Below are 56,120 nucleotides of genomic sequence, written 5' to 3' on the forward strand. Positions count from 1 at the left end.
CTCGCGCCACCGAGAGCCCGGCGAGCAGCGGCAGCCATGTGAGCGCCTCGCGCTCGAGCGGCGGGCGAAGAAGCAGCGAGGCGGTGATCGCCGCCCGCTCGGGCACGACCCACTCGCGCCCCTGCCGACCGCGGCCCGCCTGCTGATGGTCGGCCACGACCAGGGCCGGGTGCGGCCACGCCGAGGGATCTACCAGCGCCTCGCGCGCCAGCCACCCGCTCGTGGAGTCCACGGTCTCGAGGACCTCCAGACGGCGGACGGGTTGGCCGGGGCCCACGAGGAGCGAGTGCAGCAGGTCCGGCGCGAGCGCCGGGCGGTCGGGCTTCTCCATGCCTCCATCATGCTCTACCGCCCTCGTTTGTGGAGACCCACCAACGGGGAGCCGGTCGACGCTGGTGCGCCCGCCATCGAGTTGGCGCGTTCCACCAACTACTCTCGATCAGGTGAACCACGCCACCGATGCCTCAGGCGAAGCACTCGCCGGGACTGCCGCCGCCCTGGCAGACCTCGACCGCCGTCGCGCCGCCGCGACGACGGCACCCGAGGAGAACGCCCAGTCGAAGCAGCACCCGCGCGGCAAGCAGACGGCTCGCGAGCGCGTCGCCGCGCTGCTCGACGAGGGCAGCTTCGTCGAGCTCGACCCCTTCGTGACGCACCGGTCCCGCAACTTCGGCCTGGACGCCAGGCGCCTGCCCGGCGACGGCGTCGTCACCGGGCACGGGACCATCGACGGCCGCCAGGTCTGCATCTACTCCCAGGACTTCTCCGTCTTCGGCGGCAGCCTGGGCGAGGTGCACGGCGAGAAGATCACCAAGGTCCAGGACCTCGCGCTGCGCACCGGTGTCCCGCTGATCGGGATCTCTGACGGCGGCGGGGCCCGGATCCAGGAGGGTGTCGCCGCGCTCACCCAGTTCGCCGAGATCTTCCGGCGCAACGTCGCCGCCTCGGGCGTGGTCCCGCAGATCTCGCTGATCCTCGGCCCGAGCGCCGGCGGCGCCGTGTACTCCCCCGCCCTGACCGACTTCATCGTGATGGCCGACCAGACGTCGAACATGTTCATCACCGGACCCGACGTCATCCGGTCCGTGACCGGTGAGGACGTCGGCTTCGAGGAGCTCGGCGGCGCGCGGACCCACAACGAGCGCTCCGGCGTCGCGCACTACATGGGTGCGGACGAGGACGACGCGATCGACTACGTGCGCCACCTGGTCGGGTACCTGCCGCAGAACAACCTCTCCGACCCGCCCCAGTTCGTGCCCGAGGACGTCGACCTGGAGGTCAACGACCTCGACCTGGAGCTCGACACCCTGGTTCCCGACTCCGACAACCAGCCGTACGACATGCGCACCGTGGTCGACCACGTGCTCGACGACGGCGAGTTCCTCGAGGTCCAGCCGTTGTTCGCCAAGAACGTGCTCGTCGGGTTCGGGCACGTCGAGGGCCAGTCGGTCGGGATCGTCGCCAACCAGCCGTTGGCGATGGCCGGGACGCTCGACATCGACGCCGCAGAGAAGGCGGCCCGGTTCGTCCGGACGTGCGACGCGTTCAACATCCCCGTCCTGACGTTCGTCGACGTCCCCGGGTTCCTGCCCGGCGTCGGCCAGGAGCACGAGGGCATCATCCGTCGCGGTGCGAAGCTCATCTACGCGTACGCCGAGGCGACGGTCCCGCTGGTCACGGTCATCACCCGCAAGGCCTACGGCGGGGCGTACATCGTGATGGGCTCGAAGCAGCTCGGGGCCGACGTCAACCTGGCGTGGCCGACGGCGCAGATCGCGGTGATGGGGGCGGCCGGCGCGGTCAACATCCTCCAGCGCGGCGCGCTCAAGGCGGTCGCGGACGCGGGCGGAGACGTCGAGGCGGAGCGCGCGCGGCTGACGGCCGAGTACGAGGACGCGATCGTCAACCCGTGGGGCGCTGCCGAGCGGGGCTACGTCGACGACGTGATCCGCCCCTCCGAGACCCGGGTGCGGGTCGTCAAGGCGCTGCGCGCGCTGCGCACCAAGCGTGCGAGCCTGCCGCCCAAGAAGCACGGCAACATCCCCCTATGATCGTCGCGACCCAGCACGGGAGGCATCGATGACCCACGAGGACGGCCCCCACGGGCCGGCACCGCTGGACGCTGTCGACCCGGCGCCGCTGCACCAGGCCGTCGACGAGCTCGCCGCGGCCCTGCACTCGTACATCGAGACGGCCGCCGGGGTCCGCGGCGAGTTCGGCGCGTCGGAGTCGGACGACGACCCACGCGTCCTGGCCCTCGAGACGCGGGTCGGGGCGCTCAACGCGACGCTGTACGACCGGATTCACCAGACGCTCGGCATGCACCCCGATCTCACCGCCGCCGTGTGGGAGCCCGACGGCGAGGAGGGTGACCCGGACGAGGACGAGCTCAGCGCGGACGTCTTCTACCTCGGCTACGTCGTCGGCACCGCGCACGAGAACGCCGGAGGCTCGCTCGACGGCGTGATGGAGGTCGTCGACGCTGCGGGCTCGGACCTCGCGAACCGGCTCACCGACGCGGGCTATCGCGTGGGCGAGTGGGCGGTCTCCCGCGGCGAGGCACCGGACTTCTTCGACGAGGAGGACCCCTCATGACGGACCCGCTCCCCCACCTGCGCGTCGTCCGCGGCGCGCCGGACGAGATCGAGGTCGCCGCGCTCGTCGCCGGGCTCACCGCGGTCACGGGAGGCACGGAGCCCGACGACGTCGCACCCGTCGCCGAGTGGACCAACCACGTCCGAGTCCTGCGCGGCACCGGCGGGGGCGCGAGCGCACGCTCCTTCGGCGGACGCTCCGGACGGCACAACGCCGACGCGTGGCGCTGGAGCTACCGCTCGTAGGGCGACGCCGGTCGCCCGGACTGGGTAGCCTCACGGGGTGACGGATCAGGAACGGACACCCACACCGGTCGACACGATCGCCGAGCGCCACGTGCGTCGCGTCGCGGAGCTCGACCCGATCGCTGCGACCGCCATGGGCCTTCCGGGCCACGACGACCGGCTCACCGACCTCTCGCCCGACGGGCTGGCGCAGCGGGCGCAGGCGACCCGCACGACCCTGCGCGAGCTCGACGCGGTGGCCCCCGTGGACGACACCGACCGGGTGACCCTGGCGGCGATGCGGGAGCGCCTCGGCCTGGAGCTCGAGCTGCACGAGGCCGGCGAGGACCTGCGCGAGCTCAACAACATCGAGTCGCCGCTCCAGCGGGTCCGCGACATCTTCGACCTCCAGCCGACCGCCTCCGTCGAGGACTGGGAGGCGGTTCGTTCACGTCTCGAGGCGGTCCCCGAGGCCCTCGGCGGGTACGCCCGGTCGCTGCGCGAGGCCGCGGCGCGCGGGGACGTCGCGGCGCACCGTCAGGTGGTGGTCGCCGCCGGGCAGGCGCGCGAGCTGGCCGGCCCGGACTCGTTCTTCCGCTCCTTCGTCGCCGGGTCCGAGCGCGTTCTCGACGACTCGGGTGCGTGCCAGCTGCTGCGCGGGGACCTGGACCACGCGGCCCGGACCGCGGCGGAGGCGTACGGCGAGCTCGCCGAGGTCCTGGAGACCGAGCTCGCCCCGCAGGCACCGCTGCCCGACGCCGTCGGCCGCGAGCGCTACTCGCTCTGGTCCCGGTGGTTCCTGGGCGCCCGCGTCGACCTGGACGAGACGTACGCGTGGGGCGTGGCCGAGCTCGACCGGGTGATCGCCGAGCAGGAGGCCACGGCCCGCGAGGTCGCAGGTCCGCAGGCCAGCATCGCCGACGCCGTCGCGCTGCTCGACGCCGATCCTGATCGACGTCTGGTGGGCACCGAGGCGCTGCGCCGGTGGATGCAGGAGACGTCGGACGCGGCGATCGACGCCCTCGACGGCGTCCACTTCGACATCCCCGAGGCCGTGCGCACGCTCGAGTGCCGCATCGCGCCGACGCAGACGGGCGGGATCTACTACACCCCGCCGAGCGACGACTTCTCGCGGCCTGGTCAGATGTGGTGGTCGGTGCCGCCGGACGTCACGGAGCACAGCACCTGGATGGAGCGCACGACCGTGTACCACGAGGGTGTGCCGGGGCACCACCTCCAGTGCGGCCAGGCCGTCCACGACCGCGGGTCGCTGAACTCGTGGCGTCGCCTCGCCTGCTGGGTCTCGGGTCACGGCGAAGGCTGGGCGCTGTACGCCGAGCGGCTGATGGCCGACCTCGGTCACCTCGACGACCCGGGCGACCGCCTCGGCATGCTCGACGCGCAGCGGCTGCGGGCGGCGCGCGTCGTCGTCGACCTCGGGGTGCATCTGGGTCTCGAGGTCCCGCGTCGGTGGGGCTCGGGCCGCTGGGACGCCGACACGGCCTGGACGTTCCTGCGCGAGAACGTCGCACTGCCCGAGGCGTCCCTGCGCTTCGAGCTGGACCGCTACCTCGGCTGGCCCGGCCAGGCGCCGTCGTACAAGATCGGGCAACGCCTCTGGGAGCGCACCCGGGACGAGGCACGGGCCGCCTCGGCCGACCGTGGCGAGGACTTCAGCCTGAAGCGGTTCCACGCACGGGCCCTCGGACTCGGATCGGTCGGCCTGGACGTGCTGCGGACGGAGCTCGGCCGATGAGGCTAGTGCTGGGCTCCCGCTCCCCCGCGCGGCTCGCGACGCTGCGTGCCGCCGGGATCGAACCCGTCGTCCTCGTCTCGTCGGTCGACGAGGACCGGGTTCTCCGCGAGGCCGGCGACGTGACGCCGACCGAGGCGGTGACGCTGCTCGCGGAGGCGAAGGCCGCCGTCGTGGCGCGTGCGCACCCGGCCATGGCGGGCGACGTCGTGATCGGCTGCGACTCGATGCTCGAGCTGGACGGGCGGGTGCTCGGCAAGCCGGCCGACGCCGACGAGGCCCGGGCCCGCTGGCGGGCCATGCGCGGACGGACGGGCCACCTGCACTCCGGCCACTGCGTGATCCTCGCGGACGGGACGAGGTCGTCCGCGGTGTCGACGACGGCGGTGCACTTCGCGGACGTGAGCGACGAGGAGATCGACGCCTACGTCGCCACCGGCGAGCCGCTGCACGTGGCCGGCGCGTTCACGATCGACGGGCTCGGCGGCGCGTTCGTCCGTGGCATCGACGGCGACCATCACGGGGTGGTGGGCATCAGTCTGCCGCTCGTGCGCGAGATGCTGGTGGGCCTCGGGGTGCGCTGGACGGACCTCTGGACCACGACCTGATTGTCGCCGAGGAACAATCCCGCGCCCCTATCGGGCGCGGGGACGCGGTTCGCCTGTGCGATACCTACAAATCATGCCGGAGCGCGTTGGGAAGATTCCCAATCTTGCGCCGCGACCCGGACGGAACGTGTCGAGCGGGCACCGTCCGCGTTACGGTGAGCCGTGCCTGCCAGAAGAAAGCTCACCTCGGTGCTCGTCGCCAACCGAGGCGAAATCGCCGTCCGGATCGTTCGCGCCTGTGCTGACGCAGGACTTCGATCGGTCGCCGTCTACGCCGACCCCGACCGCGAGGCGCAGCACGTGCGCCTCGCAGACGAGGCCTTCGCGCTCGGCGGCTCGCGCGCCGCCGAGACGTATCTCGACGCTGCCAAGATCATCGACATCGCCCGCCGCAGCGGCGCGGACGCCGTGCACCCGGGCTACGGGTTCCTCGCCGAGAACGCGGAGTTCGCGAGCGCCGTGATCGACGCCGGCCTGATCTGGATCGGGCCGTCGCCGGCGGCGATCGACGCGCTCGGCGACAAGGTCAGCGCGCGCCACATCGCCCACCGCGCCGGAGCACCGCTGGTGCCAGGAACGGCCGACCCGGTCGCGGACGCGGGCGAGGTGCGCGCGTTCGCCGCCGAGCACGGCCTGCCCATCGCCATCAAGGCGGCGTTCGGCGGCGGCGGTCGCGGGCTCAAGGTGGCCCGCCGCGAGGACGAGATCGACGAGCTCTTCGACTCCGCGGTCCGGGAGGCGACCGCAGCCTTCGGGCGCGGCGAGTGCTTCGTCGAGCGCTACCTGGACAAGCCTCGCCACGTCGAGACCCAGTGCCTGGCGGACGAGCACGGCACCGTCGTCGTGGTCTCGACCCGCGACTGCTCCCTCCAGCGCCGGCACCAGAAGCTCGTCGAGGAAGCTCCCGCCCCGTTCCTCTCCTCCGAGCAGGTCGACGAGCTGACACGAGCGTCGATCGCAATCCTGCGCGAGGCCGGGTACGTGGGTGCCGGGACCTGCGAGTTCCTCGTCGGCCTCGACGGGACCATCTCGTTCCTCGAGGTCAACACCCGCCTGCAGGTCGAGCACCCCGTCACCGAGGAGGTCACCGGGATCGACCTGGTCCGCGAGCAGTTCCGGATCGCCGCCGGCGAAGAGCTGGGCTACACCACGACGACGCCCCGCGGCCACTCGCTCGAGTTCCGTCTGAACGGCGAGGACCCGGCGGCCGGGTTCCTGCCCTCCCCCGGCACGATCTCCCGTCTCCGGTTCCCGAGCGGCCCCGGGGTCCGGGTCGACTCCGGCGTGGTCGAGGGTGACACGATCACCGGCGCGTTCGACTCGATGATCGCCAAGCTCGTCGTCACGGGCGCCACGCGCCGCCAGGCCGTCGAGCGCGCACGCCGTGCGCTGGCCGAGCTCGAGATCGAGGGCATCCCGACGGTCGTCCCGTTCCACCGGGCCGTGCTCGACGCACCCGCCTTCGTGCCCGAGAGCGACGACGAGCCGTTCTCCATCCACACCCGGTGGATCGAGACCGAGTTCGCCGACACGGTGGCAGGCCTCTCGCCGGCGCCCGCTGCCCCGGCTGCCGACGAGGACTCCGCGCCCGCGACGGAGCGCGTGGTCGTCGAGGTCGGCGGCAAGCGCCTGGAGGTCGTCATCCCGGCCGGGCTGGGCGGGGTCGCGAACCGTGCGCGCACCGCGAACGCCGCACGCCGCCCCCGTCGTGCGGCGGCTCGTGCCGGCACCACGTCCTCAGCAACCACGCTCGCGTCGCCCATGCAAGGAACCATCGTCAAGGTCGCGGTCGGAGACGGTGACGCCGTCGCCGAGGGCGACCTGATCGTCGTGCTCGAGGCCATGAAGATGGAGCAGCCGATCCTCGCCCACCGGGCCGGGACGGTCGGCTCCCTCGCCGCGGCCGTCGGAGCCTCGGTGACCTCGGGGACCGCACTCTGCGAGATCGTCGGCTGACGGCCGCCGGGTCCCCGCGACCGCCGGCGCGGATGGCAGAGTAGGAGCGTGAGCAGCCCCCCGGTCCCCGCACGAGCACCCCAGCCGGGTGACGGCTGGGTCCAGTGCTCGTGCGGCCGCCGGCACTGGGGTCTTCACGGGGCCGCCGGAATTCTCGTGGCCCGCCGCGACGCGACGGGCGTGCCCCGCGACGTCGTCCTCCAGCACCGCGCGCTCTGGAGCGACCAGGGTGGCACGTGGGGAATCCCCGGCGGCGCCGTCGGGCCGGACGAGACCGCGGTCGAGGGTGCGCTGCGCGAGGCCGGCGAAGAGGCAGGGCTGTCGCCCGCCGACCTCCGTGTCCTGTCGACGTCGGTCCTCGACCACGGCGACTGGTCCTACACGACGGTGCTGTGCGACGTCCGAGCCGGGGCGGCCCCCGAGCCGCGCGCGACCGACGCCGAGAGCATCGCGGTCCGGTGGGTGCCGCTCGACGCTGTCGACGCCTTCCCGCTGCACCCTGCATTCGCCGCCGCGTGGCCGTCGCTGCGCGCCGCTTTGGCCGACTAGCGCGCGGTCGCACCGACGTCCACCGGGTGAGAGCCGGGCACGGACCACCGTGCGCCGCCAGTAAACTCCGGCCCATGGAACTCCGTCTGACCGTCAATGATCTCGCGACTCTCGGCCGCCAGGCCAAGATCCTTCCCCCCATCGTCAAGAACGTCCGCGGCACCGCGCCGACGGTCGAGGCCGACGTCGCCATCGCCGAGATCCAGAACCCGCCCACCGCGATCCGGTTCGCGGCCAAGGTCGCGCCCGTCGTCGCGGTCTCCGCGACCCTCCGCGGGTTCGACGCGGGGATCGCGCGGATCGGCATCGCCGTCAGCGCCCGCCGCCTGCCCCTGGAGAAGCTGGTCGGGATGGCGATGCCGATCCTCGAGCGCAAGCTCAGTGCGCGGGGCCTGCCCGCCGGAACGGTCCGTCGCGGCGACTCCTCCGACGAGTTCCTCGTCGACCTCGCCTCGGTCGTCCGGACCAAGGGCGTCGAGCTCCACGACCTGCGCACCGAGGACGGTCGCTTCGTCGTCGACTTCAGCTAGCCGGTCGACCCCGGGTCAGGGGTGGCGCGGATGGAGCATGCGCGCCACCTCGGCGATCGACCCGCTCAACGACGGGTAGATCGTGAAGGAGTCCGCGACGTCGTCGACCGTCAGACGGTGCGAGACCGCCAGCGTGATCGGGAAGATCAGCTCGCTCGCCCGAGGCGCGACGATGACGCCGCCGAGGACGATGCCGGCGTCCGGGTGGGCGAAGAGCTTGACGAAGCCGTCGTGCATCTCCTGCATCTTGGCACGCGGGTTCCGGGCGAGCGGGAGGGTCGCCGTGACGTACTTCGCGCCGTCCTCCTGGAGCTGCTTCTCGCTGTACCCGACCGTCGCGATCTCCGGCGCCGTGAAGATGTTCGCGGCGACGTTGCGCGTCTTGATGGGGCTGACGGCGTCACCCAGGGCATGGGACATGGCGACGCGGCCCTGCATCGCGGCGACCGAGGCGAGCGGGAGGACCCCCGTGCAGTCTCCGGCCGCGTAGACCCCGCGGGCGGTGGTCCGCGAGACGCGGTCGACCCGGACGTGGCCGCTCTCGGTGAGCTCGACACCGGCCTCGGCGAGGCCGATCCCGTCGGTCGACGGGATCGAGCCGACCGCGAAGAGCACGTGAGAACCCTCGATCACGCGGCCGTCGGAGAGCGTGACCGCCACACCGTCAGCCGTCCGCTCGGCTGCCTCCGCGCGCATGCGGGACTCGACCCGCATCCCGCGCGAGCGGAAGACCCCCTCGATGAGCTCGGCCGCGTCGGCGTCCTCCCCGGGCAGGACGCGGTCACGGCTCGAGACCAGCGTCACGTCGGCACCGAGCGCGTGGTACGCCCCGGCGAACTCGGCGCCCGTGACGCCCGAGCCGACGACGATCAGGTGGTCGGGGATCTCCTCGAGGTTGTACAGCTGCGTCCAGGTGAGGATGCGCTCGCCGTCCGGGACCGCGGTCGGCAGCACCCGCGGCGTCGTGCCGAGCGCGAGCAGGACGACGTGAGCGTCCAGCCGCTCGGTCCCGTCCTCGCCGTCGACGACCACGGTGCTCGGCCCGTCGAGCCGACCCTCGCCGATCACGACCCGCACGCCCTCACGTTCGAGCCGGGACCGGATGTCGGCAGACTGCGCCGTCGCGAGGCTGCGGACCCGCGCGTTGACGACGGAGAGGTCGACGAAGTGCTCGCTCGCGACGTCGGCCGGCCGCGACTCGCCTCGCCGGACACCGAGCTCGGCGCCCTGCTCGGCGTTCGTCATCCACTCGGCCGTGGCGATCAGCGTCTTGGAGGGGACGACGTCGGTCAGCACCGCGGCACCACCCAGCCCGTTGCGCTCGACGACGGTCACGTCCGCTCCGAGACGGTGGGCGACGAGCGCCGCCTCGTATCCTCCGGGGCCACCGCCGAGGATGACGACGCGGCTCGACTTCTGGGGTGGGGTCTCGATACTCACGGCGCCTATTGTGTCAGCATCCGGACGGGCGGTCCGCGCAGGAGCGACTAGCCTCTAACCATGACCACATCGCACGCACACGACACCCTGGACGACCCCGCGGTGGACCCTTTTGACGTCGCACAGGAAGCAGCGCGTTACATCGCCGAGGCTTCCGGCGTCGACCGCCACGACGTGGCCCTCGTCCTCGGCTCCGGCTGGGGCGCGGCGGCCGACCTCGTCGGCGAGACCGTGGCAGAGATCCCGAGCCACGAGATCCCCGGGTTCAGCAAGCCCGCGGTCGCCGGGCACGGCGCGACCACCCGCTCGATCCGGATCGAGCGGGCGGACGGCCAGGTCCGGTACGCCCTCGTCCTCGGTTCGCGGACGCACCTGTACGAGGGTCGCGGCGTCCGACGGGTCGTGCACGGCGTACGGACCGCGGCGGCCACGGGCGTCGAGTCGATCGTGCTGACCAACGGCTGCGGCGGTCTCCATCCGTCGTGGAAGCCGGGGTCCCCGGTCCTCCTGCGGGACCACCTCAACCTGACGGCCACCTCGCCGCTCGAGGGCGCGACCTTCGTCGACCTGAGCGAGGTGTACAGCGCCCGCCTGCGCGAGATCGCCCGCTCCGTCGACCCGGAGCTGCCCGAGGGCGTCTACGCCCAGTTCCCCGGCCCCCACTACGAGACCCCGGCCGAGGTCCGCATGGCCGGTGTCCTCGGCGCCGACCTCGTCGGCATGTCGACGACGCTCGAGGCCATCGCCGCCCGGCACTGCGGCCTGGACGTGCTCGGGATCTCGCTCGTCACGAACCTCGCCGCGGGGATCAGTGCGACGCACCTCTCGCACGAGGAGGTCATCGAGGCAGGTCGCGAGGCCGGCCCCCGGATCAGCGCGCTGCTCGCAGCCATCGCGAAGCAGGTCTGACATGGAACCGACCACAGCCCTGCTCGAGCGGGTCCGTGCCTGGATCGCCGCCGACCCCGACCCGGACGACCGTGCCGAGCTCGAGGACCTGCTCGCGCGCGTCGAGTCCACGGACCCCCGCAACGACGAGGCACGCGCCGAGATCCTCGCCGACCTCGCCGACCGCTTCAGCGGCACCCTGCAGTTCGGCACCGCCGGACTGCGCGGGCGGATGGGCGCCGGACCTCTCCGGATGAACCGCGCCGTCGTGATCCGCGCCGCAGCCGGTCTCGGCGCCTACCTGGCCGGCGTCGTGGACCGACCGAAGGTCGTCGTCGGATACGACGCCCGCCACCGGTCCCAACAGCTCGCCCTCGACACCGCCGCCGTCCTCACGGCCGCCGGCGCACACGTCGACCTCTACCCGCGCGCGCTGCCGACCCCTCTCCTGGCCTTCGGCGTCCGCCATCTCGACGCCGACGCCGGAGTCATGGTCACGGCGAGCCACAACCCCCCGGCCGACAACGGGTACAAGGTGTATCTCGGCGGTCGGGCGGTCGGCGGTTCGGGCGAGGGCGCCCAGATCGTCCCGCCCTACGACGCCGAGATCGCCGCCCGGATCGCGGCGGCACCCGACGCCGTCGACGTGCCGCGCGCCGAGACCGGGTGGTCGCTGATCGACGACAAGGTCGTCCGCGCCTACCTCGACCGGGTCGGCACGCTCACCGCCGACGAGGACCGGCGCCTCAAGATCGTCACGACCGCGCTCCACGGCGTCGGCGGACCGCTGCTCGCCACCGCGCTGGCCGAGGCAGGGTTCACGGACGTCGTGCCCGTCCCCGAGCAGGAGAGCCCGGACCCCGACTTCTCGACGGTCGCGTTCCCGAACCCGGAGGAGCCCGGGGCGATCGACCTCGCGCTCGGTCTCGCCCAGGACACGAACGCCGACCTGGTGATCGCGAACGACCCCGACGCGGACCGCTGCGCGGTCGCGGTGCTCGACCCCCGAGCCGGAACGCACCGTGGGGCCGAGACGGCAGCGAGCAGCGGCTGGCGGATGCTCCACGGCGACGAGGTCGGGATGCTGCTCGGCAGCGAGATCGCCGCGCGGTTCGACGGGACTCCGGGTGCCACGCTCGCCAGCTCCGTGGTGTCGTCGCGCATCCTCGGTCCGATCGCCCGGGCGCACGGACTCACGCACACGACGACGCTCACGGGCTTCAAGTGGATCTCCCGCGCCGACGGTCTGGTGTTCGGCTACGAGGAGGCTCTCGGCTACTGCGTCGACCCCGAGTCGGTCCGGGACAAGGACGGCATCAGTGCCGCCGTCGTCATCGCCCAGCTCGCCGACCATCTTGCCCGCGAAGGACGGACGATCGTCGACGCGCTCGACGACCTGGCGCGTGCCCACGGGCTCCATGTCACCGACCAGGTCTCGGCCCGGTTCTCCGACCTCTCCCTCATTCCTGCCACCATGCAGCGGCTGCGCGACGAGCCTCCCGCCACGCTCGCCGGCTCCAGGGTCACGGAGATCGTCGATCTCTCGGCCGGGCACGGCGACCTGCCGCCCACGGACGGGATCGTCCTGCACTGCGAGGACGGGACACGGGTGATCGTGCGGCCGTCGGGGACCGAGCCGAAGGTCAAGTGCTATCTCGAGGTCGTCCGTCCCGTCGCGGCGGAGGCCGACCACGAGGTCATGTCCGCCGCCCGCCGCGAGGCGCGCGACCAGCTCGACCAGGTCGGCGCAGACATCCGGGCGAGCCTGGGACTCTAGGGAAACGAACGAGCGGGGCCGGGAACCTCACGGTTCCCGGCCCCGCTCGTTCGTCGACGGTCAGTAGCCGCCGGTCTCCTCGCTCACCGGTGCCGAGCCCGGCTCCTCGTCGAACCCGGCGAGCACCTTCGCCGTCCCGGAGAGCCCGAGCCGCGTGGCGCCGTGCTCGATCATCGCGAGCGCGTCGGCGAGCGTCCGGACCCCGCCCGACGCCTTCACGCCGAGCCGGCCACCGACGGTCTCTGCCATCAGCGAGACGGCGTGGGTCGACGCACCGCCGGAGGGGTGGAAGCCCGTCGACGTCTTCACGAAGTCGGCCCCGGCAGCCTCCGCCGCACGGCAGGCGGCGACGATCTCGCCGTCGGTCAGCGCGGCCGACTCGATGATGACCTTGAGGATCCGGCCGCCGGTCACCGCGGCTCGCACCGCGGCGATGTCGGACCGCACGGCGTCGAACTCTCCGGCCTTCGCGGCGCCGACGTCGATCACCATGTCGACCTCGTCCGCCCCGTGCTTGACGGAGAGCTCTGCCTCGGCCGCCTTGATCGAGCTGTGGTGCTTGCCCGACGGGAAACCGCAGACGGTCGCGACGGCGAGCCCGCGCTCCCGCGTGGTGGCGGGGTCGAACGGCAGCATCGTCGGCGAGACGCACACGGAGAAGACGCCGAGCTCGACCCCCTCCTCCACGAGGGCGGCCGCGTCGGCGTGGGTGGCCTGCGGGGTCAGGAGGGTGTGGTCGACGAACCTCGCCAGCGACGCCCGGCCCAGAGGGGTGGTGGTCACAGCTGTGCTCCTTCGATCTTCTGGAAACCGGGCAGGACGACGTCGTCGACGAGTGCCCGTCGCTCGTCGTGGTGGATGAACGCGCTCCACGCGGCGGTCAGCGTGACGTCCGCGAGGTCGTCGATGGTCCACCCGCACTCCTGCACGAGCAGCGTCATCTCCTGCGTCATCGAGGTCCGCGACATCAGGCGGTTGTCGGTACTGAGCGCCACCGCGAAGTCGAGCTCCTTGAGCCGGTTGATCGGGTGTTCCGCGATCGAGGTCGCGGCACCGGTCTGGACGTTCGAGGAGGGGCAGACCTCGAGCGTGATCTGGTGGTCACGGACCCAGTTCGCGAGCGGGCCGAGGGTCGCGGTCCGGGTGCTCTCGTCGAACACGACGTCCTCGAGGATCCGGACGCCGTGCCCGATGCGGGTCGCCTGGCCGAGGTGCACGGCCTCCGCCACGGAGTCGACGCCGTCGGCCTCCCCCGCGTGGATCGTGACGGGGAAGTTCTGGTCGGCGAGGTAGCGCCAGGTCTCGGGGAAGCGCGAGGGAGGGAATCCGAGCTCGGCGCCGGCGATGTCGAAGCCGACCACGCCGTTCTCCCGGTTGGCGACGGCGAGCTCCGCGATCTCCGTCCAGCGGTCTGCGTGGCGCATCGCCGTGACGAGCTGGCCGACCTGGATGCCCCGGCCCGTCTCGGCGGCGACGGAGACGCCCTCCTCGATGCCCACCTGGACGGCGTCGACGGTCTCCTGCAGGCTCAGACCGCGCTGCAGGTGCTGCTCGGGCGCCCAGCGCAGCTCGGCGTACACGACCCCGTCCGTCGCGAGGTCGACGACAGCCTCGCGGGCGACGCGACGCAGCGCGTCGGCGGTCTGCATGACCGCGATGGTGTGGTCGAACGTCTCGAGGTAGCGCGGGAGGGATCCCGAGTCGGCGGAGTCGGCGAACCACGTCGCCAGGGCCTCGGCGCCGTCCGCGGGCAGGTCGTGCCCGACGTCGGCGGCGAGCTCGATGACGGTCTGGGGCCGGAGCCCGCCGTCGAGGTGGTCGTGGAGCACGACCTTGGGCAAGGCTGCGATCTGCGCCTCAAGCTCGGTTGGTGTCATGGCCACCACGCTACCCGCCGCAGGGGCACGTGCGCGTCCTGTCGTGGGTGTTCTGCGCCATCTCCGGCACGAGCATCCACGCGATCCGCCACCATCCTCCCCAGGCCCGCCGCCGCGCGGCGAGAGCCTCTCGCCCCGCCCCGAGCACGTGCTCCTCGCGAACCGAGGTCATCGCCCCGGACGAGGGTTCGTACAGGTGCCAGGTCGCGCGGCCGACCGGCCCCGTGACGTCGACGAGCAGGACGACGTGCCGCGGCACCGCGCGAGCCGCGCCCCCGCGCGTGTCCCCACCCACGTAGAGGGGCACGGGAACTCCCACGCGGGCCCAGTCAGCGAGTGCGAGCAGTGCCCGGCGACCGCGCGGGGTGTCGTCCGCGACGACCTGGTGCCGGTAGCGCACGGGCCCGTACCGCGCCTCGCGCGCCAGCCCCCACGGCGGGATCCCGAGCGCCCGCGGCCAGGCCGGCAGGCCGCCGGCCCGTGGCCAGGGTGCGCCCACGCCGAGCGACGTCGCCCGTCGTCGCAGGTCGTGCTGACGGCCGGCTGCCGTCGAGAGATTGCCACCCGCGACCGCGAGGACGGCGAGGACCGCCGCGCCGCAGGTCGTCGCGTCGACCTGTCGTACCGGGTCGACGGGCCGTCGATGTTCGGGCAGGTCGCTGCATGACGACGGGGGCAAAGGTACCGGCCGTCGCCCGCCGCCGCACCGGACGAGCACGTCCGAGAGGGACAGGGGCACGTCACGCGGTCATGTCGATCAACGACACGACCGTCACGGCTACACCGAGAACCGCGAGCGCCATCACGAGCCCGGCGAGCCGGACCAGAAAGGACCAGGACCGGAGCCGGCCGTGGCTCGGCATCCCGCCGTCGGGGCTCCGGAAGATCGCCGGGACCAGCACCATGACGCCGACCAGGGCGGCGAGGACGGTGAGGACCGGCTGGTCGAGCCGGACCGCGGTCGCGGACAGGACCATCGCCCCGACGGCCAGCGCAAGGATGGTGCGCTGCCACGAGAGTGCCGTGCGCTCGGGCTGCAGACCCGGGTCCCACGGCTCTCCGGGGAACCGTGGGTCGCGACGTCGCCGAGGCAACGGCATCTTCACTGCAGGGCTGCCATCACCGCGTACACGGCGAGTCCGATGCCCAGACCGACGACGCCGGTCACGAGGACCGGCAGGACGGTCGGCTGGGGCAACGGTTGCCCGAGACGGAGCGCGCGCTCGTTGCGCCGCCAGGCGACCAGCGACCAGAACGCGACGGCGCCACCGGCCAGGCACGCGATCCCGGCGACGACGTCCAGCACGCTCGACAGGTCCGCGAAGGTCGCGAACGAGGTCAGCGCGATGCCGCCCGCGACGAGGCTCAGGCCCGTGCGGACCCAGGCGAGCGCGGTGCGTTCGTTGGCGAGACTGAACCGTGCGTCGGGGTCGGTGCCCACCCCGTAGACGGAGGTCGGCTTCCGGTCCTCGGGATCGCTCATCCCTCGCTCCGGACCTCGTCGATGACGACGGGCCCGCGGCCCGGTGCACCGTCGCCGACGCCCCATGCCCCCGCGAGCGACTCGTGCGCGCGGGCGAACCGCTCCGGAGTGTCGGTGTGCAGCGTCATCAGGGGGTCACCGGCACGGACGGTGTCGCCCGGCTTCGCGTGCAGCTCGACCCCGGCCCCGGCCTGGACCGGGTCCTCACGGCGAGCACGCCCGGCGCCGAGGCGCCAGGCCGCCACCCCGACGCCGTAGGCGTCCAGGTGCGAGACGACGCCGTCGCGGTCGGCGCGGACGACGTCCTGGTGCCGGGCGACGGGAAGCGGGGCGTCGGGGTCGCCGTCCTGCGCCCGGACCATCGCCTTCCACGCGTCCATGGCACGCCCGTCGGCGAGCGCCGCCCGCACGTCGTCCTCGGACTGCGGCCGACCCGCGCCCGCGAGCATCTCGACGGCCAGAGCCACGGTCAGGTCGACCACGTCGGACGGCCCGCCGCCGGCCAGGACCTCGACCGACTCCCTGACCTCCAGGGCGTTGCCGGCCGTCAGCCCGAGCGGTGTCGACATGTCGGTCAGCAGCGCCACGGTCCGCACGCCCGCGTCGGTGCCGAGGTCCACCATCGTCCGTGCCAGCTGACGCGCGTTCTCCAGGTCCTTCATGAACGCGCCGGATCCGACCTTCACGTCGAGGACGAGTGCCTCCGTGCCCTCGGCGATCTTCTTGCTCATGATCGAGCTGGCGATGAGCGGGATGGCCTCGACCGTGCCCGTCACGTCCCGGAGCGCGTAGAGCTTGCGGTCCGCGGGGGCGAGCCCGGACCCGGCCTGGCAGATCACGGCACCGACGCCGTCGAGCTGCGCGAGCATCTCCTCGTTCGACAGCGCCGCCCGCCACCCGGGGATCGACTCGAGCTTGTCGAGGGTGCCGCCCGTGTGCCCGAGGCCACGCCCGCTGAGCTGCGGGACCGCGACGTCGAAGACGGCGACCAGCGGCGCGAGGGGCAACGTGATCTTGTCGCCGACGCCGCCCGTGGAGTGCTTGTCCGCCGTCGGGCGCGCGAGGCTCGAGAAGTCCATCCGCTCGCCGGAGGCGATCATCGCGCCCGTCCACCGGGAGATCTCGTCGCGGTTCATCCCGTTGATCAGGATCGCCATGGCCAGGGCCGACATCTGCTCCTCGGCGACGATCCCGCGGGTGTAGGCGTCGATCACCCAGTCGATCTGCCCGGGGCTCAGCTCTCCCCCGTCACGCTTGGTACGGATGACGTCGACGGCGTCGTGGCTCTCGGTGCTCATGTTCGCTCCAGGTCCTCGGCCCCGAAGGCGTCCGGCAGGATCTCTGCCATGCCTCGCAGCCCGCGGGGGGTTTCTACGGTCAGTTCGGCGCCACCGTGCTCCCAGAGGAGCTGGCGGCAGCGCCCGCACGGCATGGTGACGGATCCGTCGCCGCCGACGCACGTGAACGCGACGAGACGCCCGCCGCCGCCGACCACGAGGTCGCCGACGAGCGCACACTCCGCGCACAGCGTCACGCCGTACGAGGCGTTCTCGACGTTGCAGCCGACGACCGTCCTGCCGTCGTCGACCAGCGCCGCCGCCCCGACCCGGAATCCCGAGTACGGGGCGTAGGCGCGGTCCATCACGTCACGCGCGGCGGCGCGCAGGGCGTCCCAGTCGGGCTCCGTGCTCGTCGCGCTCACGGCCTCACCCCTTGATGTACGGCTCGCCGGCGGCCGCCGGGCCGCGGACGCGGCCCACCAGCCCTGCCACGGCGAAGATCGTCACGATGTACGGCAGCATCAGCATGAACTGGTTCGGGATCGGCGTCTCGAGGACGCCGAGCACCTGCTGGAGCTTGTCGGCGAAGCCGAACAGGAGAGCGGCCAGCAGCGCGCCGACCGGGTTCCAGCGCCCCAGGATCAGGGCCGCCAGGGCGATGTACCCCTTGCCGGCGGTCATCTCCTCGCCGAAGGCCCCCACGGAGCCGACCGTGAAGAACGCCCCGCCGAGGCCGGCGACCATCGACCCGAGGAGCACGTTGTGCCACCGGGTCTTCTCGACGTCGATGCCCACGGTGTCCGCGGCCTTCGGGTACTCGCCGACCGCACGCATGCGCAGCCCCCACCGCGTCCGGAAGAGACCGATCGTCAGGAGGATCACCGCGACGTAGAGGATGTACACGAGGATCGACTGACGGAAGAGCACCGGCCCGATGATCGGGATGTCCGAGAGGATCGGGATGTCGATGACGCCCAGACGCGGCGGCGAGTTGAGCGTGCTCGCGTTGTCCTTGAGCAGCGACCCGAAGAAGAACGTCGTCAGACCGACCGCGAAGACGTTCAGCACGACACCGACGATGATCTGGTTCACGTGGTACTTGACCGTGAACAGCGCGAGCATCGACCCGATGATCAGCCCGAAGAACGGCGCCGCGACCAGGCCCACGTAGGCGTTGTCGGCGATCGACGCGAAGACGGCGGCGCCGAAAGCGCCGGTCAGGAGCTGCCCCTCGATCGCGATGTTCACGACTCCGGCGCGTTCGTTCAGCAGACCGCCCAGTGCGCCGAAGGCCAACGGGACGGCGAGGAGCAGAGAGCCCTGCAGAAGGCTCACGATCGACGTCGACTTGTCGGCTACCGCCCACGTGAGGAACGTCAGCACCCACAGCACACCGAAGACGGCGAGCAACCAGGTCGGCGTCTTGCGGCCCGCGCGTACCAGGATGAACGAGTACACCGCGAGCGCGAGGATGACGATCGACAGCGCGATCCCGGTCGCGCGGGTCGGGAGCTCCAGCGCGGGGATCTGGATGGCGTCCGCGCCGGTGGAGATGCGGAACGTCGTGACGGCGCCCGCCGGGCCGAGCAGTCCGAAGAGGACGAGGGCGACGACGCCCAGCACCCCGAGGACGATCGGCACCCGCAGCGACGGCTCGGTCTTGACGGCCGCGGAGTTCTGGACATCCATGGTGGTGGTCATGCCGCCACTCCCTTCGAGAGACCGCGCGGTGCAGGCAGGTGGAAGATCGCCCGGACGAGCGGCGGTGCCGCGATGAACAGCACGACGAGCGACTGGATCACGAGCACGATGTCGATCGGTGTCCCCGTCGAGACCTCCATGACGCGCCCGCCGACGTTCAGCCCGCCGTAGAGCAGGCCGGCGAAGAAGATTCCCATCGGCTTGGACCGACCGAGCAGAGCGACGGTGATGGCGTCGAACCCGAGCGAGCCCGCGATGCCGTCGGTCAGGAACTTCTCCGTCCCGAGCACCTGCGTCGCACCGGCGAGGCCGGCGAGGGCACCCGAGACCACCATGACGAGGATGAACGTGGTCGTCACGTTCATGCCGGCGGTCCGCGCGGCGTGCGCGTTCGAGCCGACGGCCCGGAACTGGAAGCCGATCGTCGACCGAGTCATGAGCCACCAGACGAACACCGCGGCGGCGATCGCGAGCAGGAAGCCGGCATTGAGCCGGAAGCCGTCGCCCAGGAGGAGCGGAAGCTGGGCGCTCGACGCCACGCTCGGCGACTTGGGCTGGTTGCCCGTCGCGAACGCGCTCGTGGTCAGCAGGTACTGCAGGAGGTACAGCGCGATGTAGTTGAGCATGATCGTCACGATCACCTCGTGCGCACCCGTACGCGCCTTGAGGAACCCGGCGATCCCGGCCCAGATCCCACCGGCGATGATGCCGCCGAGCAGGCAGAACAGGAGGTGGATGCCGGCCGGCAGGTTCCAGGTGAAGCCCAGGAACCCGGCGAGGGTCGCACCCATGATCACCTGGCCCTGGGCACCGATGTTGAACAGGCCCGCGCGGAACGCCACGGCGACACCGAGGGCCGCGATGATCAGCGGCGTCGCGAGCGTCATCGTCTCCGTGATCGGGCGGAAGAAGCCCGCGGCGTCGGTCGCCTGGTAGTTCACGACCGCGCCGCGGAACATCGCGGAGTACGCGTCCGAGACGGCCGACCATGCCGCACCGAAGAAGTCCGAGGGCCGGGCGAAGATGTAGCCCGCCGCCTCCTGGACGTCCGGGTCCACGAGCAGGATCAGGATCGCCCCGACCACGAGCGCGAGGACGAACGCGAGCACCGTCACCCCGAAGCCGCCGGTCGCGACCTCGCGCAGCACCTGCGACGCCCGGCTGCCCGTCCCGGCGGTGTGCTCCGGAAGGTTCTTGTCCGGCACCGGCGCCTGGGACTCAGGGGGCGGTGCTGTCGTCTCGCTCACTGGTCGTCTCCCTCGTGCTGCGTGGCCCGTTCACGGGCGGTTTCCAACGGGACGCCGGCCATCATGAGGCCGAGGACCTCCCGAGGCGTGTCCGCGTCGACGATTCCGACGATCGTCCCCTCGTACATCACGGCGATCCGGTCGGCCAGCTCGGCGACCTCGTCGAGCTCCGTGGAGATGATCATCACGGGGGTGCCGGCGTCGCGTTCCGCGACGATCCGCTTGTGCAGGAACTCGATCGAGCCGACGTCCACGCCGCGCGTCGGCTGGCTCGCGACGAACAGCTTCAGCGAGCGCGACAGCTCGCGCGCCATGACGACCTTCTGCTGGTTGCCGCCCGAGAGCCGTCCGACCTCCTCGGCCGGTCCCTGCGTGCGGATGTCGAACTCGTCGATCCGCTCATCCGCGTTGCTGCGGATCGCGGCCAGGTTCATCGCGACGCCCTTGGAGTACGGCGACCGTGAGACGAGGTCGAGGACGAGGTTCTCGGCGACGGTGAAGTCGAGGACCAGTCCGTCGACGGTCCGGTCCTCGGGGACGAACCCGACGCCCGCGGTCAGCACCTGGTCGGGCCGCAGACCGCGCAGCTCGCGACCGTCGAGGGTGATGGACCCGCCGGCTGACTCCTGCACACCGAGGATCGCCTCGGTCAGCTCGGTCTGCCCGTTGCCCTGGACTCCGGCGACCGCGAGGATCTCGCCCTGGGCGATCGAGAACGAGACGCCGTCGACCACGCGGTTGCCGACCCCGTCGATCACCGTCAGGTCGGAGACGTGGAACGTCTCCTCGCCGCGCTGCGGCGGTGCCTTGTCGACCCCGAGCGACACGGCGCGGCCGACCATCATGTCGGCGAGCTCGCCCACGGGCGCGGTCGGCTCCGCCGTCCCGACGACGGCGCCGCGACGGATCACGGTGATCCGGTCGGCGACCTCCTGCACCTCGCGCAGCTTGTGCGTGATGAAGACGATCGAGGTACCGGACGCCGCCAGCTGACGCATGATCTCCATGAGATCGTCCGTCTCCTGCGGGGTCAGCACCGCGGTCGGCTCGTCGAGGATGAGCACCTTGGCGTCGCGGGCGAGCGCCTTGACGATCTCGACGCGCTGCTGGACGCCCACGGGGAGGTTCTCGACGACGGCGTCGGGGTCGAGCCCGAACCCGAAGCGCTTGGAGAGCGCGACGACGTGCTCGCGGGCGGCGTCGAGGTCGAGCAGCCCGGCCCCGCGGGTCTCCTCGTGGCCGAGCATGACGTTCTCGGCGACCGTGAAGACGGGCACGAGCATGAAGTGCTGGTGGACCATGCCGATGCCGGCACGGAGCGCGTCGCCCGGACCGTCGAACTCACGGACCTCGTCGTCCAGGAGGATCGTGCCCTCGTCCGCCGTGTAGAGGCCGAACAGGACGTTCATCAGCGTGCTCTTGCCGGCTCCGTTCTCACCGAGCAGGGCGTGGATCTCGCCCTCCTCGACGACGAGATCGATGTGGTCGTTCGCGACCAGCGGGCCAAACCTCTTGGTGATGCCACGCAGTTCGAGCTTCACGGAGCCCTCCTTCCGGGCGTCGCGGCTTTGCGACCTGAATCAAAGACTAGTGGGACACGGGCGAGCCGACCCGGTGGCCCGGGCCGGCTCGCTCGTGATCGTGCGGCGCTGTGTCAGGGAGCGCTGGGCGACTCGACGACGATGCTGCCGTCGATGATCTCCTGCTTGATCGCGTCGACCTGGTCCTTGAGCTCCTGCGGGACGGTCTCCTCGAAGTCGTGGAACGGCGCGAGGCCGACGCCCTCGTTCTCCAGCGTTCCGACGTAGGCCTCGTTCGAGAACTCGTCGTTCACACCGGTCGTGATGACGTCCTGGACACCGGCGTCGATGCCCTTCATGACCGAGGTCAGGATGATGTCGGAGTAGTCCGGGTTGGTCTCGACGCCGTCGGAGTCGACCCAGATGACCGAGACACCGTCGGCGTCACGAGCAGCGGCGAGCGTACCGAGGCCGACCGGCCCGGCGACGGGCAGGACGACGTCCGCACCCTGCTCGATGAAGGTCTGCGTGAGCTGCTGGCCCTGCGCCTGGTCCTCGAAGTTGCCGACGAAGGAGCCGTTCTGGGCCTCCTTGTCCCAGCCGAGCGTCTTGACGTCGGTGCCGTTGTCCTCGTTGTACTTGGCGACGCCGTCGACGAACCCGTCCATGAAGATGGTGACGGTCGGGATCTGCAGCCCGCCGTAGGTGGCGACGGTCCCGGTCTCGCTCATCCCGGCGGCGACGTAGCCGGCGAGGTAGGAGGCCTGGGCGGTGTCGAAGCTGAGCGGCTTCACGTTGTCGAGCTCGATCGGGTTGCCGTCGGCGTCCTGAGCGGTCGAGTCGACGATCGCGAACTCGGTGTCGGGGTTGTCCGTGGCGGCGTCACCGGTGGCGGTCGCGAGGAGGAACCCGACGGTCACGATCATGTCGCAGCCCTCGGAGACGAGGTTCGTGATGTTCGGCGCGTAGTCCGCGTTCGCCTGCGACTCGGCGGTCTGCGTCTCGATGCCGAGCTCGTCCGACGCGGCGTCCAGGCCCCGCTTGCCCGACTCGTTGAACGACTTGTCGTCGAAGCCGCCGGCGTCCGAGACCATGCAGGCCTTGAAGTCCGAGTTGTCGGCGCCGTCGGCGCTGCTGCTGTCGTCCTCAGGGGCTGCGCCGCAGGCGGCGAGGGCGAGGGCGGAGAGGGTGGCCACGGCAGTGACCTTCGCTGCTCTCTTCACGGGTGAACTCCTTGCGTGGGGTGAATGGACGTCGGCTGCTGGGGTTCGCCCTCTTCCGGGAAACATCCCCGGGTCACACCGGTCCGTTGTCTAAACACTGTATCCACCCGCACACGCTCTGCACGTTACTTCCAGGTAACGCCAGAGTTTGTTACACAAGCGTCACCGGTCGTCTCGTGCCGGACGGCGACGTGTCCACGAAGTGGGACTACTCACCCGCCGCGATGCGCGCCAGGAGCGCGACACCGACGTCGATCGCCTGCTCGTCCACCCGAAGGTCACCCTGGTGGATGTCGTAGGAACGACCGCCGGGGGCACGGGTGCCGAGGCGCGCGAGCGCTCCCGGCACCTGCGTCAGGTACCAGGCGAAGTCTTCCCCGCCGAGCGACTGTTCCGTCAGGATCACGGACCGCGGGCCGAGCACCGCACGGGCGGCGGACTCGACCCGACCCGTCGCGGCCTCGTCGTTCTCCACCGGCGGAACGCCTCGCGTGTGATGCACCTCGGCAGTGACGTTGTACGGCGCGACGACCTGGCCGACGGCGGACTCGAGCACGCTGGCCGCGTGCTCCCAGGCCCGCCCGTCGAGGCATCGCAGCGTGCCACGCGCCACTCCCGTCGTCGGGATCGCGTTGTGGGCGTCGCCGGCGTGCACGGCGCCCCAGGTCAGGTTGGTGCCGGACCGCGGGTCGAGCCGGCGGCCGAGCACGGCCGGGACCTGCGTGACGACCTGGGCGAGCGCGAAGACGACGTCACCGGTCAGATGGGGCCGGGACGTGTGCCCCCCGGTCGACCCGAGCGTGACGGAGATCTGGTCGGCCGCCGCCGTGATGGGTCCGATCCGGGTACCGACGGTGCCGACGTCCACCTTGGGGTCGCAGTGCAGTGCGTAGATCTCGTCGACCCCGTCAAGCGCACCCGCGGCGATGACGTCCGGCGCGCCACCGGTCATGATCTCCTCGGCGGGCTGGAAGATGCAGCGCACGCCGCGTGCGAGCTGTCCCTCGGCGTCGAGCTCGGCGAGTACCAGCGCCGCCCCGAGCACGACGGTCGCGTGGACGTCGTGGCCGCACGCGTGCGCGACGCCGTCGACGGTCGAGGCGAACTCCTGCTCGCACGTGTCCGTGAGCGGGAGCGCGTCGATGTCGGCGCGGAGCGCGATCCTGCCCTGCCCGGGCGCCACCTCGCCGACGTCGACCACCAGCCCGGTCCCGGGCAGCAGCCGGGGCTCGAGGCCGGCCAGCCGCAGCCGCTCGGCCAGGACGCGCGTCGTGCGAACCTCGGTGAACGCCACCTCCGGGTGCGCGTGCAGGTCTCGCCGCACCGCGACCAGCTCGTCGTGGAGCGTGGCTACCAGGGTGCGGATCCGGTCGGTCACGACGTTATGAGGGCTCACCCCGCCAGGGTAGACGCCGGTCTGCCGACCGTTCCCCGGTGTCCACCTAGAGCAGCTCGTCGAGCCCCTGCTCGTGGAGCAGACCCACCATGTCCTTGACCTGCTGCGCGCGAGCGCGCGTCGTCACGAGGACCACGTCGGGGGTGTCGACCACGACGACGTCGTCGAGCCCGAGCACGGCGACAGTGCGATCCCCCGGGACGACGACCGAGCCCGCACTCTCCAGCCGCACCACGGACGAGGTGTCGCCGAGCACCTTGGAGCCGGCACCGTCGTCGGACGGCAGCAGTGCGGCCAGGGAGTTGAAGTCCCCGACGTCGTCCCACCCGAAGGTGCCCGGGACGACGCCGACCCCGCCGAGCGCCGCGACCGGCTCCGCCACGGCGTGGTCGATGGCGATGCGCTCGAGACCGGGCCACACGGCGTCGAGCACTGCGTCACGCTCGGGCGTGTCCCAGGCGGCGGCGATCGTGCGCAGCCCGTCGTGGAGCGCGGGCCGCTGCTCCGCCAGGTGGCCGAGGAGCACGCTCGTCCGCGCGACGAAGATCCCGGCGTTCCACCGATACTCCCCCGAGGAGAGGTACTCGCGTGCCGTCGCGGCATCGGGCTTTTCAGTAAAGCCCCGGACATTCCGGGCGGACGGCGCCGCAGCCACGCCGAGCGGTGTCCCCGACCGGATGTACCCGAACGCCGTCGACGGCCGCGACGCGGCGATGCCGATCGTGGCCACGTACCCGTCACGGGCCGCGGCGACCGCCTCGTGCACCGCGTCGTCGAACGCCTCACGCCCCGAGATCACCTGGTCCGCCGCGAAGGACCCGAGCACGACGTCGCCGTGCCGCTCGGCGAGGACGGCGGCCGCGAGGCCGATCGCCGCCATCGAGTCCCGGGGCGACGGCTCGGCGAGGATCTGGTCGGAGGCGAGCCCCGGCAGCTGCTCGCGAGCCGCCGGGACGTGGGCGGTACCGGTGACCAGGACGATCCCCTCGTCACCGGCGAGCGGAGCCAACCGGTCGACCGTCGCCTGCAGGAGCGTGCGACCGCTCCCGGTCAGGTCGAGGAGGAACTTGGGCGTCTGCCGACGGGAGAGCGGCCAGAGCCGCGTCCCTGCGCCGCCCGCAGGCACCACGGCGTAGAAGTCCTCGATCGGCCCCGCTGCTTGTCCCATGCGTCGATCATAGTGACGACGCGGACGTGGCGTCCGTCACATATTGAGACGAACGCCCGTCAGAATCGGGGGCCGCGGCTCTACGTCCACAACTTATTCACTACAGTGGTCCGGAGAACGGACAACTCCTGACGCGTCCACGCGCTCCGACGTCGGACCGCGACCCGCCAGGACGCGTCGCCATCGGATCCGTCACAGGAGGCCAGACCGTGCCAAGTGCACCCGCTGGCACGCTGTACCGCGGCCACGAAGGAATGTGGTCCTGGGTCGCGCATCGCGTGACTGGCGTGCTGATCTTCTTTTTCCTACTCGTGCACGTGCTCGACACGGCACTGGTCCGCGTCTCGCCCGAGGCGTACAACGCCGTGATCGGCACGTACCAGACACCCATCATGGGGCTCGGCGAGGCCGGTCTCGTCGCCGCGATCGTCTACCACGCCTTCAACGGCATCCGCATCATCCTGGTCGACTTCTGGGCCAAGGGTCCGAAGTACCAGCGGGTCATGCTGTGGGTCGTCGTCGGCGGGACCGTCGTCACCATGGCCGGGTTCCTGCCCCGCCACCTGATGAACGTCTTCGGAGGTGGGCACTGATGGCCACGACCGCTCTCGCCGCACCGCGTTCGCCCTACGCCCGCCAGAAGATCACGCGGTCGAACTTCGAGCTCTACAGCTGGATGTTCATGCGCGTCTCTGGCGTCATCCTCATCGCTCTCATCTTCGCCCACCTCTTCGTCAACCTCATGGTCGGAGAGGGCGTGAAGGCCATCGACTTCGGCTTCGTCGCCGGCAAGTGGGCGAGCCCCTTCTGGCAGATCTGGGACCTGCTGATGCTGTGGCTCGCGATGATCCACGGGACCAACGGTGTGCGCACGATCATCAACGACTACGCGGAGCGCGACGGCACCCGCCTGGTGCTCAAGCTCCTCCTCTACGTGGCGTTCACGATCGTCGTCGTCCTCGGCACCCTCGTGATCTTCACCTTCGACCCCTGCCCCGCCGACGCTCCAGCCGAGTTGCTCGCGTCGTTCTGCACGGCCTGACGCCGCGACAGTTCCCACTCACCCGGAGGAGGCATCGTCCCCGATGCAGACCCACCAGTACGACGTCGTCATCGTCGGTGCCGGAGGTGCCGGCATGCGCGCGGCGCTCGAGGCGTCCGGCGAGGTCCGGACAGCCGTCATCACCAAGCTCTACCCCACGCGTTCGCACACCGGCGCCGCCCAGGGCGGCATGTGCGCCGCCCTCGCGAACGTCGAGGAGGACAACTGGGAGTGGCACACGTTTGACACCGTCAAGGGCGGCGACTACCTCGTCGACCAGGACGCGGCCGAGATCATGGCCAAGGAGGCGATCGACGCGATCATCGACCTCGAGCACATGGGCCTGCCGTTCAACCGCACCCCCGAGGGTCGCATCGACCAGCGCCGGTTCGGCGGGCACACCCGCAACCACGGCGAGGCGGCCGTGCGTCGCTCGTGCTACGCGGCGGACCGCACCGGGCACATGATCCTGCAGACGCTCTACCAGAACTGCGTCAAGCAGGACGTCGAGTTCTTCAACGAGTTCTACGTGCTCGACCTGATCACAGACCACGACCTGTCGACCGAGGACATGGCCGACGGGGCCGAGGTCAACGCGACCGGCGTCGTCGCCTACGACCTCGCCACCGGCGAGATCCACGTGTTCCAGGCCAAGGCGATCATCTTCGCCACGGGCGGCGCGGGCAAGATCTTCAAGACCACCTCGAACGCCCACACGCTGACCGGTGACGGCATGGCGCTCGCGCTGCGTCGCGGGTTCCCGCTCGAGGACATGGAGTTCTTCCAGTTCCACCCGACAGGCCTTGCCGGTCTCGGCATCCTGCTCTCCGAGGCCGCACGAGGCGAGGGCGGGATCCTCCGCAACTCGGACGGCGAACGCTTCATGGAGCGGTACGCACCGACGATCAAGGACCTGGCACCGCGCGACATCGTCGCCCGGTCGATGGCGAACGAGGTCCGCGAGGGACGCGGCTGCGGCCCGAACAAGGACTACGTGCTGCTCGACCTCACGCACCTCGAGCCGTCGCACATCGACGCCAAGCTCCCGGACATCACCGAGTTCGCACGGACCTACCTCGGCATCGAGCCCTACACGGACCCGATCCCGGTGTACCCGACGGCGCACTACGCCATGGGTGGCATCCCGACGAACGTCGAGGGCGAGGTCCTGCGCGACTCGCACAACGTCGTCAAGGGCCTCTTCGCGGCCGGCGAGGTCGCCTGCGTGTCGGTCCACGGCTCCAACCGCCTGGGCACCAACTCGCTGCTCGACATCAACGTCTTCGGCAAGCGCGCCGGCCGGAGCGCCGCCGCCTACTCGAAGACGGCGTCGTTCCACGACCTGCCGGCCGACGCCGCGGACCGGACGATCGCCCAGCTCGACGAGATGCGCGACCGCCCCGAGGGCGAGCGCGTTGCCGAGGTGCGCAAGGCCCTCCAGGAGACGATGGACGCGAACGCTCAGGTGTTCCGCACCAAGGAGTCGCTCGACCAGGCGCTGGCCGACATCCGTGAGCTCCAGGCCCGGTACAAGAACGTCTCGGTCCAGGACAAGGGCCAGATGTTCAACACCGACCTCCTCGAGGCCCTCGAGCTCGGGTTCCTCCTGGACCTCGCCGAGATCACCGTCGTCGCCGCGATCAACCGCAAGGAGTCGCGCGGTGGCCACTACCGCGAGGACTTCCCCGATCGCGACGACACGAACTACATGTTGCACACCATGACGTACCGCCGTCCGGCGACGGCGGGCGACACCGTGGACGGGACGGTCGAGAACTACTTCGACCACGTCGAGGAGTTCGGGGACTACAAGATCGTCCTCGGATCCAAGTCGGTCACCCAGACGCGGTACGAGCCGATGGAGCGGAAGTACTGATGACTGCGACCCTGGACACCACCGCAGAGGCCGAGAACAAGCCGGCCGCCGGCGAGATCCCGTCCTTCGACGTCACGCTGAAGATCCAGCGCTTCTCCCCCGAGGTCGGGCCCGACCCCTGGTGGGACGAGTTCACCATCACGGTCCACGGGACCGACCGGGTGCTCGACGCGCTCCACAAGATCAAGTGGGAGGACGACGGGACGCTCTCGTTCCGGCGCTCCTGCGCGCACGGCGTGTGCGGATCCGACGCGATGCGCATCAACGGTCGCAACCGCCTGGCGTGCAAGACGCTCCTCAAGGACGTCAACCCCGACAAGCCGATCATCGTGGAGCCGATCAAGGGCCTGCCGGTCCTCAAGGACCTGATCGTGGACATGGAGCCGTTCTTCGCCTCCTACCGCGAGATCATGCCGTTCTTCATCAACAAGGGGAACGAGCCGTCCAAGGAGCACCTGCAGTCGTCCGAGGAGCGCGAGCGCTTCGACGACACGACCAAGTGCATCCTCTGCGCGGCGTGCACGAGCTCGTGCCCCGTGTTCTGGACCGACGGGCAGTACTTCGGCCCCGCGGCGATCGTCAACGCCCACCGGTTCATCTTCGACAGCCGGGACGACGGCGCCACGCAGCGTCTGGAGATCCTCAACGACAAGGAGGGCGTGTGGCGCTGCCGCACGACCTTCAACTGCACCGAGGCCTGCCCGCGCGGCATCGAGGTCACCAAGGCCATCCAGGAGGTCAAGCGGGCGATGATCACCCGCGCCTTCTGATCCACGCACGGTCCGACGGCGCCGCTCACCTCCGGGTGGGCGGCGCCGTCGTTCGTCCTCGGGGTGACTAGTGGTACTCGCCCGGCCGGGTCTCCGGCCGTAGCGCCTCGCCGCGGCGCACGAGCCGACGCGGGCGCGGTCGCAGACCGCGCCGGACACCCCGGACCAGCGGGCTCCAGGGATATCCGTAGCCCTGCCCGGCCCGGATCTCTCGCTCACGGTCGACACGCTCGCGCAGCGTCTCGACAGGCTCGGGGTGCGGCTCCACGTACGCCGGGTCGGCCATCCAGGCCGCGACGAGCAGCAGCACGCGCGAGACGAAGTTGACCAGCAGGAGCAGCGTGACCACGACGGCCACCGATGCCAGCAGCGCGTTCTTGTCGGCACCACCCGCGACGACGCTGGTCCCGAGTGCGCGCAGCGCACCGAACGCGACCCCGGCGACGACCGCACCGATCCAGAGATCACGACCACGGGGGCGCGCCCCGGCGACCACGACGACGACGCCGACGACGACGACCGTGTCGATCACCAGGGAAGCGAGCAGACCCCCGGCGGTGACGAGGAACGACCCCGCGTCACCGAGGGACAGAAGGTCCTGGGTGAGCCACTCCCCCAGCTGGACCGCCACGACGCTGACGGCCGTCGACAGCCCGACGCCGATGCCCAGGCCGACGAACCCGACCAGGGACCAGACCTTCGACATGACGAAGGACTGCCCGACCTCGGACAGCCCGAACTGGGCCCGCACCCCGCGGCGCAGCGCCGTCATGAACGAGATCGCCGTCCACAGCAGCACTCCGGCGGAGAGGAGGGTCGGCCAGAGCGAGCCGGAGAGGATCAGGTCGTCGATGCTGACGATCCCCGACGTCGTGTCGGTCGTGATCAGACCGGGGATGAACTCGTTGATCTGCGCGACGACGTCGTCCTCGAGCTCGCTGTTGCTGCCGAGAACCCGCGAGAAGACCGTGAAGACGATAGCCAGGGCGGCGAAGATGGAGAACAGGGCGGAGTAGGCGATCCCACCGCAGAGCAGCGCCCCGCGGGTGGCTCCGTACCGCTGGAAGGTCCGTCCCGGCCGACTGTGGGCCCAGAGGTCTGCGAGCTGCTTTCCCTTGGTCGCCACGACACCGACGGTTCCGGAGGGGGGCGACGTCGACGAGTGGGCCATGCTCAGACCCTAGTCAGCCGGTCCGTACCTCGCCCGTGAGGGAGAACCTGCGTGTCGGACGCCACACGGAGTCGTCACCGTGGAGGTAGAGCACGATCTCGGCGACGTCGAACGTCGCGTCGAAGCCCGCCATCTCGTCGAAGGCCTGGTCGAGCGCCGCGTCGTCCAGGTCGTGCGCGACCGTCACGTGCGGGTGGTAGTTGAACCGTAGCTCCTGGTGCAGCAGCCCGGACCGCACGTGGGACTCCAGCGCCTCGCACTCCACGATCCCCTCGACCACCTGGACGAAGACGACGGGCGAGACCGGGCGAAACGTCGCAGAGCCGCGCAGGTGGAGCCGGAAGGGTGTGTGCTGGGCGGCGACGTCGGCCAGGTGCGTGTGGACGTGGTCGACGTCGACCTCGTCGACGACGGTCGGGCCGAGCAGCGTCACGTGGGGCGGGATCGCGTCGGCGTACGCGTCCCCGAACCGGGCACGGGCCTCCTGCAGCTGGGCGCCGTACGGAGCGGGTACCTCGACAGCGACGCCGATGCGCCGCTGCCCCGGACCACGCTCCGGGATGTTCACCGCACGGACCCCGCGGCCGGCACCAGACCGATACGGTCGTAGACTCGGTCGACGGTGTCCTGGGCGATGCCACGAGCCTTCTCTGCGCCGCGGGCGAGCACGGCGTCGAGTTCGGCCGGGTCGTCCAGGTACTCGGCGGCCAGTGCCTGGAACGGGGTCAGCACGTCGACCACCACGTCCGCGAGGTCGACCTTGAGGTGCCCGTAGCCCTTGCCCTCGTAGTCCGCGACGATCGAGTCGACGTCCCGGCCCGTGAGCACCGAGTAGATCGACAGGAGGTTCGAGATGCCGGGCTTCTCGTCGCGGTCGAACCGGATCTCGCTGCCGGAGTCCGTGGCCGCGCCGCGGATCCGCTTCGCGATCTGCTTGGGATCGTCGAGGAGGCCGATCAGGCCCTTCGGGCTCGCCGCCGACTTGCTCATCTTGGACGTCGGGTCCTGCAGGTCGTAGACCTTGGCCGACGACCTGACGATGTGCGGCTCGGGCACCACGACCGTGTCCTCGCCGAACCGCGCGTTCAGCCGTTCGGCCAGGTTCCGCGTGAGCTCGAGGTGCTGACGCTGGTCCTCGCCGACCGGCACGAGGGCGGTGTCGTAGAGCAGGATGTCGGCCGCCATCAGCATGGGGTAGGTCAGCAGCCCCACCGACGTGCTGTCCGACCCGCGCTTGGCGCTCTTGTCCTTGAACTGCGTCATCCGCATCGCCTCGCCGATACCGGTCTGGCACTCCAGGACCCAGGCGAGCTGGGTGTGCTGCGGGACGTGCGACTGGACGAAGAGGGCAGAACGCTCGGGGTCGACGCCGCCGGCGAGGTACTGAGCGGCCGTGCGTCGTGTCCGCTCACGCAGCCTGGCGGGCTCGGGAGTCACCGTCAGCGCGTGGAGGTCCACGACGCAGTAGAGGGCGTCGTAGGAGTCCTGCAGGGCTACCCACTGCCGGAGCGCGCCGATGTAGTTGCCGAGGTGCAGCGAGTCGTCGGTCGGTTGCATTCCCGACAAGATTCGCGGACTGGCGCTGTCCAAGCGTGACACGGGCATGTTTCTCATTCTGTCAGAAAGTCGATGGGCAACGGTAGACGACTCAGGTCGCCTCGTCGTCGTACGGCGCGGGGCCCTGCAGCTCCGCGGACGGCCCGCCGCCCAGTGCCGTGGCCCCGGCGACGGCGGCCGCACCGGCCGCTCCCGGCCCCGCACCTGGCCGCGGCGACCGGGGTACCTCGACGTCGTCGGAGAGCGCCTCGCGCACGATCCGACGCGGGTCGTACTGACGGGGGTCGAGCTTGGACCAGTCGACATCGCCGAACTCGTCGCCGAGCTCCGAGTCGACGCGCTCCCGGGCCGTCGAGAGATAGCTCCGTCCGCGACGGGCGAGCGAACCCAGCTGTTCGGCATACCGAGGCAGCCGCTCCGGCCCGATGACGACGACCGCGAGCAGCGCCAGGAGCAGGAACTCGCTTCCGTTGATGCCGAAGAACACCCGACGAGCCTACTCGCTCACGGCCTCGTCGAGGACGACGACGACGTCGCTCTCCTCGTCGCCGGACCTGACCTGCAGGGTCACCTCGTCGCCCGGGGCCTTGGCCCGGATGGCGACGACGAGCTCGTCGGTCCGCGTCACGGGCCGGCCGTCGATCGCGAGGATGACGTCCCCGGGCTCGATGCCGGCGTCGTCGGCGGGCCCGTCGGGGACCACCGCCTCCTGGTCCTCGAGCGGGTCGCTGACGACCTGGACGCCCTCGCCCGAGTACCGCTCGTCCAGGAGCACACCGATGACGGGGTAGGTGGCGGAGCCGGTCTCGATCAGCTCCTCGGCGGTCCGCCGCGCCTGGTTCGACGGGATCGCGAATCCCAGGCCGATGCTGCCGGTCGCCTGGAGCGCTCCCGGGGGCTGTGCGATCGCCGAGTTGATCCCGACGACCTCCCCTGCACCGTTGACGAGCGGCCCCCCCGAGTTCCCCGGGTTGATGGCCGCGTCGGTCTGGATGGCGTCGATGAACGCCGTGTCCGTCTGCCCGGCGGCCACGGGCCGGTGAAGGGCGCTCACGATCCCCGTCGTCACGGTTCCTTCGAGCCCGAGCGGCGCGCCGACCGCGACCACCGGGTCACCGACCACGACCTCGTCGGAGTCACCGAGGACGAGCGGGGTCAGGTCCGTCGCGTTGATCTTCACGACCGCGAGGTCGTAGTCCGATGTCCGACCCACGACCTGGGCGGGAAGCTCGCTGCCGTCGGTCATCAGGACCGTGACCGCATCGTCACCGCTCGCGTCCGCGACGACATGGTTGTTCGTCAGGATGTACCCGTCGGCCCGGATGACGACGCCTGACCCGGTCGACACCCCGTCGTCCCCGACGACCTCGAGCGAGACCACGGAGTCGATCGCCTCGGCCGCGATCGTCGCGATCGCGCCCGCCGGCTGCGTCGCGGCGGACGACTCCGGGAGAGCAGCGTCGACCGGACGGTACATCCCGACCTCGGCCGCGATGCGGTTCGCCGCCACCCCTCCGACGGCACCGGCGACCAGGGCGAGCACCGCGATGCCGGCGGTCATGCCCACCGAGACGCGCCGGGCACGCGGACGCGGCCAGTCGGAGGTCGGCCGTGACGCGGGCGCGGCGAGAGCGTACGGGCCCGGCCCGTACGCAGCACCGGCGGTGCTCCCCGGGCCGACGGTCGCCGGCCCGTGACCCTCCCCGGCGTCGTACGGCGCCGCAGGGACGGGCCAGAGGGGTTCAGGGGCCGCGCCAGGCTCGTTCACGGGCGTGGCGGCGGGCTCCGCCGTCGGCGGAGCGAAGGCGCCGGCGGGACGGGCCGGGGTCGGCGTGACCTCCGGGGCTCCGGGGTCCTGCGAGCCGTCGGTGGCGTCGGGGTCCTGTCCGGTCATGGGCTGGGGCGCTTCTCCTGTCGGGTTCGGCGTGGGCGACGAGGGTCGGGCGTCACGTCCCCCGCATGGTAGTCGTCGGAGCCGGAGCGCCGCACGGGGATGTCCCCGGCTCCCCGGTACGATCGCGGCAGAGCCACGCCGGCTCACCGTCTGCTTCGTGCCGGAGCGGGTGCCCCCAGCAGGACTGAGAACGGGAGAACGCGATGAGCGACATCGGCCGCCCGACCGTCAAGGCCTCGAGCTGGATGTACTGCGAGGACTTCGTCGCCGAGGACGAGGTGCTGCTGCGCGCACGCGAGCAGGCCGCGGAGCTCGGCTGCACGGCGGTCAGCCCCGGAACGGGCGCCGCGCTCGCCGCGCTCGTGGCCGCGCTGCGTGCCAAGGCCGTCGTCGAGGTCGGCACCGGCACCGGCGTCGCCGCGCTCTGGATGCTCCGCGCCATGCCCGAGGACGGCGTGCTGACCACCATCGACGTCGAGGTCGAGCACCAGCGCGTCGCGAAGCAGTCGTTCGCCGAGGCGGGCCTGCGCCCCACGCGCGCCCGGACGATCCCGGGCCGAGCGCGCGACGTCCTGCCCCGCCTGACCGACGGCGCGTACGACCTGGTGCTCGTCGGCGCCGACAAGCCGAGCTACCCCGACTACGTCGAGCAGGGCATCCGCCTCCTGCGCCCGGGTGGGACGCTGGCGATCGCGAGCGCGCTGGCCGGGGACCGCGTCGCCGACCCCGCACGACGCGACGAGGTGACCACGATCGTGCGGGAGGTCGGCCGTCGACTGCGCGAGGACGACCGGGTGGTGCCGGCGATGCTCCCCACCGGAGACGGACTGCTCCTCGCCGTCCGGCGCTGACCGACGGCTGACCACCCCACGGACAGGTCGAGCTACGGCCTCGGGAGCGACTCGAGCGAGCGCAGCAGCAGCCGGGCTCCGAACCCGGTCGGCCCCTCGGGGATCTCGTGCCGCGCCTTGCTCGACCGCGCAGGTCCGGCGATGTCGAGATGCACCCACGGTCGACCGTCGGTGAACTGCTGCAGGAAGAGCGCTGCCGTGATGGCACCGCCGCCGGGCGGGTCCTGCGGGACGTGGCGCAGGTCTGCCACGGTCGACCGGATCGCCGGGGCGTACTCGTCGACGAGCGGCATCCGCCAGACGGGTTCCCCGACCTGCTCCCCGGAGCTCTCGAACGACGCGGCCAGAGCGTCCTCGGTCGTGAAGAGCGCCCCGTGGTGCGCGCCCAGCCCCATCGAGGCGGCGCCGGTGAGGGTGGCCACGTCGACAAGGACGTCCGGGTCCAGGGTCGCCGACGCCCACGCGAGCGCGTCCGCGAGGACCAGCCGCCCCTCGGCGTCGGTGTTGGCGATCTCGACCGTGGTCCCGTTCCACATCCGCAGGACGTCGCCGGGCCGGTAGGACGAGGCGCCGAAGTGGTTCTCCGCGAGAGGCAGGACCGCCGTGACCTTCTCGGCGAGTCCGCTCCGCGCGGCCGCCAGGACCGTCGCGAGCGCCACGGCGGCACCGGCCATGTCGGTCTTCATCGGGATCATCGACATGCGCGGCTTGATCGACAGGCCGCCGGTGTCGAAGGTGATGCCCTTGCCGACCACGACCACGTGCCGGGACCAGTTGTCCGGCTCCCACGAGACTCGGACGAGCCGCGGCGCTGACTGGCTCCCCTGCCCGACGGCGAGGATCCCGCCGAACCCCTGGGCCTCGAGCTGGTCCTCGTCGAGGACCTCGACGTCGAGCCCGGCCTCGACGGCCAGCGCCTCGGCACGGGCGGCGAGCCAGGCGGGGGTCTTGACGGAGGAGGGGGTCGCGGCAAGGTCGCGCACGAGCCAGGTGGCGGCGACCTCGTCCCGCACTGCGGCGATGACGGGTTCGACGTCCTCCCCGAGCAGCACGAGCTGCTGAGCACCTCCGAGGGTGCGCTCACCCTCGGGGTGAGCGCCGCCGAAGCGGGGGCTCCGGTACGCCGCGAGGAGATATCCCTCGACGTAGGCACGGGTCGCATCGGCACCGGCGCCCTGGGTGGCGGCGGACACGACACGGTCGAGCCCGTCGATCTCGCGAGCCAGCGCGGCTCCTGCACGGCGCATCGCGGTCGGCGAGCTGTCACCGATTCCGACGAGCACGATGCGGGAGGGCAGCCCTGCCCACGGCAGCGTCGTGGTCGAGCCGGCGTGGACGCGGGGGAGCTCGCAGGTCACCACCTCGCCGGCGCGGCCGACGAACCGGCTTCCGCCGGAGCGGTCCGCGAGGTCCGCGAGGTCGACGCCGTACCGCGTCGTGGCGTCGACGGCGCCGGCGCGCGGCTGCGGGCCGTCCTCGACCTCTGGCGCGGGGGCGACGGCGACGACGAGAGCGTCGACCTCCTCGTCGGTGAGGAAGGCGCAGCTCAGCACGGTCCCCTCGGCCGCGACGACGTCGGGCAGGACGCCGTCCGCGACCGAGGTGGAGCGGTCCAGCGGGATGTCAGGCACGCAAGCGCCTCAGCTCACGACGCCCTGGAGGGCCTCGGCGAGCTCGCTCGCCTCCGTGGCGTTCAGCTCCACCACAAGGCGGCCGCCACCCTCGAGCGGGACGCGCATGACAATGCCACGCCCTTCCTTGGTGGCCTCGAGCGGTCCATCACCCGTCCGCGGCTTCATCGCAGCCATGTGGGGGCTCTCCATTTCTGTTGTGCCTCGGGTCGATCACCACGCCAGCCCAGGAACTCCCGAGCATCGGAGGTGCGCACCCAAGTCTAGTTCACCGGACCCCCACCTCGTCACGTCCAAACCGTCACGAATCCCTCAGGGCGGCCAGCCGGACGGCGGCACGAGTTGCCAGAGGCTGGAGATCCACCAGAACTGCCCCAGGATCCCCGCGAGGACGACGACCGCGAGCCAGACCCGCGAGCGCGTCCATGCGACGACGAGGACGAAGAGCGGAAAGGCCAGGAGCAGGAACCGGACCAGGCTGGTCCCCGGTTCGAGGACGAGGACGAGATAGGCGAGGTAGGCGCCGAGCCACGACCGCAGCTCGGGACCCAGTCGCGCGGCGGGCCACAGGACGACGGCTGCGACGACGGCGAGCAGCACGACGAGGAGCCACGGCCCCGGACCGCCGAAGAGCCAGTCGGCGACCAGGAACCAGGGCCGCAGGGGGACGACCTCACCCGTCCCCCGCCAGGCCTCCTGGGTCAGGAAGTACGCGTCCGGCTCTCCCGTCGCCGCGGCGCACACCCACTGCCAGGCGAAGCCCGCGACCACCGTGGCCACGAGCAGCGCGGCCCACCGGGCGACGGCGCCGACGTCCCCGCGACGCGAGCCACGGCGTGCGCCCCACCACCGGTACCCGTGCACCGCGCCGTGCCAGAGCACGACGCACGCGAGCGGGAGAGCGACGGGCCGCGCGAACCCGAGCGCGAGGACGACGGGGACCGCCGTCAGGTACCGGCCGCGCACCAGCAGCAGGAGCGCCGTCGTGACGAGCAGGAGTGCGAGGGACTCGCTGTACCCCACCTGCATGACGGGAGCGGAGACGAAGGTCGAGGTCACCGCGACGGCGGCCAGCGGCAACCCCGGTCGGCCGCGCACGAGGCCGGGGCAGGCTGCGAGGACGAGCCGGTACAGCACGAGTATCGCCCCGGCACCGAGCAGCAACGAGACCGTCGGGGCGGCGACGACCCAGTCGAGGCCCGTGACCGTCATGACGGCGCGAACGAGGGCCGGGTACAACGGGTAGAAGGCCCACGCGTTCTGCTGGACGGCGCCGTCCTCGCCGCGCGGCAGGGTCGAGGGGTACCCGCTCTCGGCGATCTGGTGGTACCAGTTCGCGTCCCACATCCCGCCGGTGAACTCGGCGTACGACGGCGCGGCGTCCGTCCAGAGCGTGGCCGCCTGCTGCTGGGCGACGGCGAGGAGAAGTACCGCGCTCATGGCACGTGCGCCGCCGTAGACGACGAGCACCCGCGCCCACCACGGCAGCCTCACGTCAGCCCGCGCAGCACCCGCGCCGGCGCGCTGTCCTCCCGGACGACTGCGACCATGTCCAGGACGCGGCGGGTCGCGGGCACGTCGTGCGCGCGGAAGACCCGGGCACCCATCCAGGCGGCGACCGCGGTGGCGGCGAGGGTGCCCTCCAGCCGGTCCTCGGCGTCGAGGCCCAGGCTCTCCCCGATGAAGTCCTTGCGCGAGAGCGCCATCAGGAGCGGGTACCCGAGGTCGGCGAGCGCGTCCGTGCGGCGCAGCAGGTGCAGCGAGTGCCAGGTGTTCTTCCCGAAGTCGTGCGTCGGGTCCACGAGCACCGAGGCGGCCGGGACCCCGCACTCGACCGCTCGTGCGGCGGCCCGTCCCAGGTGCCGTATCACGTCGACGAGGACGCCGTCCCGTGGCTCGCTGCCCGCGGGCGCGTCGTCGGGCAGCGGGTAGGCGACGCGGTGGGGGTCCGTGCGCGGAGTGGCTCCGCCGGTGTGCGAGCACACAACACCCACGCCGTGCCGGCCGGCAACCTCGACCAGCCGCGGGTCGTGACCCGCCCAGGTGTCGTTGACGAGGTCCGCACCGGCGACAGCCGCGGCGTGGGCGACCTGGGACCTCCACGTGTCGACGCTCACCAGCACGTCGGGGATCTCGCGGCGGAGGAGCTCGACGAACGGCACGACCCGGTCGATCTCCTCGTCAGTGCTGATCTCGCGTCCGACCCCCGCGCGCACCCCGCCGACGTCGACGATCGCGGCACCGTCCTCGGCAGCCCGCTCGGCGGCCGCGAGCGCCACCGTGTCGTCGAGGTGGCGCGCCGCCGCGTAGAACGAGTCGTCGGTCCGGTTGACGATCGCCATCACGACCGGGGCGGCGCCGAGGTCCCGCCCGCGCAGCACGAGCCGGGCGGAGGGCGGCGGGACGCTCACGCGGACGCGTCGTCCGCGCTGGCCGCCGCCTCGTGGGCGGCCTCCGCGGCCTCCTCGACGGCCGCGATCTCCTCGGCGCGCAGCTCGGCGCCGCGGTCGCAGACGTAGCGGACAGCCTCCTCCGCGGTGTCGACGAGGTGGAGCAGCTCGAGGTCGTGCTCGTTGATCATGCCGCGCGGCAGGACGACGTCGCGGGCCCAGTCGAGCAGCCCGCCCCAGTAGTCGCGTCCGACCAGGGCGATCGGGAACTCGGTGACTTTGTGGGTCTGGACGAGCGTGAGCGACTCGAAGAGCTCGTCGAACGTGCCGAACCCGCCGGGGAGGACGATGAAGCCCTGGGCGTACTTGACGAACATCGTCTTGCGGGCGAAGAAGTACCGGAAGTTGACGCCGAGGTTGACGTGCTCGTTCATCCCCTGCTCGAACGGCAGCTCGATGCCGAGCCCGACCGAGAGCCCCCCGGCCTCGGAGGCACCCTTGTTGGCGGCCTCCATGATCCCGGGGCCGCCACCGGTCAGGACGGCGTACCCCTCCTCGGCGAGGCGCGCCCCGACGTCGTGCGCGAGGGCGTAGTCGGGGTGGTCGGCGCGTGTGCGCGCGGACCCGAAGACGGAGACGGCCGGCCCGACCTCCGCGAGCGCCCCGAACCCTTCGACGAACTCGCTCTGGATCCGCATCACCCGCCACGGGTCGGAGTGGACCCAGTCGGCGCTCCCCGCGGTGTCGAGGAGCCGTGCGTCGGTCGTCAGGTGGGGGATCTGCGGGCCGCGCAGGAGCACAGGCCCCTTGCGGTAGCCGGAACCTGTCTGGGGCAGTCCTTCGTCGCTCATGGCACGAGCCTAGGCGTCGGCGGGGGCACCGGTCAGCCAGGCGCGCAGGGCGGCGTGGCACGTGCGGACGTCGGAAACGGGGCAGTGCTCGTCGTCCTTGTGCGCGAGCAGCGGATCGCCCGGACCAAAGTTCACGGCGGGGACGCCAAGTGTTGAGAAGCGAGCCACGTCCGTCCACCCCTGCTTCGCCGCGGGCTCGACCCCCGTCAACCTCTCCACGGCGGCTGCGAAGTCCTGCGCCAGGGGCGCGTCGAGCCCGGGGCGGGCGCCTGGCGCGGCGTCCGTGACGACGACGTCGAAGCCGTCGAAGAGCTCACGGGTGTGGCTGATCGCCTCGTCGAGGGCCTTGTCCGGCGCGAACCGGTAGTTCACGGTGACCGTGCACCGGTCCGGGACGACGTTGCCGGCGATGCCGCCCGAGATGCGGACGGCGCTCATCCCCTCGCGGTACACGAGGCCCTCGACGTCGACCTCACGGGCCTCGTAGGCGTCCAGGCGCGCGAGGACCTCGGCGGCGGCGTGGATGGCGTTCGTGCCCATCCACGGGCGGCCCGAGTGGGCCGCCACGCCGGTGGTCGTCACCTCGACCCGCAGTGTGCCCTTGCAGCCGCCCTCGATGCCGGCGTTCGTCGCCTCGCCGAGGATGGCGAAGTCCCCGTGGAGGAGCTCCGGGTGGTGGCGCACGAGCCGTCCGAGACCGTTGAGCTCCGCCTCGACCTCCTCGTGGTCGTAGAACACCCAGGTGACGTCGACGACGGGGTCGGTCAGCTCGACGGCGAGCGCCAGCTGGACCGTCAGACCGCCCTTCATGTCGACGGTGCCACGCCCCCACAGCACCGCGTCCTCCCCCTCGCCCTCCATACGCGTCGGAAGGTTCGGCGGGTCGGTCAGCGGGACGGTGTCCAGGTGCCCGGCGACGACGACGCGGTGCGGCCTGCCGAGGTGCGTCCGGGCGACGATCGCGTCGCCGTCGCGCAGGACCTCCAGGTGCGCGCAACCACGCAGCACGCGCTCGACCGCGTCGGCGAGCGCCGTCTCGTCACCACTGACGGACGGCGCGTCGCAGACCGCCCGCCACAGGTCGATCAGGTCGCCGGTCGCGTCGAGCTCCACGGTGTCGGGGTGCGATGAGTCCATGCCCCGGACCCTACCCGGCGGCCTCTCGCACACGACTACGCTGTCCGGCATGACCTCTCCCGCCACGCAGACCTCTGCCACCGACCGCACCGCCTGGGCGGACGGCATCGCCACCGTGACCGACGACGGCACCGTCCTCGACGTCTGGTACCCGTCCCCCGCCCTCGGCCAGGCCCCGGAGGGTTCGCCCACGGGCGCCGTCGCCGAGCTCGCCGGGTCCGACCCCGCTCGAGGGGTCACCCTCACGCCCGTCCGGACCGTCGTCGACCTGGACGCCGCGCCGTCCGACGCCGCCGACGCCTACCTGCGCCTGCACCTGCTCTCGCACCGGCTCGTCCAGCCGCACGGTGTGAACCTCGACGGTGTCTTCGGCACGCTCACCAACGTCGTGTGGACGGACCGCGGCCCGTGCGCCGTCGAGGGGTTCGAGGAGACCCGGATGCGCCTGCGTGCGGCGACGGGAGCCCCCGTGACGGTCTACGGCATCGACAAGTTCCCCCGGATGGTCGACTACGTCGTCCCGTCGGGCGTCCGGATCGGTGACGCCGACCGGGTCCGGCTCGGCGCCCACCTGGCCGCCGGCACGACGGTGATGCACGAGGGCTTCGTCAACTTCAACGCGGGCACGCTCGGGACGTCGATGGTCGAGGGGCGGATCTCGGCCGGCGTCGTCGTGGGCGACGGGTCCGACATCGGCGGCGGGGCCTCGATCATGGGGACGCTCTCCGGGGGTGGCAAGGAGGTCGTCTCGATCGGCCGCCGCTCGCTCCTCGGCGCCAACGCCGGCATCGCGATCCCTCTCGGTGACGACTGCGTCGTGGAGGCCGGGCTGTACGTGACGGCCGGTACCAAGGTGACGGTCCTGACCGGCGGCGAGCCCCAGGTCGTCAAGGCCCGCGAGCTCAAGGGCATGAACAACCTGCTGTTCCGCCGCAACTCGATCTCCGGAGGCGTCGAGGTCGTCCCGCGCGCCGGCACCGGCGTCGAGCTCAACGCGGCGCTGCACGCGAACTGATGCCCGGGTTCGGCCGTGTCGCGGCGACGGCGGTCGCCGTGGGGGCGCTCGCCATGGTGGCCGTCGTCGCCGCGCTGAACCGCCTCGACGCCGGCGACCCGGTCGCCGACCGCTGCTCGGCGACGGCCGAGGGGACGAGCTGGAACCTCTCCCCCGTCCAGACGGACAACGCCGCGCTCATCGGCATCACCGCCGTCGAGCGCGGCCTGCCGGCACGGGCCGCGACGATCGGGATCGCGACCGGTCTGCAGGAGTCCAAGCTCGTCAACATCGACTACGGCGACCGCGACTCCCTGGGTCTCTTCCAGCAACGCCCCTCCCAGGGGTGGGGCAGCGAGGCGGAGATCCTCGATCCCGTCTACTCGACCAACGCGTTCTACGACGTCCTCGAGACGATCGACGGGTACGAGACGCTCGACGTGACCGACGCCGCGCAACGCGTGCAGCGGTCGGCGTTCCCGCTCGCGTACGCCCAGCACGAGACACGTTCCCGCGCATGGGCGTCGGCGCTCAGCGGATACTCCGAGGCTGCGCTGACGTGCGAGCTGGCGGCGGTGGAGAACCCGACGGGCGAGACCACGGCGCTCGTCGAGCGGATCGACCGGGATCTCGGCGACGCGCCGCGCGAGGTCGACGGCGACACCGTGACGGTCGACACCGAGGGGTTCGGCGGGACGACGGCACGTGACCGCGTCAGGACGTCCTGGGCGGTCGCCCAGTGGGCGGTCGCGACGGCGCAGGACACCGACGCCGACGCGGTGACCGTCGACGGGCACCGCTGGACGAGGTCGTCGCCGACGTGGGAGGAGATCGACGGCGGCCCCGCCCCCGGTCAGGTCGAGATCCGGGTCGCACCCGCACCGCACGAGTAGGAGCGACCGAGCCGCACGGAGACCGAAGCGCCCGCCACCACCCCTCGCAGGGGTGGTGGCGGGCGCTTCGTGGTTCGTCGCGTCAGCGGCGCGCGGAGAGGTCCACGTAGTCGCGCTCGGTCGCGCCGGTGTACACCTGGCGCGGGCGGCCGATCTTGGTGGCGGGGTCGAGCATCATCTCGCGCCACTGCGCGATCCACCCGGGCATGCGGCCCAGCGCGAACAGCGGCGTGAACATCGCCGGCTTGAAGCCCATGGCCTTGTAGATCAGGCCGGTGTAGAAGTCGACGTTCGGGTACAGCTTGCGCTCGATGAAGTACTCGTCGTTGAGCGCGATCTCCTCGAGACGCCGGGCGATCGAGAGCAGCTCGTCGTTCTTGCCGAGGCTCTCGAGCACGGCGTCCGCGCTCTTCTTGACGATCGCCGCACGCGGGTCGTAGCTCTTGTAGACCCGGTGGCCGAAGCCCATGAGGCGGACGCCGTCCTCCTTGTTCTTGACCTTCGTCATGAACGTGTCGACGTCGAAGTCGCTGCCCTGGATGTCGGTGAGCATCGCGAGCACGGCCTCGTTCGCGCCTCCGTGCAGCGGCCCGGAGAGGGCGTTGACGCCGGCGGCGACGGACGCGTAGAGGTTCGCGTTCGACGAGCCGACGACCCGCACGGTCGACGTCGAGCAGTTCTGCTCGTGGTCGGCGTGCAGGATCAGGAGCTTGTCGAGGGCGTCGACGACGACCGGGTCGGCCTCGTACTCCTGGTACGGGCGGGCGAAGGTCATCCGCAGGAAGTCGTCCACGTAGCCGCGCGAGTAGTCGGGGTAGAGCAGGGGCTCGCCCGCCGCCCGACGGTGCAGGTAGGACGTGATCGTGCGCGTCTTCGCGAGGAGCAGGACCGTCGCCAGCTCGACCGTCTCGGGGTCGTGCGGGTCGAGGGACTCGGGGTAGAAGGTCGGCAGCGCGTTGATCGCGGACGACAGCACCGCCATCGGGTGCCCGTCGCGCGGGAACGTCCCCATGAACGTGCGGAAGTCCTCGTGCACGAACGTGTGGCGGTTGACCCGCTCGACGAACGCCTCGAGGGTCGCCGGGTCGGGGAGCTCGCCGTGGATCAGGAGGTAGGCGACCTCGAGGAACGTGGACTTCTCGGCCAGCTGGTCGATCGGGTAACCGCGGTAGCGCAGGATGCCCTGGTCGCCGTCGATGTAGGTGACCGCGGACTCGCACGAGGCCGTGTTCGTGAACCCGGGGTCGAGCGTGACCATGCCGGTGTTCTTCATGAGGCTCGAGACGACGATGCCGTCGTTCCCCTCCGTGGCCGGCACGACGGGGAGGTCGTGCGACTCTCCTCCGGCGACCAGCTGGACGCTCGCGTTTGACGTAGCCATGGTGTCCTTCCTCCAGCCCCCGCGGGGCACATCGTCGTTCCGCGGCTCGGAGTGCGCGTGTCACATTCCGTGCGGTCCCGAGCGGGCGCAGGTCCGCGTGGACCGCACTGCCCGGGTCGAAGGTATCCCGTGCAGTGTGCACGTGACCAATCCGGTACCTTCACCTCGCCTCCACGCGGACCCGCTCCGGGGCCGCCGAAGGCTAGCGCGGGGCCGTGCGCAGCCGGTCGCAGGCGGCGTCGACCCGCTCGTCGCTCGCGGTCAGGGAGACGCGGACGTGACGCGCACCGGCCGCCCCGTAGAACTCCCCCGGGCCGACAAGGATCCCCCGGTCGGCCCACTCTCCGACCAGGTCCCAGCAGTCCTTCTGCACCCCGTCGGCGGCCCGGACCCACAGGTACAGGCCCGCCTCGGAGTGCTCGACGACGTACCCGGCACCGAGAACCGCGTCGAGCAGTCGCTCCCGCCGTCGGCCGTAGGTCCGACGCTGCGCCGCGACGTGCTCGTCGTCCGCGAGTGCCGCCGTCATCGCCGCCTGGACGGGGCCGGGGACGATCATCCCGAGGTGCTTGCGGGTCGCGAGGAGGTCGCGGACGAGATCTTGGTCACCGGCGACGAACGCGGCACGGTACCCCGCGACGCTCGACTGCTTGGAGAGGGAGTAGGCCACCAGGAGCCCCGCGTGGGATCCTCCGCAGACCCGCGGGTCGAGAAGGCTCGGGACCCCGTCCGCGACCCAGCGCTCGGCCCACGGAAGCTCCGCATAGCACTCGTCGCTCACGACGACGGCACCGATCTCCCGGGCCGCCTCGACGGTCCGGCGCAGCGTCTCGACGTCGGCCACGGCCCCCGTCGGGTTGCTGGGTGAGTTGACCCACACGAGCCGGACGTCCGCGCGTCCGGCCCAGTCCTCCACCCCCGCCACCGGCAGAGGCGTCGCTCCCGCCAGACGCGCTCCGACGTCGTACGTCGGGTAGGCGACGTCGGGGTGGACCACGACGTCCCCCGCGCCGAGCCGAAGCAGGGACGGCAGGAGGCCGACGAGCTCCTTGGAGCCGACCGTCGGGAGCACGTCGTCGGCGTCGATCGCGACGCCCCGTCGGCGGGCGAACCAGGCGGCGATCGCGTCCCGGAGGGCGGGTGTGCCGTGCGTCGTCGGGTACCCGTGCGCGTCCCCCGCACCCGCGAGCGCGTCACGGACCACGTCCGGCGTGGGGTCCACGGGCGTGCCGATCGACAGGTCGACGATGCCGTCCGGGTGGGATCTCGCCCGATCCACGTAGGGGCCGATCGTGTCCCAGGGGTACGGCAGTCCGCTCAGGTCAGCAAAGCCCACCGTGTCACGCCTGGGGCGGGAGCGCTGCGATCATCGGGTCGTCCTTGTCGATCTCGCCGAGCTTGGCCGCGCCCCCGGGCGAGCCGAGCGCGTCGAAGAACTCCACGTTCGCCCGGTAGTAGTCGCTCCACTCCTCGGGGACGTCGTCCTCGTAGTAGATCGCCTCGACGGGGCACACGGGCTCGCACGCACCACAGTCGACACACTCGTCGGGGTGGATGTAGAGCGAGCGCTTGCCCTCGTAGATGCAGTCCACGGGACACTCGTCGACGCATGCCTTGTCCTTGACGTCGACGCACGGCTGAGCGATCACGTAGGTCACGGCGCTGTCCTCCACATTCTGATGTTGCGCTTGGGCCTGCCTAGTATCTCCCAGATGAGCACGTTCGGAGAATCCGGGTCCGCGCCGTGGACGGCGTGGCCGGTCGGCGCGCGCGTCATGGTCCGGCAACGCCTGCGTTCCGCGGCTGACGGTGGGCACGCCCCTCGTTACACAGACATTCTGGGCGACGTCGTCGCGGTGGGCCCCGAGGGAGTCCGTCTCAGCCGGGACGCGCCACGTCGTGGTCACCCCGACCCGTGGGAACCCGGGTGCGAGGTGTTCGTCCCGGCGGACGAGATCGCCGTCGGCAAGCGTGTCCCGCCGCGCCCGGCCCGCCGCGCCCGTCGGGCGCCGACCTCAGAGGACTGACGCTCCCCGGACCTGGACCACGCCGTCGCCGACCGAGACGACGACGGCCCCTTCCGCTCCCGCGACCGCCAGCGAGCGGAGGTCTTCGCGGCTGGTCAGGCGCGTCGCGACGGTGTCCGACGTGGTGGGCTCGCCGCGCAGGGCACGGACGGGAGCCGGCTCGTCGAAGAACGCCGCGACGTCGACGTCCTGGCCGGCCGCCGCCGCCTCCAGGGCGGACGCGAGCGACTCCAGGTCTTCGGCGACGTCGCGCAGCACGGGAGCGACGGCCGTGGCGTTCGCGGTGACCATCGCCTCCGTCTTGCGCGGATCCGTGAGCCCGACACGCGTCCCGTCCCGAAAGCTCCCGGCGGCGAGGCCGAGCGCGACGTCCCGCACCCCGGACCGGGTGACGAGGGACAGCAGCTGTGTCGCCAGCACGTGCGGCACGTGACTGACGAGCGCCACGGCGGCGTCGTGGTCTCCGTCGGTCAGGACGGAGACCTCCCCGCCGAGCGCGCCGCACACCAGCTCGAGGACGGCCGTGAACGCCGCGACGTCGGTCGCGGCGTCGACGGTGACCGCCCACCGCGCCCCGGGAAGGAGGTTCGCCCGAGAGGCGGCGAAGCCCGACTCCTCGGTGCCCGCCATCGGGTGCGCCCCGACGAAGCGCGTGATGCCCGCCTCGACCATCGCCGCCCGCACGGGACCCTTGACGCTGCCGACGTCCGTCACCACGGCGTCCGGGCCCAGGAGCGGAGCGACGGTCCGTGCCGTCGCCGACATCGCGCGGAGCGGGACCGCGAGGACCACGAGGTCGGCACCGGCGACGGCCTCACCCACGGTCTCGGCGACGTCCAGGCCCGCCTCGCGCGCGTCGGCCCGTGTGGCGGCGTCGAGGTCCCACCCCCGAGCCTTCGCACCCGCGCCGGCTGCGGTGCGCAGCAACGAGCCACCGAGCAGCCCGAGCCCGATCACCGCGATCATTCGCCGTCCCCCCACACGAGTGCGGCACCGAGCACGTCCTCGGGGTCGCTGTGCACGGCCGAGCCGCGCGGCAGGTGCTGGTGCGACGGCGAGTGCTCGATCTCGGCACGCGTCGGCAGGACCCCGAGCGTCTTGACGCCGTCGCGGGCCGCGAGCAACGCCGTCAGGACGGCCCGCAGGCCGGGCTCCCAGGGGGCTGCGTCGACCGTCAGGACGAACACGTACCAGCCGTCGCGCGCCTTGATCGGCCGCGTGATGACGCTCGACATGTTGACTCCGCACTGCGCGAAGGCCGCGGTGATGCGGGCGAGGACCCCCGGGCCGGTGACGGTCGGGGTGATCGCGAGCACGGTCCGCCAGCCCTCCGGGGCCGGACCCTGCGACCGGGCGATCTCGAGCGCCTGGTCCCGGTGCGCGAGCGTGAAGAACCGCGTCCGCGCGCCCTGATAGTCCTGCACGGCCGACTCGTGCACCTCGAGCCCGTACAGGTCGGCGCAGATCGAGGGACCGAGCGCTACCTGGTGCGGCGCGGCGTCCCGGCAGGCGGCGGCGTTCGACGTCGCGGGCACCGCCTGCAGCCCCGTGCGGCTCACGAACTCCTGACACTGCGCGAGTCCGTGCGGGTGCGCGGAGACCTCTGTGAGCGTGCCGTGGTCCGGGCGGACGAGTGCGTCGAACGAGATGTCCAGCACGGTCTCGTCGATCGCGACGACGTCGCGAGCCTCGACGATCGCGTCGAGCGAGGGCACGACGTAGCCCTCGACCGTGCTCTCGATCGCCACGATCCCGAAGTCGTGGGTTCCCGCGGCCACCGCCCCGTAGACGGCCCCGACGGACGTCAACGGTCGCGGCTCGTCGGCGAGGACACCGCGATGCGCCGCCCACCTCCGTGCCGCCTCGTGCGTGAAGGTTCCTTCGGGTCCGAGGTAGGCGATGGAGGTCATGCGTCGGCGCGCCCCCACTGCGGCCCGATCGCCCCCGGAGCTCCCGCGTCTGCCACGCCGCTCAGCACGGCGAGAAGTCGTTGCCGGACGCCCCGGGCCGCGAGCTCGGAGCGCAGCGCCTCGAAGGCGCCGGACTCCGGGCTCGTGAACGCGGAGAAGAAGACGTGCTGCCCGCTGGTCGAGGGCATGCTGCGCAGGTGGTCCAGGTCCACGCCGTGGTCGGCGAGGATCTCGAGCGACTGCTGCAGCGACCCGCGGTGGTCGTCGCGCGGGCCGAACGCCAGCCAGACGGGGGTGCCCGCGGGGACCGTCGGGGCTGCCGGGAGCGCCTCGACGAGTCCGTACCAGACGTCGTTGCCGCCGGAGAGCGCCTCCGAGCCCGGCAGCTCGGCCCATCCCGCCGGGATGCGGTCACGCTCGACCACGAGCGTGCCCGTCGGTCCGGCCAGGTCGACGCGCTCCTCGGTGCTGGTGCGTCCGGGCACGAGGCGCGGTGCGGCGCCCATCGTGCGCAGCGCGTCCCGGCAGTCCCGCAGGCCGGGCTCGTCCACGACCACGGGTCCCGACGCCTGCCCGTCCCGGCCGACCCAGCACCAGGTCGGCGTGATCGCGACGGCAGCCGTCACGATCAGCGACGAGTCCGCGGCGAGCAGCGCCTGCTCGACGCCCGGGGCCGGCTGCAGGGGGTGGCCGAGGTGGACGACCGCACGGAGACCCGAGATCCCGGCCGTCGTCGACAGCGTCGACCCCGTCGACCCCAGATCCAGCATCTCGACGGTGCCGGCGTCGAGCGCGTCGTCCGCCCGCACCCACCCGCCGGCGTTGACCGCCAGGCTCGCGTGCGTCCCCGACTCTTGTTCGCTGCGTCCGAGCATCGTCCTGTTCCTGCCATCACCGTCTGCACGGTGTACGAGTGAGTGTCCGAGCAGTCTAGCGATCCGTCATTCGCACTCGACCGCGTTCTGCGGCTTGTACGTCCAGCTCTTCGCCTCGTCCTTGTCGACGCTGCCGTCGTGCGAGACCTTGCGGTACACGGTGACGGAGAACCCGTCCCCGCCCGCGGGCGACGCGACGCAGTCGGGGCTGTCGACCGTCTGCGTCGTCGGCTCGACGACGTTGCTGCGGTCGCTCGTGCTCGTCGTCACGTCCCAGTACGGCGTCGACCACGCCACGGTGTTGACCTTGCCGTCGCCGACCCAGGCCTGGATCAGCACGCCGTAGGGCGTGTCGTTGGTCCAGACCATGTCGATCGAGCCGACGAACATCGTCGACTCACGACCCTCCGGGTACCGGCTGTAGTAGTACGAGTGCGGCTTGTGCGTGACGTCCTCGTACCCGGCGAAGAACCCGATGTTGTACATGTTGGTCGACATCTGGGACAGGCCACCACCGATCCCGTCGATGATCTCGCCGTCGCTGATGATGTGCGCCGCGCCGTACCCGTTCGCCTCGGTGATCGGCGCCAGGGCGTCCGTCACGGAGAAGCTCTCCCCCGGCTTGACGAGCGTCCCGTTCACCTTCGAGGCTCCGACGACGAGGTTCTGCGTCCGCACCGGCTCGTCCGTCAGTGGCGTCGAGAACTCGACGATCTTCTCCTCGACGCCCAGCTCCTCGAGCGACTCCGCGGAGTCCTCCGGGTCGGTCGTCACGAGCTCGATCTCCGCGGTGCGGTCGTCCGTCGAGACGGCGGCGGCACCCACGGACTCCACGACCTGCTCGTCGTCGAGGCGCGTGCCGGTCTCACCCCCGACCACCTTCGGCCGGCCGTCGACGAACTCGAAGTGGGCGTCCTCGGCCGTCGTCAGGAGGTCGTTGGTCCGCGAGACGATGGCCTCGTCGAGCGCCTCGGCGTCCCAGGTCAGCACCAGAGCGCCGTCCTTGGCAGGGAAGGAGGCCGCGTCTCCCAGCGCCTCCGGCGGCAGCTCCGGCGACTGGTCGTCGACCGACGCCACGACCGGGGCCGAGACCACGACCTCCGCCTCGGCCAGCGCCGCGTCGGTCTCGTCCTGGGTCACGTCCGGCTCCACCGAGTCCGTGGGGAGCTCGAGCGGTGTCTCCTCGACGAGCCATCCCTCGGACACCACCGAGGTCGCCTCGTCCACGACGACGGCGGTCCCCGCCACGGCGTCGGTCGACTCGACCTTCGCTCCGGAGAAACGGACCGTCCCGTCGACCGGTGCGACGTCGATCCCCGTGGCCGCCGCCTCGAGCGCCGTCGTCAGGGCGGCGTCGTCGACGTCGACGACGAGATCTGCCTCGGACCCGCCGAAGAGCTGGTCCCAGAGCCGCGACGGGCTCCAGGAGAACGACGTCAGGTCCTCGGCCGTCGCCTCCGTGTCGATCGTGAGACCGGCCGCGACCGGGTCGACGGACGTGGTCGCCTCGCCCGCCGCGACCTCGAGCGGCTCGGCGGCCCGGGGGCCGAGCTCCTCGTCCAGACGGGCGGCCGCGTCGGCCGTGTCGAGGCCACCGACGTCCACGCCGGCCACCGTGGTCCCGCGCGGGACCGTGTCGGCCAGCATCCACTGCGCCCCGACGTACAGGCCGCCGAGCACCACGAGACCGGCCACGGTCCACATCCCGGCCCGGGGCCAACGGCTCGGGGCACCCTCACCGTCCAGCTCGCCGAGCGGATGTTCCGTCACCGGGGGTTCGTCGTCCGCGGCCAGGGCGGACTGCTGCTCGGCCCAGACCTGCTCCGCAGGCGTCCGGTACGCCGCCGGGGAGGAGGACGGACGCGGAGCGGCTGCCGCGGGGGGCACGGCGACCGGACCGTCGGTCGGCTCGGGCGAGGCAGCGTCGTCGACACGCACGGCCGGGATGATCGCGGTGCCGTCCGGCTCGGCGGCGGGAACCGGCTCCTCCGCGGCCGGTGCCGCGTCCTGCTCCACGTCGGCGTCGGCATCGGCGTCGGGCGTGGTCGACGGGTCGGGCTCGGTGATGTCCTCGGAGTCGGAGCCCGAGACGTCCTCGCGTGTGGCCGCAGTGGCGGCGGGGTGTGCCTCGGGACCGGACGGCGTGTCAGACGACGCAGACTCGCTCGCCCCCGGCTCCGGGGTGTCCCCGACAGCCTCGTCCGGAGCGGCGGTCGTGCTCTCCGCGTCTGCCGTCGGCCCGGCGGTCTCGACGGACGGCTCCGCGGTCTCGTCGCCGGAGGTCGGTTCGGCCCGGTCGTCAGACAGCTCACCCTGGCCGCCGGACGGGTCGTCCTCGTCGGGCGAGGACTCGGTGGTGTCCTGCGGCTCGTACGCGCGCACCAGCGGCTCGTACGGGCTGTCGGACTGTTCCTCGAACGGGAGCCTTCCCTCAGCCTTGGGCGCAGCGTCGTCGCTGTTCCCCTCAGGTGCTGCCTGCTCGTCGTCGCGCTGGTTCATACCCCTACCCATGCTCTTCGGCCGTGCGTCACCCGCTGCACGTCAAGGCCATCCCGGAAGTCCGGATTCTACGCGTCCACCCGCGGGCTTCGCGCAGTGTCGTCGAACCACCGGCGGGGGGCGAACGCCGTCGCGGCGACCACGAGGGCTCCCCCGAGGATCCAGACGTACCCCACCGCCTCGGCCCCGGGGATCAGCACGTCCCCTCCGGGCGCGACGTACGCGAGCGCGAGGACGGCGGCGAACCACCCGATCCCGTAGCCCCCGAGCCCCGGGTAGCCCATCCAGGCTCGCGCGACGACGCCTCCGGACCCGCTCACCGCGAGCGCGATGACGATCCCGACCGGTATGGCGGCGACGTCGAAGCGATGAATGACCGTCCCCATCATGGCGACGAGCGCACCGAGGGCGACACAGACGATCGGGCCCCAGAGGGGCGGACGTGGAGCGGCGACGTGCCGCTGGTCAGGATCCATCGCGCACACGCTACCGCGACGGGCGAGCGGGACGAGGGAGATACACCTCGATGGGCAGGACAGGTGCCAGGACGTCGTTGCTGAGCGCATAGCGGCCGATCGCCGCGGCACCGGAGATCGGCACGACACCCTGGACCTGGGTCGCGTGCGCCCGGAGCGCCGCGAGCACGGCGGGCAGCACGGGGCGGACGTCGACCACCAGCGCGTCGCCCAGCATCCCGTCCGGCACCACGGCCGAGGGCAGGGCCGCGTCCGCGGCGGGGACCGACATGCCGTCCGGGACGGACCCGGCCGCAAGCTCCGACCGTGCGGTGCGGACGACACTCTCCGGCTGCACGCTCCACCAGAGCTCCGGGCACGCGTCCCCGAGCAGCTCGCCCGCACGCGCGACCACCTCGTGGGCTCGCACGTGGTCCGGGTGACCGTACCCACCGCCCGGCTCGTACGTGACGACGACGGCCGGGTCGCTGCGCTCGATCAACGCGACGAGGCGGGCCGCCGCCTCGTCGAGCGGGACATCCACGAACGCACCGTCGGGCACCGCCGCTCCGCGGTCCGCGACGCCGGGCTCGACCCAGGCCATCCCCGAGTCCTGGTACCGCGTCCCGGGCGACGCCACGCCGTCGGACGCCGTACGAGGATCCAGTACGCCGGGGCCTCCGTCGAGGAAGTCGTGACCCTGCACGCCGAGAGCCGCGAGAGCCTGCGCGAGCTCGCCCTCGCGGTGCGCGGCGAGCGCAGGGCCGTCCCCCTCGAGGTGCGCGAGCTCCTCACCGATGACCTCGCCACGCTCGCCACGGGTGCAGGTGACCACGGTGACAGGCTCTCCGGCGGCCGCCCAGGTCGCGAGCAGCGCGCCGTTCGTCAGGGTCTCGTCGTCCGGGTGCGCGTGGACGACGAGCAGCCCGCCGCGAGGTGCGACGGGCTGCTCGGTCCGGCTTGCGCCGTCGTTCATGTCAGGCGCGCTTGGCCCGGGACGCGGCGCGGGCACGCTCGGTGTTGTCGAGGATGACCTTGCGGATGCGGACGAACTCCGGCGTCACCTCGACGCACTCGTCCTCACGGGCGAACTCGAGCGACTCCTCGAGCGTCAGGTGCTTCGGCGGAGTGAGGTTCTCGAACGTGTCGCTGGACGCGGCACGCATGTTCGTGAGCTTCTTCTCCTTGGTGATGTTCACGTCCATGTCGTCGGCACGAGAGTTCTCGCCGACGATCATGCCCTCGTAGACCTCCTGCGTGGGGTCCACGAAGAAGGAGCCACGCTCCTGCAGGTTGATCATCGCGAACGGCGTCACGACGCCCGCGCGGTCGGCGACGAGCGAACCCTGGACGCGCGTCTCGATCGGGCCGGCCCACGGCTCGTACCCGTCGGCGTACGACGAGGCGATACCGGTGCCGCGCGTGTCCGTCATGAACTGCGTGCGGAAGCCGATCAGCCCGCGGGCCGGGACCAGGAATTCCATGCGGACCCATCCGGTGCCGTGGTTGCTCATCCCCTCCATGCGGCCCTTGCGCTGCGCGAGGAGCTGCGTGACGGCGCCGAGGTACTCCTCGGGGACGTCGATGGTCATGCGCTCCATCGGCTCGTGCACCTTGCCGTCGACCTGCTTGGTGACGACCTGCGGCTTGCCGACGGTGAGCTCGAAGCCCTCACGACGCATCTGCTCGACGAGGATCGCGAGCGCGAGCTCTCCACGGCCCTGAACCTCCCACGCGTCCGGGCGCTCGGTCGGGAGCACGCGGAGCGAGACGTTGCCGATGAGCTCCTTGTCGAGGCGGTCCTTGACCTGACGGGCCGTGACCTTGTGACCCTTGCCGCCCTTGCCGGCGAGGGGCGAGGTGTTGATACCGATGGTCATCGAGATCGCGGGGTCGTCGACCGTGATCAGCGGCAGCGGCCGCGGGTCGTCGGGGTCCGTGAGGGTCTCGCCGATCGTGATGTCCTCGATGCCGGCGACGGCGACGATGTCACCGGGGCCCGCCGAGTCCGTCGAGACGCGGTCGAGCGCCTTCGTCTCGAGGAGCTCGGTGATCCGCACGTTCTGCATCGTCCCGTCGGCCCGCGCCCACGCCACGGTCTGGCCCTTGGTGAGGGTGCCGTTGAAGATGCGAAGCAGGGCGAGACGACCCAGGAACGGCGACGCGTCGAGGTTCGTCACGTGCGCCTGCAGCGGGGCACCCTCGTCGTAGCCGGGCGCCGGGATCTTCTCGAGGATGGTCTTGAAGAGCGGCTCGAGGTCCTCGGAGGCCGGAAGCTGGCCGTTCTCGGGCTGCTCGAGCGACGCCTTGCCGGCCTTGGCGGAGGCGTAGACGACGGGGACGTCGAGGATCGCGTCGAGGTCCAGGTCGGGGACGTCGTCCGCGAGGTCTCCGGCGAGGCCGAGCAGGAGGTCGGTCGCCTCGGCGACGACCTCGTCGATCCGACCGTCGGGGCGGTCGACCTTGTTCACGACCAGGATGACGGGAAGCTTCGCGACGAGCGCCTTGCGGAGGACGAACCGCGTCTGGGGCAGCGGCCCCTCGGACGCGTCGACGAGGAGGACGACACCGTCCACCATCGACAGGCCGCGCTCCACCTCGCCACCGAAGTCGGCGTGGCCCGGGGTGTCGATCACGTTGATGGTGATGCCCTCGGGCTCCCCCACCTCCGCGGCCGCAGGACCCGCGTACCGGATCGCCGTGTTCTTCGCGAGGATGGTGATGCCCTTCTCGCGCTCCAGCTCCCCGGAGTCCATCGCACGCTCGTCGACGTGCTGGTGGCTCGTGAAGGAGCCAGCCTGGTGGAGCATCGCGTCGACGAGGGTCGTCTTGCCGTGGTCGACGTGGGCGACGATAGCGACGTTGCGCAGGTCAGAGCGCAGCAAGCGCGCGGCGGAGGGCACGGTCATGGAAGGAAATCTCATCTCAGGGTGGGGAGGCGCGCGGTATGGCGCACCGTCATCCTACCTGTTGAGGCAACCTGTCTGTCCCCGGACGCACGACGGCGCCCCTCACCGCGAGGGTGAGGGGCGCCGTCGTGCGCGGACCGGCCGTGATCAGGAAGCCATTCCCCCACCGATGGAGAGAGAGGCCCCGGGGATCGCGGCGAGCAGCTCGCGCGTGTACGCCTGCTTCGGGTTGTCGAACACCTCGTCGGTGGCCGCAGCCTCGACGATCTTCCCGTTCTGCATCACGCAGACGCTGTCTGCGATCTGCCGCACGACCGCAAGGTCATGGGTGATGAACAGGTAGCTGAGGCCGAACTCGGCCTGCAGGTCGTTGAGCAGGGTCAGGATCTGTGCCTGAACGAGCACGTCGAGAGCCGAGACCGCCTCGTCACAGACGATGACCTCGGGCTTGAGCGCGAGCGCACGGGCGATCGCCACGCGCTGGCGCTGACCGCCTGAGAGCTCGTTCGGGAACCGACGCATCATCGACTGCGGGAGCGAGACGAGGTCGAGAAGCTCCCGAACCCGTGCCTCGCGCGACTTGGCGTCGCCGACCTTGTGAACCCGCAGCGGCTCCTCGATGGACCGATAGATCGAGAACATCGGGTCCAACGAGCCGTACGGGTTCTGGAAGATCGGCTGCACACGGCGACGGAACTTGAAGAGCTCCTTCTTGCCGAGCGTGCTGACGTCCACTCCGTCGAACGTGATCGAGCCGGAGGTCGGCTCGAGCAGGTTCAGCGCCATGTTCGCCGCCGTCGACTTCCCCGAGCCCGACTCGCCCACGAGCGCGAGCGTCTTCCCACGCTCGAGCTCGAAGCTGATGCTGTCGACCGCGGTGAAGTTCGTGTGGCTGCCAGGACGCTTCCCCGGCAGGCGGAAGACCTTCGTCAGGTCCTTCGCCACGATGATGTTGTCGGCCGGAGCCGACGACGAGTCGCCCGTCTCCGTGCCCGAGGCGACAGCCGCGGCATGCTCGCTCTGGATCCGTCGCGATGCGAGGGACGGCGCCGAGGAGACGAGACGCTGCGTGTACGGGTGCTTCGGTGCGTCGAGGATCTGCCGGGCAGGGCCCGACTCGACGACGTTGCCCCGGTACATGACGATCAGGTGCTCGGCACGCTCGGCGGCCAGACCCAGGTCGTGCGTGATGAACAGCACGGCGGTGCCGAGCTCGCTCGTCAGCCCGGCCAGGTGGTCCAGGATCGTGCGCTGGACGGTGACGTCCAGCGCCGACGTGGGCTCGTCCGCGATCAGCAGCTGGGGACGAGCCGCCAGACCGATCGCGATCAGTGCCCGCTGACGCATGCCGCCGGAGAACTCGTGCGGGTACTGCCGGGCGCGGCGTTCCGCGTCCTTGAGTCCCGCCTCGGCGAGCAGACCGGCGACACGGTCGTCGATCGACCCACCGGTGACCAGCGAGTTCACCCTGTTCTCGGCGTCGGGCAGCCCGAGCTCGGCCATGATCACGCGCACCTCGGCGCGCGTGCTCGAGCCGACCGCGAGCCGCTCGTCGGCGTCCGCGAGCTTCCCCTCGGCGTCCGGGGACTGCCCCAGAGCCGTCGTCAGCTCGGCGATGAGGGTCTTCTTCGCGTCGCTGCCGAGATAGAGGTCGTCGTCCTTGTGGTCCGTCAGCTCCTCCGACACGAGCGCACCGGAGAGCTGCTGACGGCCCGCACGGGAGGTCTTGACGTTGTTCGCCTTCAGCGACTCCTTGACCTGGTACCCGATCCGCCAGACCGGGTTCAGGTTG

The 56,120-nt window shown here is 71.6% G+C and carries 55 protein-coding genes (2 of these 55 cut by a window edge); 18 read left to right on the forward strand and 37 right to left on the reverse strand.

The window, feature by feature from the left end:
* A protein-coding gene (locus tag BLU20_RS10885) for a biotin--[acetyl-CoA-carboxylase] ligase (protein ID WP_083372522.1) crosses the window boundary here: on the reverse strand, positions 1-331 show its 5' end (the start). The gene continues 530 nt to the left of window position 1, outside the view; 331 of the gene's 861 nt are visible here — the first part of the coding sequence; its start codon is at positions 329-331; its stop codon lies beyond the left edge, outside the window.
* 112 nt (positions 332-443) lie between these two features.
* On the opposite strand from BLU20_RS10885, the gene BLU20_RS10890 reads away from it, so the two are divergent.
* From BLU20_RS10890 to BLU20_RS10925, 8 genes are all read left to right on the forward strand, one after another.
* A complete protein-coding gene (locus BLU20_RS10890; RefSeq protein WP_231959200.1) occupies positions 444-2,051 on the forward strand; it encodes an acyl-CoA carboxylase subunit beta in 1,608 nt (535 codons plus the stop codon).
* A 28-nt stretch (positions 2,052-2,079) separates the two neighbouring features.
* Positions 2,080-2,595 (forward strand): hypothetical protein, encoded by a 516-nt coding sequence (locus BLU20_RS10895; RefSeq protein ID WP_083372524.1) that lies wholly within the window; start codon positions 2,080-2,082, stop codon positions 2,593-2,595.
* Entirely contained in the window at positions 2,592-2,840 is a 249-nt protein-coding gene (locus BLU20_RS10900; protein ID WP_029252412.1) for an acyl-CoA carboxylase subunit epsilon, read from the forward strand. Before BLU20_RS10895 ends, BLU20_RS10900 begins: the two co-directional genes overlap by 4 nt.
* Positions 2,841-2,877: 37 nt before the next feature.
* Positions 2,878-4,575 (forward strand): DUF885 domain-containing protein, encoded by a 1,698-nt coding sequence (locus BLU20_RS10905; RefSeq protein WP_083372525.1) that lies wholly within the window; start codon positions 2,878-2,880, stop codon positions 4,573-4,575.
* Positions 4,572-5,180 carry a Maf family protein gene (locus BLU20_RS10910; RefSeq protein ID WP_083372526.1) on the forward strand — a complete coding sequence of 203 codons (609 nt, stop codon included), beginning with the start codon at positions 4,572-4,574 and terminating at the stop codon, positions 5,178-5,180. The genes BLU20_RS10905 and BLU20_RS10910 overlap by 4 nt, the downstream gene beginning before the upstream one ends.
* Before the next feature lie 162 nt (positions 5,181-5,342).
* Positions 5,343-7,136: an acetyl/propionyl/methylcrotonyl-CoA carboxylase subunit alpha gene (locus BLU20_RS10915; protein WP_231959201.1), complete on the forward strand. Its 1,794-nt coding sequence runs from the start codon at positions 5,343-5,345 to the stop codon at positions 7,134-7,136.
* A gap of 48 nt (positions 7,137-7,184) precedes the next feature.
* A complete protein-coding gene (locus BLU20_RS10920; RefSeq protein ID WP_083372528.1) occupies positions 7,185-7,685 on the forward strand; it encodes an NUDIX hydrolase in 501 nt (166 codons plus the stop codon).
* A 74-nt stretch (positions 7,686-7,759) separates the two neighbouring features.
* Positions 7,760-8,215: a hypothetical protein gene (locus tag BLU20_RS10925; RefSeq protein WP_029252404.1), complete on the forward strand. Its 456-nt coding sequence runs from the start codon at positions 7,760-7,762 to the stop codon at positions 8,213-8,215.
* 15 nt (positions 8,216-8,230) lie between these two features.
* On the opposite strand, the gene BLU20_RS10930 is transcribed toward BLU20_RS10925, so the two are convergent.
* Entirely contained in the window at positions 8,231-9,655 is a 1,425-nt protein-coding gene (locus BLU20_RS10930; RefSeq protein ID WP_157270438.1) for an NAD(P)H-quinone dehydrogenase, read from the reverse strand.
* Positions 9,656-9,715: 60 nt separating this feature from the next.
* Here BLU20_RS10930 and BLU20_RS10935 point away from each other — a divergent pair, with 60 nt between their 5' ends.
* Entirely contained in the window at positions 9,716-10,564 is an 849-nt protein-coding gene (locus BLU20_RS10935) for a purine-nucleoside phosphorylase (protein ID WP_083372530.1), read from the forward strand.
* Position 10,565: 1 nt separating this feature from the next.
* On the forward strand, positions 10,566-12,320 hold the full coding sequence (locus tag BLU20_RS10940) for a phospho-sugar mutase (protein WP_083372531.1): 1,755 nt from the start codon (positions 10,566-10,568) through the stop codon (positions 12,318-12,320).
* Between the two features lie 60 nt (positions 12,321-12,380).
* Here BLU20_RS10940 and deoC read toward each other — a convergent pair whose 3' ends face one another.
* From deoC to BLU20_RS11005, 13 genes are all read right to left on the reverse strand, one after another.
* Complete coding sequence (gene deoC, locus BLU20_RS10945; RefSeq protein ID WP_083372532.1) at positions 12,381-13,103, reverse strand: deoxyribose-phosphate aldolase; 723 nt, start codon at positions 13,101-13,103, stop codon at positions 12,381-12,383.
* Positions 13,100-14,197, reverse strand: coding sequence for an adenosine deaminase (locus BLU20_RS10950; RefSeq protein WP_083373039.1), 1,098 nt, complete (start codon positions 14,195-14,197; stop codon positions 13,100-13,102). The genes deoC and BLU20_RS10950 overlap by 4 nt, the downstream gene beginning before the upstream one ends.
* A gap of 10 nt (positions 14,198-14,207) precedes the next feature.
* The gene (locus BLU20_RS10955) at positions 14,208-14,936 is read right to left on the reverse strand and encodes a hypothetical protein (RefSeq protein WP_083372533.1); all 729 of its coding nucleotides are present in this window, start codon (positions 14,934-14,936) and stop codon (positions 14,208-14,210) included.
* Between the two features lies 1 nt (position 14,937).
* Positions 14,938-15,297 (reverse strand): DUF202 domain-containing protein, encoded by a 360-nt coding sequence (locus BLU20_RS10960; RefSeq protein WP_083373040.1) that lies wholly within the window; start codon positions 15,295-15,297, stop codon positions 14,938-14,940.
* A gap of 2 nt (positions 15,298-15,299) precedes the next feature.
* Positions 15,300-15,680 carry a YidH family protein gene (locus BLU20_RS10965; RefSeq protein WP_083372534.1) on the reverse strand — a complete coding sequence of 127 codons (381 nt, stop codon included), beginning with the start codon at positions 15,678-15,680 and terminating at the stop codon, positions 15,300-15,302.
* A complete protein-coding gene (locus BLU20_RS10970; RefSeq protein WP_083372535.1) occupies positions 15,677-16,978 on the reverse strand; it encodes a thymidine phosphorylase in 1,302 nt (433 codons plus the stop codon). Before BLU20_RS10970 ends, BLU20_RS10965 begins: the two co-directional genes overlap by 4 nt.
* Positions 16,975-17,382 carry a cytidine deaminase gene (locus BLU20_RS10975; protein WP_029252394.1) on the reverse strand — a complete coding sequence of 136 codons (408 nt, stop codon included), beginning with the start codon at positions 17,380-17,382 and terminating at the stop codon, positions 16,975-16,977. Before BLU20_RS10975 ends, BLU20_RS10970 begins: the two co-directional genes overlap by 4 nt.
* 4 nt (positions 17,383-17,386) lie before the next feature.
* On the reverse strand, positions 17,387-18,661 hold the full coding sequence (locus BLU20_RS10980; protein ID WP_029252393.1) for an ABC transporter permease: 1,275 nt from the start codon (positions 18,659-18,661) through the stop codon (positions 17,387-17,389).
* Entirely contained in the window at positions 18,658-19,908 is a 1,251-nt protein-coding gene (locus BLU20_RS10985) for an ABC transporter permease (RefSeq protein WP_029252392.1), read from the reverse strand. The genes BLU20_RS10980 and BLU20_RS10985 overlap by 4 nt, the downstream gene beginning before the upstream one ends.
* A complete protein-coding gene (locus BLU20_RS10990; RefSeq protein ID WP_043109237.1) occupies positions 19,905-21,449 on the reverse strand; it encodes an ABC transporter ATP-binding protein in 1,545 nt (514 codons plus the stop codon). Before BLU20_RS10990 ends, BLU20_RS10985 begins: the two co-directional genes overlap by 4 nt.
* Positions 21,450-21,562: 113 nt before the next feature.
* Positions 21,563-22,651, reverse strand: coding sequence for a BMP family lipoprotein (locus BLU20_RS10995; RefSeq protein ID WP_029252390.1), 1,089 nt, complete (start codon positions 22,649-22,651; stop codon positions 21,563-21,565).
* A gap of 208 nt (positions 22,652-22,859) precedes the next feature.
* The gene (locus tag BLU20_RS11000; RefSeq protein ID WP_083372536.1) at positions 22,860-24,047 is read right to left on the reverse strand and encodes an amidohydrolase; all 1,188 of its coding nucleotides are present in this window, start codon (positions 24,045-24,047) and stop codon (positions 22,860-22,862) included.
* A gap of 46 nt (positions 24,048-24,093) precedes the next feature.
* Positions 24,094-25,215 carry a mannose-1-phosphate guanylyltransferase gene (locus BLU20_RS11005; RefSeq protein WP_029252388.1) on the reverse strand — a complete coding sequence of 374 codons (1,122 nt, stop codon included), beginning with the start codon at positions 25,213-25,215 and terminating at the stop codon, positions 24,094-24,096.
* Between the two features lie 209 nt (positions 25,216-25,424).
* Here BLU20_RS11005 and sdhC point away from each other — a divergent pair, with 209 nt between their 5' ends.
* From sdhC to BLU20_RS11025, 4 genes are read left to right on the forward strand one after another with little or no spacing between them, the layout of a single operon-like run.
* A complete protein-coding gene (gene sdhC / locus BLU20_RS11010; protein ID WP_083372537.1) occupies positions 25,425-25,808 on the forward strand; it encodes a succinate dehydrogenase, cytochrome b556 subunit in 384 nt (127 codons plus the stop codon).
* Positions 25,808-26,257 (forward strand): succinate dehydrogenase, hydrophobic membrane anchor protein, encoded by a 450-nt coding sequence (sdhD, locus tag BLU20_RS11015; RefSeq protein ID WP_029252386.1) that lies wholly within the window; start codon positions 25,808-25,810, stop codon positions 26,255-26,257. Before sdhC ends, sdhD begins: the two co-directional genes overlap by 1 nt.
* Before the next feature lie 43 nt (positions 26,258-26,300).
* Entirely contained in the window at positions 26,301-28,133 is a 1,833-nt protein-coding gene (sdhA, locus tag BLU20_RS11020) for a succinate dehydrogenase flavoprotein subunit (protein WP_029252385.1), read from the forward strand.
* Positions 28,133-28,903 carry a succinate dehydrogenase iron-sulfur subunit gene (locus BLU20_RS11025; protein WP_029252384.1) on the forward strand — a complete coding sequence of 257 codons (771 nt, stop codon included), beginning with the start codon at positions 28,133-28,135 and terminating at the stop codon, positions 28,901-28,903. Before sdhA ends, BLU20_RS11025 begins: the two co-directional genes overlap by 1 nt.
* A 67-nt stretch (positions 28,904-28,970) precedes the next feature.
* Here the strand turns inward: BLU20_RS11025 and BLU20_RS11030 are convergent, their stop codons facing one another.
* Genes BLU20_RS11030 through BLU20_RS11050 form a run of 5 tightly spaced genes read right to left on the reverse strand, consistent with a single transcriptional unit; the run spans position 28,971 to position 33,525 of the window.
* Complete coding sequence (locus BLU20_RS11030) at positions 28,971-30,074, reverse strand: YihY/virulence factor BrkB family protein (protein WP_083372538.1); 1,104 nt, start codon at positions 30,072-30,074, stop codon at positions 28,971-28,973.
* A 13-nt stretch (positions 30,075-30,087) separates the two neighbouring features.
* The gene (locus BLU20_RS11035; protein WP_083372539.1) at positions 30,088-30,642 is read right to left on the reverse strand and encodes a 2'-5' RNA ligase family protein; all 555 of its coding nucleotides are present in this window, start codon (positions 30,640-30,642) and stop codon (positions 30,088-30,090) included.
* Positions 30,639-31,679 (reverse strand): tryptophan--tRNA ligase, encoded by a 1,041-nt coding sequence (trpS, locus tag BLU20_RS11040; protein ID WP_029252381.1) that lies wholly within the window; start codon positions 31,677-31,679, stop codon positions 30,639-30,641. The genes BLU20_RS11035 and trpS overlap by 4 nt, the downstream gene beginning before the upstream one ends.
* A 43-nt stretch (positions 31,680-31,722) precedes the next feature.
* Positions 31,723-32,118, reverse strand: coding sequence for a Sec-independent protein translocase family protein (locus BLU20_RS11045; protein ID WP_029252380.1), 396 nt, complete (start codon positions 32,116-32,118; stop codon positions 31,723-31,725).
* A 9-nt stretch (positions 32,119-32,127) separates the two neighbouring features.
* On the reverse strand, positions 32,128-33,525 hold the full coding sequence (locus BLU20_RS11050) for a S1C family serine protease (RefSeq protein WP_083372540.1): 1,398 nt from the start codon (positions 33,523-33,525) through the stop codon (positions 32,128-32,130).
* A gap of 203 nt (positions 33,526-33,728) precedes the next feature.
* On the opposite strand from BLU20_RS11050, the gene BLU20_RS11055 reads away from it, so the two are divergent.
* Positions 33,729-34,376, forward strand: coding sequence for an O-methyltransferase (locus tag BLU20_RS11055; RefSeq protein ID WP_083372541.1), 648 nt, complete (start codon positions 33,729-33,731; stop codon positions 34,374-34,376).
* A 32-nt stretch (positions 34,377-34,408) separates the two neighbouring features.
* Here the strand turns inward: BLU20_RS11055 and BLU20_RS11060 are convergent, their stop codons facing one another.
* The 6 genes from BLU20_RS11060 to dapE all read right to left on the reverse strand — a co-directional run bounded on the left by BLU20_RS11060 (position 34,409) and on the right by dapE (position 40,385).
* Positions 34,409-36,007: a leucyl aminopeptidase family protein gene (locus BLU20_RS11060; protein WP_231959202.1), complete on the reverse strand. Its 1,599-nt coding sequence runs from the start codon at positions 36,005-36,007 to the stop codon at positions 34,409-34,411.
* Between the two features lie 9 nt (positions 36,008-36,016).
* Positions 36,017-36,184, reverse strand: a complete 168-nt coding sequence (locus tag BLU20_RS11065) for a DUF3117 domain-containing protein (RefSeq protein WP_081829658.1) — start codon at positions 36,182-36,184, stop codon at positions 36,017-36,019.
* A gap of 135 nt (positions 36,185-36,319) precedes the next feature.
* Positions 36,320-37,501, reverse strand: coding sequence for a hypothetical protein (locus tag BLU20_RS11070; RefSeq protein ID WP_083372542.1), 1,182 nt, complete (start codon positions 37,499-37,501; stop codon positions 36,320-36,322).
* Positions 37,498-38,418: a dihydropteroate synthase gene (gene folP, locus BLU20_RS11075; protein WP_231959203.1), complete on the reverse strand. Its 921-nt coding sequence runs from the start codon at positions 38,416-38,418 to the stop codon at positions 37,498-37,500. Before folP ends, BLU20_RS11070 begins: the two co-directional genes overlap by 4 nt.
* Positions 38,415-39,248, reverse strand: a complete 834-nt coding sequence (locus BLU20_RS11080; protein ID WP_029252374.1) for an LOG family protein — start codon at positions 39,246-39,248, stop codon at positions 38,415-38,417. The genes folP and BLU20_RS11080 overlap by 4 nt, the downstream gene beginning before the upstream one ends.
* A gap of 9 nt (positions 39,249-39,257) precedes the next feature.
* Entirely contained in the window at positions 39,258-40,385 is a 1,128-nt protein-coding gene (gene dapE, locus BLU20_RS11085) for a succinyl-diaminopimelate desuccinylase (protein WP_083372543.1), read from the reverse strand.
* 49 nt (positions 40,386-40,434) lie between these two features.
* On the opposite strand from dapE, the gene dapD reads away from it, so the two are divergent.
* Both dapD and BLU20_RS11095 read left to right on the forward strand, forming a co-directional pair.
* On the forward strand, positions 40,435-41,400 hold the full coding sequence (gene dapD, locus BLU20_RS11090; RefSeq protein ID WP_083372544.1) for a 2,3,4,5-tetrahydropyridine-2,6-dicarboxylate N-succinyltransferase: 966 nt from the start codon (positions 40,435-40,437) through the stop codon (positions 41,398-41,400).
* Positions 41,400-42,272, forward strand: coding sequence for a hypothetical protein (locus BLU20_RS11095; RefSeq protein ID WP_083372545.1), 873 nt, complete (start codon positions 41,400-41,402; stop codon positions 42,270-42,272). The genes dapD and BLU20_RS11095 overlap by 1 nt, the downstream gene beginning before the upstream one ends.
* An 82-nt stretch (positions 42,273-42,354) precedes the next feature.
* On the opposite strand, the gene BLU20_RS11100 is transcribed toward BLU20_RS11095, so the two are convergent.
* The 3 genes from BLU20_RS11100 to fdxA form a co-directional block, all read right to left on the reverse strand.
* Entirely contained in the window at positions 42,355-43,653 is a 1,299-nt protein-coding gene (locus BLU20_RS11100; protein WP_029252370.1) for a citrate synthase, read from the reverse strand.
* Positions 43,654-43,855: 202 nt separating this feature from the next.
* Entirely contained in the window at positions 43,856-44,989 is a 1,134-nt protein-coding gene (gene dapC, locus BLU20_RS11105; RefSeq protein ID WP_083372546.1) for a succinyldiaminopimelate transaminase, read from the reverse strand.
* A gap of 4 nt (positions 44,990-44,993) precedes the next feature.
* The gene (gene fdxA / locus BLU20_RS11110; RefSeq protein ID WP_029252368.1) at positions 44,994-45,311 is read right to left on the reverse strand and encodes a ferredoxin; all 318 of its coding nucleotides are present in this window, start codon (positions 45,309-45,311) and stop codon (positions 44,994-44,996) included.
* A gap of 54 nt (positions 45,312-45,365) precedes the next feature.
* Between fdxA and BLU20_RS11115 the strand changes: the two genes are divergently transcribed.
* Positions 45,366-45,680: a DUF6725 family protein gene (locus BLU20_RS11115; RefSeq protein WP_083372547.1), complete on the forward strand. Its 315-nt coding sequence runs from the start codon at positions 45,366-45,368 to the stop codon at positions 45,678-45,680.
* On the opposite strand, the gene BLU20_RS11120 is transcribed toward BLU20_RS11115, so the two are convergent.
* From BLU20_RS11120 to BLU20_RS11155, 8 genes are all read right to left on the reverse strand, one after another.
* Positions 45,669-46,646 carry a prephenate dehydrogenase gene (locus BLU20_RS11120; protein ID WP_083372548.1) on the reverse strand — a complete coding sequence of 326 codons (978 nt, stop codon included), beginning with the start codon at positions 46,644-46,646 and terminating at the stop codon, positions 45,669-45,671. The two genes, BLU20_RS11115 and BLU20_RS11120, sit on opposite strands and share 12 nt — an antisense overlap.
* Complete coding sequence (locus BLU20_RS11125) at positions 46,643-47,590, reverse strand: prephenate dehydratase (protein ID WP_083372549.1); 948 nt, start codon at positions 47,588-47,590, stop codon at positions 46,643-46,645. Before BLU20_RS11125 ends, BLU20_RS11120 begins: the two co-directional genes overlap by 4 nt.
* The gene (locus tag BLU20_RS11130) at positions 47,587-48,465 is read right to left on the reverse strand and encodes a hypothetical protein (protein ID WP_083372550.1); all 879 of its coding nucleotides are present in this window, start codon (positions 48,463-48,465) and stop codon (positions 47,587-47,589) included. Before BLU20_RS11130 ends, BLU20_RS11125 begins: the two co-directional genes overlap by 4 nt.
* A gap of 66 nt (positions 48,466-48,531) precedes the next feature.
* Positions 48,532-50,964: a VanW family protein gene (locus BLU20_RS11135; protein ID WP_083372551.1), complete on the reverse strand. Its 2,433-nt coding sequence runs from the start codon at positions 50,962-50,964 to the stop codon at positions 48,532-48,534.
* Between the two features lie 68 nt (positions 50,965-51,032).
* Positions 51,033-51,440, reverse strand: coding sequence for a hypothetical protein (locus BLU20_RS11140; protein ID WP_157270440.1), 408 nt, complete (start codon positions 51,438-51,440; stop codon positions 51,033-51,035).
* Positions 51,441-51,450: 10 nt separating this feature from the next.
* Complete coding sequence (locus tag BLU20_RS11145) at positions 51,451-52,395, reverse strand: PIG-L family deacetylase (protein ID WP_083372553.1); 945 nt, start codon at positions 52,393-52,395, stop codon at positions 51,451-51,453.
* A gap of 1 nt (position 52,396) precedes the next feature.
* Positions 52,397-54,328 carry a translational GTPase TypA gene (gene typA, locus BLU20_RS11150; RefSeq protein WP_029252362.1) on the reverse strand — a complete coding sequence of 644 codons (1,932 nt, stop codon included), beginning with the start codon at positions 54,326-54,328 and terminating at the stop codon, positions 52,397-52,399.
* A gap of 147 nt (positions 54,329-54,475) precedes the next feature.
* Positions 54,476-56,120, reverse strand: the 3' portion of a protein-coding gene (locus tag BLU20_RS11155; protein WP_029252361.1) for a dipeptide ABC transporter ATP-binding protein. The gene runs 344 nt beyond the window's last position; only the last 1,645 of its 1,989 coding nucleotides appear in the window; the start codon falls outside the window, past its right edge — the gene reads right to left on this strand; the stop codon is at positions 54,476-54,478.

This window comes from Paraoerskovia marina (genome assembly GCF_900105445.1).
GTDB classification, from domain to species: domain Bacteria; phylum Actinomycetota; class Actinomycetes; order Actinomycetales; family Cellulomonadaceae; genus Paraoerskovia; species Paraoerskovia marina.

What these genes read in the sequence shown, in the direction of transcription:
- BLU20_RS10960 (WP_083373040.1), bottom strand. Translation starts at nt 15,297, where the DNA reads ATGCCGTTGCCTCGGCGACGTCGCGACCCACGGTTCCCCGGAGAGCCG.
- BLU20_RS11005 (WP_029252388.1), bottom strand. Translation starts at nt 25,215, where the DNA reads ATGGGACAAGCAGCGGGGCCGATCGAGGACTTCTACGCCGTGGTGCCT.
- BLU20_RS11135 (WP_083372551.1), bottom strand. Translation starts at nt 50,964, where the DNA reads ATGAACCAGCGCGACGACGAGCAGGCAGCACCTGAGGGGAACAGCGAC.
- BLU20_RS11095 (WP_083372545.1), top strand. Translation starts at nt 41,400, where the DNA reads ATGCCCGGGTTCGGCCGTGTCGCGGCGACGGCGGTCGCCGTGGGGGCG.
- BLU20_RS11120 (WP_083372548.1), bottom strand. Translation starts at nt 46,646, where the DNA reads ATGATCGCGGTGATCGGGCTCGGGCTGCTCGGTGGCTCGTTGCTGCGC.
- BLU20_RS10925 (WP_029252404.1), top strand. Translation starts at nt 7,760, where the DNA reads ATGGAACTCCGTCTGACCGTCAATGATCTCGCGACTCTCGGCCGCCAG.
- trpS (WP_029252381.1), bottom strand. Translation starts at nt 31,679, where the DNA reads ATGCCCGTGTCACGCTTGGACAGCGCCAGTCCGCGAATCTTGTCGGGA.
- dapE (WP_083372543.1), bottom strand. Translation starts at nt 40,385, where the DNA reads ATGGACTCATCGCACCCCGACACCGTGGAGCTCGACGCGACCGGCGAC.
- BLU20_RS11030 (WP_083372538.1), bottom strand. Translation starts at nt 30,074, where the DNA reads ATGGCCCACTCGTCGACGTCGCCCCCCTCCGGAACCGTCGGTGTCGTG.
- BLU20_RS10970 (WP_083372535.1), bottom strand. Translation starts at nt 16,978, where the DNA reads ATGAGCACCGAGAGCCACGACGCCGTCGACGTCATCCGTACCAAGCGT.
- BLU20_RS10895 (WP_083372524.1), top strand. Translation starts at nt 2,080, where the DNA reads ATGACCCACGAGGACGGCCCCCACGGGCCGGCACCGCTGGACGCTGTC.
- BLU20_RS11050 (WP_083372540.1), bottom strand. Translation starts at nt 33,525, where the DNA reads ATGACCGGACAGGACCCCGACGCCACCGACGGCTCGCAGGACCCCGGA.
- BLU20_RS11100 (WP_029252370.1), bottom strand. Translation starts at nt 43,653, where the DNA reads ATGGCTACGTCAAACGCGAGCGTCCAGCTGGTCGCCGGAGGAGAGTCG.
- BLU20_RS10950 (WP_083373039.1), bottom strand. Translation starts at nt 14,197, where the DNA reads ATGACACCAACCGAGCTTGAGGCGCAGATCGCAGCCTTGCCCAAGGTC.
- BLU20_RS10965 (WP_083372534.1), bottom strand. Translation starts at nt 15,680, where the DNA reads ATGAGCGATCCCGAGGACCGGAAGCCGACCTCCGTCTACGGGGTGGGC.
- sdhD (WP_029252386.1), top strand. Translation starts at nt 25,808, where the DNA reads ATGGCCACGACCGCTCTCGCCGCACCGCGTTCGCCCTACGCCCGCCAG.
- BLU20_RS11130 (WP_083372550.1), bottom strand. Translation starts at nt 48,465, where the DNA reads ATGCTCGGACGCAGCGAACAAGAGTCGGGGACGCACGCGAGCCTGGCG.
- BLU20_RS11140 (WP_157270440.1), bottom strand. Translation starts at nt 51,440, where the DNA reads ATGGATCCTGACCAGCGGCACGTCGCCGCTCCACGTCCGCCCCTCTGG.
- BLU20_RS10980 (WP_029252393.1), bottom strand. Translation starts at nt 18,661, where the DNA reads ATGACCACCACCATGGATGTCCAGAACTCCGCGGCCGTCAAGACCGAG.
- BLU20_RS10940 (WP_083372531.1), top strand. Translation starts at nt 10,566, where the DNA reads ATGGAACCGACCACAGCCCTGCTCGAGCGGGTCCGTGCCTGGATCGCC.
- BLU20_RS11115 (WP_083372547.1), top strand. Translation starts at nt 45,366, where the DNA reads ATGAGCACGTTCGGAGAATCCGGGTCCGCGCCGTGGACGGCGTGGCCG.
- BLU20_RS11145 (WP_083372553.1), bottom strand. Translation starts at nt 52,395, where the DNA reads ATGAACGACGGCGCAAGCCGGACCGAGCAGCCCGTCGCACCTCGCGGC.
- BLU20_RS10900 (WP_029252412.1), top strand. Translation starts at nt 2,592, where the DNA reads ATGACGGACCCGCTCCCCCACCTGCGCGTCGTCCGCGGCGCGCCGGAC.
- BLU20_RS11025 (WP_029252384.1), top strand. Translation starts at nt 28,133, where the DNA reads ATGACTGCGACCCTGGACACCACCGCAGAGGCCGAGAACAAGCCGGCC.
- BLU20_RS11080 (WP_029252374.1), bottom strand. Translation starts at nt 39,248, where the DNA reads ATGAGCGACGAAGGACTGCCCCAGACAGGTTCCGGCTACCGCAAGGGG.
- BLU20_RS10935 (WP_083372530.1), top strand. Translation starts at nt 9,716, where the DNA reads ATGACCACATCGCACGCACACGACACCCTGGACGACCCCGCGGTGGAC.
- BLU20_RS11065 (WP_081829658.1), bottom strand. Translation starts at nt 36,184, where the DNA reads ATGGCTGCGATGAAGCCGCGGACGGGTGATGGACCGCTCGAGGCCACC.
- BLU20_RS11055 (WP_083372541.1), top strand. Translation starts at nt 33,729, where the DNA reads ATGAGCGACATCGGCCGCCCGACCGTCAAGGCCTCGAGCTGGATGTAC.
- BLU20_RS10910 (WP_083372526.1), top strand. Translation starts at nt 4,572, where the DNA reads ATGAGGCTAGTGCTGGGCTCCCGCTCCCCCGCGCGGCTCGCGACGCTG.
- typA (WP_029252362.1), bottom strand. Translation starts at nt 54,328, where the DNA reads ATGACCGTGCCCTCCGCCGCGCGCTTGCTGCGCTCTGACCTGCGCAAC.
- dapD (WP_083372544.1), top strand. Translation starts at nt 40,435, where the DNA reads ATGACCTCTCCCGCCACGCAGACCTCTGCCACCGACCGCACCGCCTGG.
- sdhA (WP_029252385.1), top strand. Translation starts at nt 26,301, where the DNA reads ATGCAGACCCACCAGTACGACGTCGTCATCGTCGGTGCCGGAGGTGCC.
- BLU20_RS11125 (WP_083372549.1), bottom strand. Translation starts at nt 47,590, where the DNA reads ATGACCTCCATCGCCTACCTCGGACCCGAAGGAACCTTCACGCACGAG.